This window comes from Haematospirillum sp. H1815, assembly GCF_012102705.1.
Lineage (GTDB): Bacteria > Pseudomonadota > Alphaproteobacteria > Rhodospirillales > Rhodospirillaceae > Haematospirillum.
Genome location: NZ_JAAVTA010000003.1, coordinates 57,672 through 113,757, shown reverse-complemented (window position 1 = coordinate 113,757; position 56,086 = coordinate 57,672). Strand labels below are relative to the sequence as shown.

The window sequence follows — 56,086 nt, the reverse complement described above, 5'->3', positions numbered from 1 at the left end:
TTCGACAGAGGGTGTTTGCAACATGCCACTCTACCAGATTCATGAAATGCAGCATGCCGCCCTGGCTCCGATGCGTATGGTGGCGCAAGCCGTGCATGTGCTGTTCTCCAACCCGCTCTTGCCCTTTTCCTATACGCATGCTGCAAAATCCCTGGTCGCCGGGGCGGATCTTTTTGAACGGATGACCCGTCAGTACCTGAAGCCCGAGTTTGGCTTGCTGACAACGCATACCGACTGTGCCGGCACGGTGGCCGTGCATGAGGAAGTTGTCATGCGCCTGCCGTTCTGTGACTTGCTGCATTTTGCCCGTGATTGTGCACGGAAAGACGATCCCAAGGTTCTGATTATCGCGCCGATGTCCGGTCACTATGCCACCTTGCTGCGTGGCACGGTGGAAGCCATGTTACCCGATCACGATATTTACATTACGGACTGGATCAATGCCCGTGATATCCCCCTGTCCGAGGGGCCGTTTACCTTAAGTGACTACGTTAGTTATCTGCGACGTTTTCTGGCCTATCTTGGGCCAGGGGTTCATACCATGGGGGTTTGCCAGCCCAGTGTGCCCATGCTGGCCGTTGTGTCGCTGATGGCCGAGGACAACGATCCCAATCGTCCCCTTTCCATGGTGATGATGGGGGGCCCTATTGATACGCGGTGTAACCCGACAGAAGTGAACCAGTTTGCCTTAACCCGCGAGATCAGCTGGTTCGAGACAAAGGTTGTTCACGCCGTTCCTGCTGGTTATCCTGGTCGGGGTCGTTTGGTTTATCCGGGCTTCCTCCAGCTTTCGGGTTTCCTGTCCATGAATCTGGAGCGTCATGCGGACGCCCATGCGACCTATTTTGGTCACTTGATCCGTGGTGACGGGGATTCTGCGGAAAAGCACCGCGAGTTTTATGATGAATACCTGTCCGTCATGGATCTGCCGGCGGAGTTTTATCTGGAGACTATCCGCGAGGTTTTCCAGAAGCATTCCCTGCCACAGGGGCAGATGATTATTGCCGGGCGTCCGGTACGGCCCGAGGCGATTACCGATGTAGCGCTGATGACGGTTGAGGGTGAGAAGGACGATATCACCGGTGCCGGCCAGACCAAGGCTGCCCACGATCTGTGCTGTAATATTCCGGAACGCTTGCACCTTCATCATTATGCTCTCAAAGTGGGGCATTACGGTATTTTCAACGGGCGCCGCTGGCGCGAGGAAATTTTGCCCCATGTCCGAGAGTTTTTCCGTTTCGCAGAGAAAGAGCAGACACGCCGCCGTGTCCTGTGATGCGGTATCCCCTGTTGTTGGGTCTAAGCCATTCTGGAAGAGCAAGTCACCAGAGAAGATGACCCGCGAGGAGTGGGAGTCCCTGTGTGACGGTTGCGGCAAATGTTGCTTGCACAAGCTGCAAGATGAAGATGACACTGACGGAACGCCCGGGGCTATTCATAACACTAACGTGGCGTGCCACCTTCTTGATCCGGGGTCGTGCCGGTGTTCAAATTACGAGCGACGCTTTGACTTTGTGCCGGATTGCGTTCAGCTGTTTCCCCAGTTCATCAGCCGCCATACCTGGTTGCCACGCACCTGTGCCTATCGCCTGATACACGAAGGGAAAGATCTCCCTTGGTGGCATCCACTGGTATCGGGTGATCCCAACAGTGTGCACGAAGCCGGCGTTAGTGTTCGTGGTCGTGTGGTGTCGGAGCGGCGGGCGGGTCCCCTGGAGCATCATATCGTTGACTGGCCGGATCTGTAGGGCATGGGGCATGTGTCTTTGAAGGGGCATGCTTCAGCCCTGCAATGTCCGGAGGTTTTTGTTGATGTGGACGGGGACAAGCTGGCTGTTCGTTTCCGCCCTTTGGTTCGGGCGGTCAATCTGACCCTGCGTCTTGAGCCGGATCATTCCACTGTTGTGGTAACACATCCCCCGCGGATCTCCCGTCGCCAGCTTATGGGCTTTGTTTCGGATCATGTGAGCTGGATCCGGCAGAGATTGCGCTGTGTTTCCCCCTCTATCCCCTTTACGGATGGGCAGGTCATTCCGGTACTGGGAATTCCCCGGACCCTGTGTATACGCCCTGAAGGACGGCGGGGCATTGTTCTGGAGGAAGGACGGATCATTGTGACTGGTCCTGTTGTGTCGCCTGCCAACCGCCTTCGGGACTGGTTGCGCCAGTATGCCCTTCGGGAGGTCCGGTCGCGTGCCTGTGTCATGGCCGAGCGTGTGGGCCAGCGCGTGCGGTCGGTGACTGTACGTGATACCCGTACACGCTGGGGAAGTTGCTCGGTTACGGGGGATCTGTCTTTTTCATGGCGCCTGATCCTGGCACCAGACAAGGTGCTGACCTACGTTGTTGCGCACGAGGTTGCGCATCTGGTGGAAATGAATCATTCCCGGCAGTTCTGGTCAGTGGTGGATAGTTTGGTTGGCCCCTGCCGTGCCGAACGCGACTGGCTGCGCCGCAACGGCTCCAGCCTTCTCCGGTATGGATCGTGACGAGGGCTTTGTGTCCCGCTGTCTGTGCCTCTGGACAAAGCCATGTGCACAGCCCCTCTGCCTCGTATCGAGGTCCCTGCTGGGATGGGCTGCAAAAATTCGTACTATTTTCTTTGAAAATGGAGCGGGCGAAGGGATTCGAACCCTCGACCCCAACCTTGGCAAGGTTGTGCTCTACCCCTGAGCTACGCCCGCTCGGCGGACAGGATGTTCTCCTGTCGGGTGGAGGCGCTATATAGCGGGTTCACTGTTGCTTGTGCAAGAACTTTTTGGGCTGATAATCATTTTTTCTTCCGGGAATCAGGCAACAGGTATGGTTGTGCCCTTGTCAGCCGGATCACTTCGGTCCATCTATACGATGGGTTCACGTTGACAGCAGGATTTTATCAGCCATGGCGATTATTTTTGACGGACAGGATCAGCGTCATACCGCAGCCCGGACTACCTCCGGTGAAGCAGGTTCTCTTGTCAAGGATACCGATGCTGCCCGTTTTGTCGCCGATGTTATTGATGCTTCGTTCCATGCCCCGGTCCTTGTTGACTTCTGGGCTCCGTGGTGTGAGCCGTGCAAGACATTGGGGCCGTTGCTGGAGAAGCTTGTTCATCAGGCAAAGGGTGCCGTGCGTATGGTCAAGGTCAATATTGACCAGAACCGTGCGTTGGCTGCGCAGTTCCGGATTCAGTCTGTTCCTGCTGTTTATGCCTTTCGTGATGGCCGTCCTGTGGATGGTTTTGTCGGGGCTTTACCGGAAAGCCAGATCAAGGCTTTTATCAAGCGTCTTTCCGGAGCCGAGAACCCGCTGGAGATGGCTCTGGAGGAGGCAAAATCACTGGCTGAGGCTGGGGATGTTGAGTCCGCATTGGCCCTTTATCAACAAATTTTGGCACAGGATCCATCTTGTTCTGCCGCTGCGGCTGGTATTGTGACTGGTTGTCTGGCACTGGGGAGTGTTATGGAAGCGCGTGCCTTCCTTGAGCAGGTTCCGGATTCAATGCTGTCATCTCCGGATATGCGTGCTGCGCAGACACGCTTGGAGTTGGCTGAGGAGGCCTGTCGTGGCGAGGGCGCGGTGCATGACCTGGAGTCCCGCGTTGCAGCAAGCCCCGGGGATCACCAGGCCCGTTATGATCTCGCCATGGCCTATGTCGCTGCGGATCGGAGGCAGGACGCGGCGAACGCCTTGCTGGATATTATCCGCATGGACCGGAGCTGGAATGATGAACAGGCCCGGCACCAGCTCCTCAAGCTGTTCGAGGCATTTGGCCATGCTGACCCGGTGACTGTTCAGGCCCGTCGGCAGTTGTCATCCCTTTTGTTTTCCTGACCTCAAGTACTTTGCAGGACGGAGTTTTCTTCATGACGGAAAAGATCCAGAGTCATCATACGGTTGACCCAAAGCTTCTGGAGATACTGGTCTGCCCCCTGTCCAGGGGGCCCCTGCGCTATGATTCTGATGCCCAGGAGCTTATATCCGACAAGGCGGGACTGGCCTATCCCATACGGGACGGCATTCCCATCATGCTGGTTGACGAAGCCCGGTCGCTGGATGGTGACGGGCCCTGACAGGGCTGATTGTTGCGGATAGTCCTGTTACGAGGAGAGCCAGTCCGGCATGGATTCAAGGGCTGTCATGTCCTGCAAGGTTGGTCGCCGCCGGGTGATGGCAAAGCGATCCCCCTTGACCAGAACCTCTGGCACCAAGGGGCGGGTGTTGTACTGGCTTGCCATGACCGCGCCATAGGCCCCCGCAGACAGGAATGCAATCCTGTCGCCAGCCTGCAGGGGGGGGAGCATGATGCTGCGGGCAAAAACATCCGAGCTTTCGCACACGGGGCCAACCACATCACAGGTTTGTCCTGCTGATCCTGCTTCCGGTTCGGCAAGCGGTATGATGGTGTGGCTTGCATCGTACATGGCTGGCCGTATCAGATCATTCATGCCGGCATCCAGGATGACAAAGGTTCGGGTCTGGCTGTTTTTGACATACACGACCCGGGATACCAGAATGCCGGCATTGCCGGCAATCAGCCGTCCTGGCTCCAGAAGAAGGGTACATCCGGTTTCCGAGACGGTATCCCGCACCATGGAGGCATAATCAGCTGGCAGCGGAGGTGCCGTGTCAGCATCCTTGTAGGGGATTCCCAGTCCTCCTCCAAGATCTAGGCGGCTGACATCCACTCCTTCGGCACGAAGGGTCCGGGTCAGCGCAACAATCCTGGAAAACGCGGCCCGGAAGGGGGCAAGGTCTGTGATCTGGCTGCCGATATGGACCGCCAGCCCCTTGAAATCAACACCGGGCAGCGATGCGGCATGATGGCAGACCTGTGTTGCCATGTTCCATTCAATGCCGAATTTATTCTCCCGGTTTCCGGTTGTGATCTTCTCGTGACCGCCAGCTCCGATATCAGGGTTGACCCGTACGGCGACAGGGGCCCGTATACCAAGGTGTCGGGCGACAGTATCGAGAGCTCCAAGCTCTGGCAGGGATTCAACGTTGATCTGATAGACCCCGGTCTTCAGCGCCAGTTCCAGCTCTGATTCCGTTTTACCAACCCCGGAGAATACAATCCGTTCTGCCGGTATTCCGGCCTGCAGGGCCAGCTGGAGTTCACCCCCGGACACCACATCAGCGCCGCAGCCCTGTTGTGCCAGTGTCCGCAGGACAGCCAAGCTGGAGTTGGCCTTGGCCGCAAAGTGGATGCGGGTATCCAGGCCACGAAAGGCTTCTGCAAAGATGCTGTAGTGTCGGACCAGGGTTTCCGTCGCGTAGATGTAGCACGGCGTTCCGACAGCCTCGATAATTCGGCTGACGGGGACATCTTCGGCGTGCAGTGTGCCGTTACGGTAAAGGAAATGGTGCATGGTCCCGTGCCGGTTTCTGTGTTGTCAGGGAATTATTCGCGTGGATAGCCGTGCTTGTAGGTTGATCCATCTGGATCCAGGGGGGCACCCCGTTTGCCGCACGCTGAAAGACTTGCCCCGGCTATGCCAAGGACAGCAAGAATCCAGCACAGGCGCAGAAGAGTATCGTAACGGCGTATCATCGATCAGTCCTCCGGCGGTAACATACAGGCCCTGTTCACGGGCTCTGTCGACACGTCTGGATACTATTGTTTCAATCGCTATGCCAGAGAGAGCGTGTGGACTGTTGCGTGTTTCTCTTTCTGGGCTGTACGGTATTCCAGCAATCAGCAGAAGCAGGCAGGGTGAGGACAGACAGGATGAACGTATCGTGGCTTTGGCGAGACCAACCGTATCGTAGCCTTGTGCATGGTATTGTATTCATGCTGACCTTGCTTCCATTACAGGCCATGGCCGAAGTGAAGGATATGGGCGTAGTTCCGGGCTGTTCACCTTTTCCGTCACGCAAGGACGGTCTGGTGACCGGTACCTTGATGGAAATGGTGCCGCCCTGCCGCCCCCCGGATTTCACGTTTTATGGATCGGATGGCCGGGCGCATACGCTGGATGATTTCCGGGGGCAGCCGGTTCTGCTGAACCTCTGGGCTACGTGGTGCACGCCCTGTGTGCGCGAAATGCCCTCTCTCCTGCATCTGGAGCAGACCAGAAGACAAGGTGGCATACGGGTGATTGCCCTGAACCAGGATATCAATGGTGAGCGCGCTGCCGCGCCATTTCTGGAAAAAAACGGATGGTCGGATCTTGTGTTATGGCTGGATCCAAAGAACCATGCTGCGAAAGCTTTGCAGGTACATGGTCTTCCCGTCAGTTTCCTCTTCAACCATCAGGGGCTGATGGTGGCCCGGCTGGCGGGAGAAGCGGACTGGTCTTCCGCAGCCATGGCGGAAACGCTGCAGCGTTTGGTCGAAGTTCCCGCTGTCGGGGAGGATGCAGCAACTGCCGGAGATGATCCCCCTATGCCTTCTCCCGAAGGCGGTTGACGGTGCGTGTCGTGGATTGTCCGGGTTCCAGGGTGGCCAGGAAAACCTCGCCGCCCGCGTCCAGAACAACCTTTGACCCGACAACCGTTTCGATGGTGTAGTCCGCGCCCTTGACCAGAACATCGGGCAACAGGGTTTCAATGATTTTCAGCGGTGTGTCTTCGTCAAAAATGACGACGGCATCCACCAGCTCCAGGGTAGCCAGAACAGCAGCACGAGCAGACTCGGCCTGTATGGGCCTGTCGTCCCCCTTCAGGCGTTTGACGGAGTCATCGCTGTTCATGCCGACGACCAATCGGTCACAGCGGGTTCGGGCCTGACGCAGAAGGGACAGGTGCCCCGGATGCAGAAGGTCAAAGCAACCATTGGTGAAGCCAACTCTCAACCCTGCCTGCTTCCAGCCCCGGACCAAGTCGGCAATGCGGGGAAGGTCAAGAATACGGGCCTCGGCATGCCCGATATCGCGGTGATGCAGGGCATCAACAAGCTCGGCCGCCGTTACTGCAGCTGTACCGGACTTCCCGACAACAATGCCGGCGGCAACATTGGCCAGGGCTGCAGCCTCAGGAAGTGACAGGCCGCAGGCCAAGGCTGCGGCAACTGTTGCGACCACCGTGTCCCCGGCCCCGGAGACATCATAAACTTCCCGCGTCTGTGCCGGCAGGTGCAGGACGGAGCCATTGGCATCAACCAAGGTCATGCCATCCTCGCTGCGGGTAGCAAGAATGTGGGGAATGGAACAGTGTCCGGCGAGGAAGCGGGCGGCTGCGACAATATCATTGTCGGTCCTTGTCGGCATGCCGGTGGCATCGGCCAGTTCGCGGCGGTTCGGTGTTACCACCGCTGCCCCGTGATAGATCGTGTAATCGCGGCCTTTCGGGTCAACAACAACAGGAATGCCAAGGGCTGCGGCTTTTTCCAGAATGGGTCTGATGACAGCCTCGGTAAGGACGCCCTTGCCGTAATCAGACAGGACAACGGCCCCGCAGTTCGGCAAGGCCGCCAGGCATCTGTCAACAAGGGTGCGGGCACAGGCCTCCCCGACGGGGTGAACGGTTTCCCTATCCACGCGCAGGAGCTGCTGCCCCACGGCGCTGTAGCGAATCTTGACCCCGGTTGTGCGACCATCTTCGACATGGAGGGATGAATCAACTCCGCGCAGGGCTGTAAGCTGAGAAGTGATGTCCCGTCCCGGCGCGTCATCGCCCAGGGCTGAAATAAAGCAGGTCCTGGCTCCCAGGCCGGACAGATTGCGAACTACATTGCCCGCCCCGCCCAGCATAACCGTTTCACCGGTCACGCGCAGGACAGGAATCGGTGCCTCGGGCGAGATGCGGTCAACGGCCCCGGCAATAAAGTGATCCAGCATGACGTCGCCGATGCACAGCACTGTTGCATTGGCCAGATCCGCCACCCGGGCGGCAAGACGGGCGTTTTGGGTACTCATGGTGCCGCACAGTATATCATGGTGCCGGTTTCGCCAAGTATCCCATGTGGTAACAGTACATGCGGAGGAAAAGATCATCCGTTGTACTGGAAACATGGTCGCCGGGCGGTTATGTATGGGACTGCCCGGATCACAGGAGAAGCCGGGTGCCATGCGGGGTCACCATACCGGACGACCCCGGAGAACCTTGTGGGAGACCCGATGCACCGGTTTGCCAACCCCAGTCGTTTCCTGCGCCTTGCCGATCGCATTGTACCGTGGGCGGCGGCTGTCTGCATCCTGTCCTTTGCTGCCGGGCTTGCAGCGGCCCTGTTTCTGTCCCCGGCGGACTACCAACAGGGGCAGAGTGTGCGCATTATGTATGTGCATGTGCCTGCGGCCTGGATGGGGCTGTTTGCCTATACTGTCATGGCTGTTTCCAGTGCTGTGGCGCTGATCTGGAAGCATCCGCTGGCCGACCTGACTGCACAGGCATCGGCACCGGTCGGGGCCTGCTTTACGTTCCTGTGTCTTGTAACCGGGGCCTTGTGGGGAAAGCCCATGTGGGGAACATGGTGGGTCTGGGATGCCCGCCTGACCAGCATGCTGGTGCTTTTGTTCCTGTACGCAGGCTATATGGCCTTGCAGGGGGCCTTTGACAACCCGGATCGAGCCTCGCGGGCTGCAGCGGTCCTGGCCCTTGTGGGTTTTGTCAATGTGCCGGTTATCAAGTTCAGTGTTGACTGGTGGAACACCCTTCATCAGCCCGCCAGCGTGACCCGTTTTGGCATGCCGGCCATTGATCCTTCGATGCTGGTTCCGCTTTTGCTGATGGCGCTTGCGTTCAAGGCATATTATGTCACGGTGCTTCTGGTCCGGATCAAGTCTGCCTTTGTCGAGGCCAGAATAAGAACCCTGAGGCTGGGGATATATCGCGCATGACCGGAAGCTGAGATCATGGAGCATTTCATCGATATGGGAGGATACGGGGTTTATGTGTGGCCTGCGTATGCCCTGACAGCCCTTGTGCTGCTGTCCCTCCTGGCATCAAGCCTGTACGGGTTGCGTCGGCGCCGCCGGATGCTGGAGCATTTGCGGCAGGCGTATGCCGGTCCTGATGCAGGACAAGGCGGAAAAGATGTGGGAGCCGGGTTGACAGAGCCGGGGTCGGCATGACACGCAAGCAACAGCGTCTGTATATGGTTGTGGCCGGCATGATGATGCTGGGCCTTGCAACGGCGCTGGGCCTTGCAGCGCTGCGTGACAACCTGGTTTTCTTCTATAGCCCCATGGATCTGCAGACCCGCGATACATCTGCTATACCTCGTTTCCGTCTGGGTGGCCTGGTTAAAGAAGGCAGCTTGGTTCGTGATGGGCAGCAGGTTCGCTTTGTTGTGACTGACGGCGTTGCCGATGTTGCTGTTCACTACAGGGGCATTCTGCCCGACCTGTTCCGGGAAGGGCAGGGTGTTGTGACCGAGGGGCGACTTGATCCCGGTGGAACCTTTGTTGCCAGTGAAGTTCTGGCCAAACACGACGAGACCTATATGCCGGCCGAGGTGGTGGAGTCCTTGAAGAGGTCAGGACACTGGACCGGTCAGCAGACGGGAGGCGACCCCGGACGTCCTTGATGGGCATGCCGGGAAGCGGAGGAAACAGCGGTGCCCGAATCGTTCAGTTTTGCCGAAGCAGGCCATATGGCTCTTGTCCTGGCCTTCTTTGTTGCCCTGGCCCAGTCTGTTGTTCCCCTGCTTGGGGCCAGCCGCCGGGATCCGGTTATGGCCTTGGCCGCCCGGCCGGGGGCTGTGGTCCTGTTTCTTCTGGTTGTCACGGCTTTTGGCTGTCTGCTGCAGGCATTCGTGGTGTCGGATTTCTCCGTAGCTCTGGTCGCCCGCAACAGTCACTCTGACAAGCCCTTGCTGTACCGCATATCCGGCACGTGGGGAAACCACGAGGGATCGCTGCTGCTGTGGATCCTGATTCTGTCGGTGTTCAGTCTGGCGGTTGCCGTGTCGGGGCGGGGATTGCCGTTGTTCTTCCGGGCCCGGGTTCTGGCCGTGCAGTCCATGATTTCATCGGGATTTCTGGCCTTTATCCTGTTTACGTCCAACCCGTTTGCCCGTCTTGATCCAGCCCCCCTGAACGGGCAGGGGCTAAACCCGTTGTTGCAGGATCCTGGCTTGGCATTTCATCCGCCGATGCTCTATCTGGGCTATGTCGGCTTCTCGATGGCATTTTCCTTTGCTGTCGCTGCCCTGATCGAAGGCCGGGTGGATGCAGCGTGGGCGCGCTGGGTGCGTCCGTGGACACTGGCGGCATGGGTTGCGCTGACTCTGGGGATTGGTCTGGGGTCGTGGTGGGCTTATTACGAACTGGGCTGGGGTGGCTGGTGGTTCTGGGATCCGGTAGAGAATGCCAGTCTGATGCCGTGGCTGCTGGGCACAGCCCTGGTTCACTCTGCCCTGGTTGTGGAGAAGCGCGATACCCTGAAAAGCTGGACGATCCTGCTGTCCATTCTGACCTTCGGGTCCAGTCTATTGGGGACTTTTCTGGTGCGTTCCGGTGTGCTGACCAGTGTGCATGCCTTTGCCTCCGACCCGCAGCGTGGTCTTTTTGTCCTGCTGCTTCTGGGGGGGGCAGTTGGCGGTGCCTTGGTCCTTTACACCCTACGTGCCCCGTCCCTGAAGGGGGGCGGTCTGTTTTCCCCCGTCTCGCGGGAGTCCGGGTTGTTGCTCAACAACCTGTTCATGAGCACGATTATGGGGACCGTGTTGGTCGGTACCCTTTACCCTCTGCTGGCGGATGCGCTGGATCTGGGAAAGGTGTCGGTGGGGGCGCCGTTCTTTAATGCAACGGTTCTGCCCTTGATGGTTCCGTTACTTCTGGCGATGGCTGTTGCCCCGCTGCTGTCGTGGAAACGGGCTGACCTGGGTGGTGTCCTGTCCCGTCTTCGTGTTGCTGCGGGGTTGGCTCTGGCCGGTGCCGGGATAACCTGGGTTTCTGGCGGGGGAAAAACCGATGACCTGCTGGCCGCCTTGGGGTTTGGCCTTGCCCTTTGGCTTGGACTGGGCACGTTGACAGAATGGGGGGAGCGGGTGCGCCTGTTCCGGGTTTCTGCCTCTGAAACTCTTCGCCGGATAGCGGGGTTGCCCGGATCGGCTTGGGGAATGACGCTGGCCCATCTTGGCATGGCCGTGCTGACCGCCGGGGTTACCGCATCGTCTGTTTACCGCAGCGAGGCCATACAGAATCAGGCGATCGGAGAGGCTGTTCATCTGGATAGCTGGTCATTTACCCTGAACGGGGTTGATGCTGTCACCGGGCCGAATTACGAGTCCCTAGCTGGTTCTTTTATCATTCGCAAGGGTGATGCTGCTATTGCGGAGACCAAGCCTGAGAAACGTCATTATCGCTCCCCTCCGATGCCGACAACAGAGGCCGGTATCCACACTACCGGCCTGACCGATCTCTATACCGTTCTGGGTGAACCGGTCCCTGGCCGACCGGGGGTATTTGTGACCCGTATCTATGTCGAGCCCTTGGTGCCCTGCCTGTGGTACGGTGCCCTGCTGATGGGACTGGGTGGATTGATTTCCCTGACGGACCGTCGTCTGCGGATCGGGGCTCCGGCACGTCGGGCCAAGGGTGTGGCCGAGGCAGGAAGCGCGGTGCGGGTTTAAGGGACAGGACAACACGGATGGTGCGCAAGGTTATTATTTTTGCCCCGACACTGCTTTTCGTGGCACTGGTTGGTTTGTTTGCCAGCCGTCTGAACAAAGACCCGTCGGCGCTACCCTCGGTGCTGCTGGATACACCGGTTGCGCCATTTTCACTGGACGCCCTTCCCGGGCGTGACCGTCCCTTGTCATCCGATGTCCTGCGCGGGCAACTTTCGCTGGTAAATGTCTTTGGTTCCTGGTGTGTGGCCTGTCGCGAGGAACATGAATTCCTGATGACCCTCAAGGCACAGGGGGATGTGCCGATCCATGGCATCAACTGGCGGGAACGGAGCCCGGCAGACGGGATCAGGTGGCTGGAAAAACATGGGGATCCCTATGATCATGTCGGGCAGGATCCGGACAGTCGTGTTGCTATCGCCTTGGGAGTAACCGGTGCGCCGGAAACCTTTGTGATCGATGCAGCCGGGATCATTCGCTACCGGCATGCCGGTGTTCTGACGCCTGCAATCTGGGCTTCTGCCCTGAAACCACTGATCGACCATCTGCGCCACAGTGAAAGCCCGTTGTCATGATCCGTCGTACTGGATACGGGGTGGCTGTATTGCTTGTCCTGTTGAGTGCGGGATTGTGGAACCAGGCTTCTGCCGTGGAACCAGACGAGATGCTTCCCGACCCGGTCCTGGAGCAAAGAGCGCGTGCGATCTCGCAAGGCCTGCGCTGTGTTGTCTGCCAGAATGAGAGCATTGATGAGTCCAACGCCGATATTGCCCGTGACCTGCGCATTCTGGTTCGGGACCGGCTGGCCCGGGGGGACAGCGATGATGCTGTCGTGGAGTATGTCGTCAGCCGGTATGGTCGCTATGTGCTTCTGCGCCCGCCCTTTGATCTGACGACCCTGGTTCTGTGGGCAACGCCTTTTGCCCTTCTGATTCTGGCTCTTGTGGGGGGGTGGTGGTTTCTGCGTCGGCAGGTTCGACCGGATGTCGCAGCGTCTTTGCCTTTGACGCCACAGGAGAAGAAGATCCTTGCGCGTCTGGTGGCTGAACAGGACAGCCGGGAATGATGGACGTGCTGACTGTATCCATGGTCGTGGCAACGGCAATTGCTGTGGCCTTTCCGCTTTTGCGCCGCGTGCAGGGTGGCAGTGCGGGTTCTGCCCGTCCCGACCTTGCGATTTATCGGGATCAGCTTGCAGAGGTTGAGCGGGATCAGGAACGGGGTCTTCTGGATCCCGGGCAGGCTGAAGCTGTTCGGTTGGAGGTGCAGCGCCGTATGCTGGCAGCTGTCAGTTATGCAGAGGCAATCGATCCGGTCATACCCGACGGTGCAGGGTTGCGACGCGTTCTGGCTGTTCTTCTGGTTGCCATGGTTTCTGTCGGGAGCCTAGTGGTTTATGGCCAGATTGGGTCACCGGGGTTGCCTGATCGGCCCCATGGTGCTCGCTTGGCAGAGCGGCTTGGACTGGGCACCGCAGATATCGAGCGCCTGAACAGACGGGCGGATCAGTTGCAGACCCTGCTTTCATCCAGCCCGGATGATCCGGCCCTCTGGCGGGAGATGGCCCAGGTCCGGCAGGATCTTGGGGCTTATGGCCAGGCGGTCTCTGCATGGAGCCGCAGGTCACAGTTGGCCCCGATGGCCCCGGATGACTGGGCATCATTTGGCGAAAGTCTGGTACAGGCAGAGGCGGGTCTTGTGGGGGAGCGGGCGCAGGCTGTTTTCACGCATGTTCTGGCTCTGGACAGGAAGGACCCACGGGCCCGCTGGTTTCTGGGGTTGTCTGCTGTGCAATCCGGCGAGCCAGAGCGTGGGCTTGCCATCTGGCTGGATCTGGCACGGGACTCCCGGCCTGATGCCCCGTGGATGAAGATGCTGAACGAACGTGTCAAGACTGTTGCCATGAAGGTCGGTCTTGATCCTGACTCTGTTACGCCCCGCCATCCGGCAGACCCTCATGATGCTTCGGCTATGCCATCCTTTACCGAGGAAGAAAGGACGATGGTGACCGGTATGGTTGACCGGTTGAGACAGAGGCTGGCTGATGCTCCCGATGATGCACAGGGGTGGCAGAAACTGGGGCGATCGCTGACAGTTATGGGGGATGCATCGGGTGCGGCCGAGGCCTATGGGAAGGCGGCAGATCTCCTTCCCGATGATCCGGTGGCCCAGCTTGATTACGCCACGGCGCTGGTAACACTGCGTGAGCATACAAATGGTCGGGACCTGTCACCGCGATTCCATGCCATTGCAGCATGGTTTGCCCGGCATGATCCGGACAGTCCGGGGGGGCTGTTTGTGCGAGGTATTTCTGCGGAGGCACAGGGGAAACCGGCAGAAGCCCGCTCTTTTCTGGAACGTCTTCTGGCCTTGACCCCGCCCGGATCGGCGGCAGAGTCGACCTTGCGTGTCTGGATCGACCGTCTGGCCCAACCGCCCGGCTAAAAGCGCCGGGCTTTGTCTGTTCTGTCGCGCGGCGTTTGATGGCACTGTTCTTCAGGGTCAGGTAGAATGCTCTCTCCGGAGGGGTTTGGCGTCGGATTTATCAGACAATGGTTCAGCTGCGCGATCCAACACATTCCGAGCGGGAACTGCTGGATACAGTAGAACGTGGCGGTCGTACTCCGGCCGGCCGTACGGCCGTGCACTTGCATCTGTCGCAGCTGCTGCCCTCGAACCGTACACCCTCGCACCTGCGGATGGCGGCCAGCCTGTTCATGCCTCTGCAATCCCTGAATGTTGTGCGGGTCTTTTCCCTGTCCTGCGGTGATATCATGGTCGTCGGCAAGGATATGCCGGAGGACGAGGTTGAAAGGGTTATCAATCGTATACGTTCATTATTTCACGATGACCCCTTGTCCTGGTATGACGAGGACGAAGGTATCCCTGATCCCTTTGTAACATGGTATGCCTTTGAGGTTGATCTCCAGGTTCTTTTGCCGGTGGTGCGTAGCATCCTTGCCGAGGCGGAGAAGCGTCGTCAAGCCATGGGGATGCTGCCACCCGAACCGGAACCCATTGGTCCCGGCGATCTGGGCGGGATGATCAGTGGCCTGGACAGTCTTAACATCCGCCGCAACATTCATCGCCAGCCCTGTATCCATATTACGGAGAAGCAGGCCGAGATTCTCTTTGAGGAGTTCTACGTTTCTGTTTCATCCATAGGTCGTGTGATCGCCCCGCACCGAGATATTCTTTCCGAACGTTGGCTGTTCCAGGAATTTTCTCGGACGCTGGATACCCGGATGATTGCTGCTCTTGTCCGCAGCGAGGTTGCCGCCTTGCCGCGGACAATCAGCCTGAACCTGAATCTGGAAAGTCTGGACAGCAAGGAATACGACGTGCTGCGCCGTTCCATGGATCCCGACCGCCATATTGTGGTCGAGGTTCAGGTTATTGATGTGTTTACGAACCTTGATCGATGGCTCAGTGCCAAGCCTATGTTGAGAGAGACAGGAGACTTTCTGGCTCTGGATGGTCTGACGCCATCGATGGGAGGTGTGATGGATCTGGAGCGTCTGGACCCTGATTTTGTGAAAGTTATCTGGAGTCCGGAAATGGCCGCGCCGGAGCATCCGACAGCGGTCAGTGATATCCGCTCCATTGTTAACGCTCTTGGCGGTGACCGTGTGATTCTGTCCCGTTGTGACAGTCAGGTTGCCGTAACATGGGGGATTGAGCACGGCATCAGAAATTTCCAGGGTCGTTTTATCGATGCCGTGCATGGTGCAATGACCATGCGGTCATGTCCGGCTGCTGCGCAGTGTACGTTGAAGGAATGTGCAACGCGGCGATCCGCTGTTGATATGAAAATGCGGACGACCTGCCCGAATATTCCTGGTCTGGATGCGGTTCAGTTCTTTTCCGCCCCTTCAATCCGGTTGCGGCGGGCAAGCCCGCCATCACCAACGGATGGTGGAGAGCCGTCCTCATGAGCGAAGTGCCAAAAACGCCCCAGTACCTGCCCGGATTTGCAGATGAGCGGCGTCTTTTATCTGATTTGAAGCGGTCGGCAAGCCACACAAAGGGCCGGCATGCTATGCAGGTGCATCTCGGTCGCCTGATGCCTGCGAACCGGCCTGATCATACGCTGGATGGCGCGGAAACAACGTTCACACCTCTGGTAACACGGGAAGGCGCCAAGTTTTACTGGTTGTCGGACTTTGATTTCATTGTGCTGTTCAATACCAGTAGCCTGGATACGGTGCGGGCGGCCTTGATCAAGATTCGCTTTCTGTTTGCTGCCGACCCCCTTCTGAAGGAGCCTGTTCAGGCGGGGGAGAATGACCCGTTTGTCACCTGGTATGATCTGGACAAGAGTTTTGATGCCCTGCTTGATATGATCCGTCGACGGATTGCATCGCATCCGGCAACAGATCCTGTCCCAAAGCGCCATCATCGGCATGGAGCGACAGGACAGGCTCCTGCAAGGGCGGGGGCTCCACTGACTCCTGAAACTCTGGAACGGGTCGAGAAGGCATTGACCGGGGCTGACCTGTCCAGCCATATCCGGCGTCAGGCTGTTTGTGCTGTTGTTGGCAAGGGGGCACCGGATCCGGTCTTTACCGAGGTGTATGTGTCTATTGGTGACCTGCGCGAGGCTTTGCTTCCCCATGTGGCCCTGTCATCCAATCCGTGGCTGTTCCAGCGTTTGACGCAGACCCTTGACCGGCGGGTCCTGGCAATGCTCAGCCGTCGTGATGACCGTACGCTGTCCCAGGGATTTTCAATCAACCTGAATGTTGGAACCATTCTGTCAGAAGACTTTCTGCGCTTTGATGAAAGCCTGTCGCCGGGTAATCACGGGACAGTGATTCTGGAGCTTCGTACCGAAGACATTTTCTCCAACCTGACGGGCTATTTCTTTGCGCGTGATTATGTCCGGCAGCGGGGTTATCGTATTTGTATTGATGGTTTGACCTGGAAGGTTTTGCCTTATATCGACATTGTCGGTCTGGGGGCAGATATGGTCAAGATGAGCTGGCAGAGCGATCTGCCAAAGATTCTGGAGAGTCCTGAGGGAAAGATCGCGCGCGATCTTGTTCTACAGAATCTTGCCGGAAGGGCGATCTTGAACCGCTGTGATGATGAGGCAGCCATAACGGCCGGTCAAAAGATGGGATTCACCCTGTTCCAGGGCCGTGTCCTGGATCGAACCATGAAGCCATACCTGTATTGAAATGAGGCAGCCGGATGCCCGACGCAGGATACACGGCGGCAATTGATGTTGTCGGTCTGTCAAAGTCGTACCCTGTTCATGGGAAGGTTGTGCACGCTGTTGACGGTGTTTCCTTTTGTGTCAGCCCGGGGAGCACAACCGGCCTGTTGGGAGGGAATGGAGCCGGGAAGACAACAACGATTGCGATGCTGCTTGGTATTCTCCTTCCGACTTCTGGTACCATACGGCTTCTGGGCTGCGATATGATCGTAGACCGCTATGCCGTTCTGCCCCGGGTTAATTTCTCAAGCCCGTACGTTGATCTGCCGGGGCGGTTGAGTGCCTACGAGAACCTTTTTGTGTATGGGAAGCTGTACGGGGTCAGGGATATTCCGGATCGTATTGATACCCTGGCCCGTGAACTGGATCTTCTGCCCTTCTTGCGGCGCCCGGTTGGCCGCCTTTCGGCAGGTCAGAAGACACGTGTGGCCTTGGCAAAGGCCCTGCTCAATACGCCGGATGTTCTTCTTCTTGATGAGCCAACAGCCAGTCTGGATCCGGATACGGGTGATCGTATCCGCAGCGTTCTGGAAGATTATCGCAGGCGGACCGGGGCAACATTGTTTCTGGCATCCCATAATATGACCGAGGTTGAACGTTTGTGTGACACTGTATTGATGATGCGCGACGGTCGCATTCAGGATCAAGGTCGTCCGGAAGAGCTTCTGTCCCGTTATGGCCGCAGCACGCTGGAGGATGTTTTTCTGGATATTGCCCGCAGTCGGGTGTGTGACGGAGGGCGGGTGTCATGATGAGGTTGCGTGCATCGGCTGCACGGGTCGGAGCTGTGTGTCTGCGTCATCTCTATGTGATGCGGTCCAGCCCGGTGCGTGTTCTGGAGATGATATACTGGCCAACCATGCAGATGGTCCTGTGGGGATTCTTCTCGAACTTCTTTCGCACCCAGTCTTCCCTGTTGGCGCAGGCTGCCAGCATCTTTATCGGTGCCATGTTGTTATGGGATTCCTTGTTTCGCAGTAATTTGGGGGTATCGGTTTCCTTCCTGGAGGAGATGTGGTCCCGTAATCTGGGGCATCTGTTTGTCAGCCCTCTGCGTCCTGCCGAATATTTGATGGCATTGGTCCTGATGAGTCTGTTGCGTACCCTGACCGGCATTCTTCCGGCATGCCTGTTGGCCATTCCGTTTTATGAGTACAATATTTTCCAGATGGGCTTTCCCCTGATTGCCTTTTTCGTCAATGTCCTTGTAACCGGCTGGGCCTTGGGGTTTGTCATTTCTGCCCTGATCCTGAGGTTTGGGATGGGGGCAGAAAGCTTGGCTTGGGTGGTTGTGTTTGCTTTTGCCCCCTTTTCTGCCATTTACTACCCCGTCAGCTCTCTTCCTGGGTGGTTGCAGGCCTTTGCACTGTGTTTGCCACAGACCCATGTCTTCGAGGGCATGCGATCTGTTTTGTTCGAGGGTGTTTTTGACTATGGACATTTTCAGGCTGCCTGTGCACTGAATCTCGTCTTTCTTCTGGTCGCGGGCGCCGGATTCCTCTACAGCTTCAGGCTTGCGCGACAGAAAGGGCTTTTGCTGGGAACCGGTGAATAGGACTTGTCCTGTTGTGAGGCGCACCGTGTGGAGGATCAGGATGCAGACAATCGGGGTTGTTGGCGCGGGGGCATGGGGAACAGCGCTGGCGCAGGCTCTATGCCGTGCCGGGCGGCATGTCCGGCTGTGGATGCGTGACCCCGGGCTGGCTGCGACTATCACAAAAACAGGCTTTAACCCGGTTTATTTGCCCGACCTGCGTCTGGATCCAGAGATCGCGGTGACAACGGATCTGGCGGAGGCCATGGATACGGACGCCGTGCTTCTGGTGGTTCCCACCCAGCATTTACGGTCTATTTGTTGTGCTGCGGCACCGTTGTGGAAAAGCGGCGTTCCGGCTGTCCTGTGCTCAAAGGGTATCGAGACAGGAACCGGGGCGTTGACAAGCGATGTCGCCCGCGCAGAACTTCCGGCGCATACGCCTCTTGCTGTTCTGTCTGGCCCTGGTTTTGCCGATGGTGTTGCGCGTGGCTTGCCCAGTGCGGTTACGTTGGCCTGTTCTGATCCTGCCCTTGGCATGACGTTGGTGTCTGCTATCGGGAGCCGGACATTTCGCCCGTATTATTCGCCTGACCTGGTGGGAGTGGAGGTCGGGGGAGCAACCAAGAATGTCTTGGCTATTGCCTGTGGCATTCTGGAAGGCCAAGAACTGGGTGAAAACGCACGGGCCGCCCTGTTGACACGGGGACTTGCTGAAATGAAGCGTCTTGGCATTGCCTTGGGTGGGCGGCCTGAAACCTTCATGGGCCTGTCGGGGATGGGAGATCTTATTCTGACCGCGACATCCATGCGTTCGCGCAATTTCTCGCTGGGGGTTGCCATGGGGCAAGGGCAGTCTCTGTCTTCTATTCTGGCAGCGCGACGCGCTGTCACGGAAGGAGTTGCGACAGCAGGTGCCATTACGGCACTGGCGCGCAAGTTGAGGGTGGAAATGCCCATCTGCGAGGCCGTTGATACCCTTCTGAACCATGGGGGGAGTCCTGCGGATCTTGTGGATGGGCTGTTGGCCCGCCCCTTCCGGAGCGAGCTTGATTCCCGTCCACGGGCCGGGCAGGTTATTTCGTCAGAACAGGAACATTAAAGAGACCGATAGTATGCCACTTTTTGCTGTTCACTGCCTCGACAAGCCCGGTCATGGCGCGGTTCGTCTTGATAATCGCAGCCGGCATCTGGCTTGGCTTGAGTTGCATCGTGACCGTATCGTGATGGCTGGCCCGATGCTGGCTAGCGATGGAGAGGGACTGGTTGGGTCCCTTCTTGTCGTTGAGCACCCGGATCTGGATGCAGTCTATGCTTGGTGTGCGGAAGATCCTTATACCCAGGCTGGCCTGTTTGAAAGTGTTGTCATTCGCCCGTACCGGATTGTCTTTGGCACGGCCACACCTTCGAATGGTCCTTGAAGGTAATGGGGTTCTGGCTTCTTAAATCAGAACCAGACTCATGGTCCTGGGATGATCAGGTGCGTGTTGGGATAGAACCCTGGACCGGCGTGCGTAATCATCAGGCCGCGGGTTTTCTACGGGCCATGCGGGCTGGTGACATGGCCTTCTTCTATCACTCCCGTTCCCAACGCATGATTATGGGATTGGTTGAGATTGTCCGCACAGCCTATCCGGATCCTACAGACCCGACAGATCGCTTTGTCAGTGTCGACGTCGCAGCCCGTTGTGCATTGCGTGTGCCGGTCATGTTGTCGGGATTGCGGGATGATCCCTTCTTTGACGGCATGCTGCTTCTGAGGCAGCCGCGCCTGTCTGTCATGCCAGTTGATCCGGATCACTGGGAAGCAATATGCAAAATGGGGAATGCAAATCTACAGTCCTGGCGATAATCCTGTACAGTCAAACCTGTTACCCTGATCTTGCCGTATTCCTCTTTTTTCCTGTAGACCAGTATTGTGACACATGATCGATTAACCGTTTCCAGCCATTGATCCCGGGGATTGTCGTGCCAACATTCCTATCCTGTTGCCGCATTTCTTTCGTAATCCTTGTTTTTGCCTGCACTCTGACGGGTTCTGTCCTTCCGGGGGGCCTTGCGCAATCCGGGGCGGCGACTCTGATTCCCGCAGTATCAGACAAGCGCCCGGGGCAAGACAGGCTCAAGCAGTTCTCAACTTTGCTCGATTCTGCCGAGGCCAAGTTGGCGTTGACAGAAACACGTGCCAAAGGAAGCCTTGATAACGATCGTCTCCGCGAGTTGAGACAGGAAATTCTGCGGGAGGTACAGGGCCTTGCCCCGATAGCGGAGGCTCTTCAGGTTGAAAAGAGCCGCATCACGGCCGAACAAAATACGCTTGGCCCCGCACCGGAAGACAAAAACACGGAAACAGCTCCCGTGGGAAAGTTGCGGGAAGCTCTTGGGAAACAAATGGTTCTGGCTGAGGCTGATATCAAGACGGTTCAATTCCTGAAGGTACGGGCACAGGTTCTGACCCAGAGAATTATCGCAATTCAGCGCGATCGCCTGGCCGACCAGCTGTTCAGTCGCAATGCGGATCCCTTTGCTCCCGAAACATGGGCTGTTGCGCTGAGAGATTTGACCAGCCAGGGTTCAAGAACAGCAGAAGCCATTGATTTTGTCCGTAATGTTGATTGGTCTTCCGAAGCCACACAGCTGGTTGTGAGGAAGCTGATCGGGACTATTCTGCTGGGCCTTGTTCTGGTCTGGCCTTTCCGGATCTGGTTGAACCGTCGCCTTCTTCCTGTCTGGGATCCATCTGTCCGGCTTGGTTTTTCAGAGCGACTGTGGATCTCGGTCAAGCGCGGCTTGATACGCATGGTGCCCTTGGCCGTTCTTGTCGGTATTGCCAATGCTGTTATTCAGGGGGCGGGCATTCTGGGCGATGTTGGTGCCAATGCTCTGGCGCTGATATCCACAATACTGGTGTCATTGGTTGCTGTTATCAGCCTTGTCCGTGCTGTTCTGTCACCGGGAAAGCCAAACTGGCGTGCTGTGCCGATCAATGATGCTGCTGCAGCCCGGAGCTGTCAGATTGCAACCGTTCTGCTGGTTATTTCTTCTTTTGATCACTTTCTTGCATTCGGGGAGCAAGTCTGGAACCTGACGGTTGAAGTCGTCAGTCTGCGCATGTTTGTTACAACGCTCGCAACCATGTTGCCCATTTTTGCGCTGACAGGTGCCAGGCTGTGGCACCAGGGCCCTGATGGGCAGCTGGATTACGGGAAAGCTGCAAAAACCCGCTGGGTGCGTTGGCCCGTTTCTGCGGTTGCTGCCGGGGCATCCATTGCGGCCGTGGCCGGGTATACAGAGCTTGGTCATTCATTGGCGACGTCCCTGTTGCGGTCTTCTGTGGTTGTTTTGGTCTCGGTTGCCGGGTTTGCCGTTCTACGCGAGCTTTTGACTCTGGTCTTGTCGCGTGTGGGGGGACCCGTACGGGAAGACAGGAAGCAGGCTGACAACAGTGACAGTGGCGCCATGATGCGTTTCTGGCTCAGTGTTGTGGCTGCTCTTGTGGTTGGAGTACCGGCTTTTCTGGTTTTCCTTCTGTTATGGGGCGTCAGCCGTGACACCATAGACAGTGGGCTCAGCCTGTTGGTTGATGGCTTTGCTATCGGGTCTGTGCACATTTCGTTGATCAACGTTGTGACAGCTATTCTGATCTTCACGGGTCTTTTGTTTGTGACCAAGGTCATCAAGGCCATTCTGGAGAAGCGCGTTCTGCCGATGACTCGGCTGGACACGGGCCTGCAGAATTCCTTTGCGACTTCTGTTGGCTATATCGGCTTTGTGACGGCTCTTCTGGCTGCTGCGTCGACCCTTGGTATTGGTCTTTCAAACCTTGCCATTGTTGCCGGTGCCTTGTCGGTTGGTATCGGTTTTGGCTTGCAAACGATTGTGAACAACTTTGTTTCGGGCCTTATTCTGCTATTTGAACGGCCGATAAAGGTCGGGGACTGGATTGTAACCGGAGATACAGAGGGCTATGTCCGTCGGATCCGTGTTCGCGCAACAGAAATAGAAACATTCAATCGTTCAACGGTTATCATCCCGAATTCAGCCCTGATTACGGCACCGGTTACTAACTGGTTTCTGAATGACAGGGTTGGGCGGTGCATTGTTGAAATTGGGGTTGGATATGACTCCGATCCCGAGAAAGTACGCTCCATTCTTCTTGATTGCGCCCGATCCCACCCCCGCGTTTTGCGCTGGCCGGAGCCATCTGCCCTTCTGGTTGCTTTTGGAGATAGCGCCCTGAATTTCTCCTTGCGGTTCTATCTTCAGGATATAGAGCTTATCAACCCGGTCGGGAGCGAGGTTCGTGTGGCCATACTCAAGCGCTTCCGGAAAGAGGGCATCTCCATTCCATTCCCGCAGCGCGATGTGCATGTTATTCACAAACAAAGCGGTATGCAGGCAGCGGAATGGTGAAATCTTTACAAATATATGACGCTGCACAAGCGAGATGAATGACAATAAAGAGGCCTTTGCTTAGACTATACCCTACAACAGTCCAGGTTATGGATATTCGCCCGATTCGGATGCGCACGGTCCGGGTCGCCTGTATCCTCGAAGGTTCTCACTGCTCCGCAAGGCAGCCCCCAGGAGACGTCCACGATGGAACATGACGTATTTCCGGTCCCGGAGTCCTTTGCCAGAAATGCTCTGATTGACAACACCCGTTATCTTGCCATGTACGACCGCTCTGTGAAGGATCCGGATGGATTCTGGGCCGAGCATGGCAAGCGCATCACCTGGATGCGTCCCTACAGCCGGGTCCGGGATGTCTCGTGGGATCCTTCCAACCTGCATATTCGCTGGTTTGATGACGGCACGCTGAATGTGTCGGCCAACTGCCTTGACCGCCATCTGGAGTCGAAAGGCAGCAAGACGGCCATCATCTGGGAAGGGGACAATCCGTCCGAGAGCGAGCATATTACTTACCGCGATTTGTACGAACGGGTGTGCCGCTTCGCAAATGCCATGAAAACCCTGGGGGTCAAGAAGGGCGACCGGGTTTGTATCTACCTTCCCATGATTCCGGAAGCGGCCGTCGCCATGCTGGCCTGTGCCCGTATAGGCGCCGTTCATTCCATCGTCTTCGGCGGTTTTTCCCCCGACAGTCTGGCCAACCGGATTCAGGACAGCGAGTGCGTCCTTCTCATTACTGCGGATGAGGGTCTGAGGGGTGGGCGGAAAGTTCCCCTGAAAAGCAATGCTGACAGGGCGCTGGAGCACTGTCCTTCTATCCGCAATGTTGTCGTTGTGCGCCGTACGGGTGGCGATGTGAGCATCAAGACTGGCCGGGACGTCTGGTACCATGATCTTGTTGCGTCGGCTTCGACAACCTGCCCTCCGGAAGAGGTGGAAGCGGAGCACCCGCTGTTTATTCTGTACACCTCTGGCTCAACGGGTAAGCCCAAGGGTGTTTTGCATACATCCGGGGGGTATCTGGTTTATGCCTCCATGACCCATGAATACGTCTTTGACTGCCGTGACAATGATATTTACTGGTGCACGGCTGACGTTGGCTGGGTAACGGGTCACTCCTATATTGTCTATGGTCCCTTGGCCAACGGGGCGACCACCCTGATGTTCGAAGGCGTGCCGAACTATCCCACGGTATCCCGTTTCTGGGATGTTGTGGACAAGCACAAGGTCAACATTTTCTACACGGCCCCGACAGCTATCCGTGCCTTGATGCGTGATGGTGAGGAGCCAGTCAAGCGTACCAGTCGCAAAAGCCTGCGTCTTCTGGGTTCGGTCGGTGAGCCAATCAACCCCGAGGCCTGGATGTGGTACTACAAGGTTGTTGGGGAAGGGCGATGCCCGATCGTGGATACCTGGTGGCAGACAGAAACCGGGGGCATCCTGATTACGCCGCTTCCGGGGGCAACGGCCTTGAAGCCCGGTTCAGCCACGCGTCCTTTCTTTGGCGTTCGTCCAGTTCTGGTTGATGCCGAAGGCAAGGAGCTTGCGGGCGCAACAGAAGGCAACCTGTGTATCGCGGAATCCTGGCCCGGGCAGATGCGCACCGTTTACGGGGATCATGAGCGGTTTATCCAGACCTACTTCACGACCTACAAGGGCTATTATTTTACCGGTGATGGATGCCGACGGGATGCTGATGGCTATTACTGGATTACCGGTCGTGTTGATGACGTGATCAACGTCTCCGGTCACCGGATGGGCACGGCGGAAGTGGAATCAGCCTTGGTTGCCCATGCCAAGGTGGCGGAGGCGGCTGTGGTCGGTTATCCGCACGATATCAAGGGGCAGGGGATTTATGCCTATGTCACCCTGGTTGCGGGCGAGGAGCCAACAGAGGCCCTGCGCAAGGAGCTGATCGCCTGGGTTCGTGACGAGATCGGCCCGATTGCCAGCCCGGATGTGATCCAATGGGCGCCGGGCCTGCCCAAAACCCGGTCCGGCAAGATCATGCGGCGGATTTTGCGCAAGATTGCCGAGCACGATTTCAGTTCTCTTGGTGATACATCCACCTTGGCGGATCCATCGGTTGTTGATGACCTGATTGAAAACCGCGATGAATAAGGCTTGGTGATCCGGGAAGGGGACGCAGCTGTGCCACGCCCCCTTTTCTGGTCGTCAGCCGAACAGAAGCCCAAGATCACGGAACACAGAGAACTGGTGCCGGACATAGCCCTCCACCGTCTGTATTGCCGTCATGCCATCGGCTGGCGTGACGTTGATTTCTTCTTTCTCTACATGCTCGAGCATGCGTTTGCAGATGCTGTCGATATCCTGTGTTCCGTCAAGGTATCGCACCAGAATGCGGTCAACCTCTGACAGGGTGACCAAACCATGGTAGCCATTGATCACGCGGTTGCTGAACGTGGCCCGATAACGGCACACCTTCGACACCATTGGTTTGTCGCTGATCGTACTCGTCTGTTTCCCTGGCTCGGCATACAGGGAAAGAGACCCGCCAAGGACCAGGGCGCACAGATTATTCAGAAAAGCCTGGCGGATGGCGGCATGGTCCGTGGACCCAAGGTGATCGGCAACTTTCTGTGTCAGGTCCGGCAGGGAAACAGGCTTTCCCCGCTCTGCGTACAGAACCTGGAATACGGCAATATCAAGCGCACTATGGGCTGTTGCTGTCTGGGGCCCGACGAAGGTAACGGGGGAGCTGGCCTCTTCTCCATCTGTCTCCTGCGGGACCAGGTGACTGACAAAGGCGTATTTCGCAAGCTTCTCGGGATTGATGGTACGGTCCAGGGCAACGGTGTCATGACACAGGAGGGTGGAGCGGAAACGGCGGTTGGTCACAAAGTCCATGTATTGTTCAAGCCGGACAATGTCCTCAATCTCCCCCAGCACCTTGGACGCATCGGGTGCCAGGTTGCCGACGTACATGCTGGGCAGCATGGCATCGCCTAGGTAGGCCAAGCCGTTGTCTTTTGCCTGCCCTGCAAACTGGTGGAAGTAGTACTGGTGGTTCTCGGCCTCCAGGTGCTCGTGCAGGATATAGCTCTTTGAGTGTCCCTCCAGAAGGGCCATCTCTTCCTTCAGGATCTCCAGGTATCCCTTGCGGCCGGGGTTGGTGTTGTCCGCCGCAAACTTGAGGACTGAAAGGGCCTGCGACGCTTTCTCGGTCGGGTCGCTGAAATTGTCGGCGTGATAGCGCATCATGTCACGGACACTGCGGACCTGGTTCCAGCCGGGGAGGGTGTTGTAGCTGACATAGGCAATCCCGTTGGCAGCCAGATTGCGCTTCATGACCTTGAATATATGGTCCCGCACCGCTTCAGGAACCCACGACAGCACGCCGTGGCAGATGATGTAGTCAAAGGTGCCCCATGTCTCATCGATGTCTGTAATCGATGCACAGTCCAGGCGGATATTGTCCAGGCCCAGGGATTGAATGTGACGGCGGCCTTCCTCGATCTGTACAGAAGACAGGTCCACACCGACGACAGTGGCGTGTGGATGGTCGGTTGCAATTGGAATGATATTCCACCCGCTTGCGCAGCCCAGCTCCAGAATACGGGCTGTTGCAACATCAGGAGCCTGCATCCCGAACAGGCGTCCAAGGGTCATCAGATGCGCAGGGTGTGTTTGCGCAAATGGATAGCTGTCGTATGGCACGACATCATAAGATGTCTGTGCACTGTTTTCCGAGAGAAAGCCCATAGTTACCTTGTTCCGGGTTGCACGTGAATAGCCGTGAGGATACAGCAGGACAGGGGGCTATGTTAAGATCTTAGCGCGATGAATTCACAATGTAAATCACCCAGGAGTACAACCTTTCCGGATAGTATCGACCACGCCCTGGTCTTGAACATCCATTCCGCAAGAGAAGAGCCGGTATGCTGATGGTGTTTCATTCCGTGTGTGGCGTGTTTCTCGTTCGTGACTGTTTGCGCTGTATACCTTGAGCCAAACAGGTGCCTGTGTCACATTTCCAGATGCCAAAACGTAGTTGCGCTACAGCAAGTGGGCCGTGAGAATGCTGGATCTATCCGGTCTTTCACGGCCCACTTCTGCATCTGGGGCAGGTCTCTGGAATGTCCCTTCTCAGGTCTGCGACTCAGGAATCTTGCGTGTTGCACCGCGATTAACGACAGGGGGCTGTTCGGTATCTTCTGTGCTGGCCGCGACGCGTGGGGAAGAGGTATCAGACGTTGGTGATTTTTCCCGTATCTTTTCCACAGTCCGGCTGACGAAATAGGCTAATACAACAGCCATCACAAGCTGTACCAGCCAATCTGGCATCATGGTATAGCTCTGCATGGCTTCGGCAAAGGTGCGGGGATTAATGGCTGGCCATGCCATCAGGGCAATCACTCCCAAGGCCATCAGCGGGCGTGGCAGGCGGTTCAGGCTGTCAATGCCGCGGTCCCAGGTCGAGATCTGGTGGTGGGTATGTATTGTGTGATGCTGCCGCGAGGATGGCGTCTGTTTTGTCATCTGTGCCAGATGCTTGACAAGCCCTGATACAGTCATAGAAGATCTGGTTTTTTCCATCAGGCTGTCTCCGTCTCCAGGCGATCCAGGCGGGCCATCCAGCCACGTTCAAATCGTTTTTGGCTTGGATTTGTGGCAATCAGATGTTCAAGAAATGTCCGGCGCCGTTCGATCAGGGCCGAGGCTAGACGAGCTCCCATCTCTGAAGCGGCTTTCTCGGCAGCAGTGCGCGTTGCCGGGCCTAGAATCCCATCGGCAGCTAGAGGGCCGTATCCATTCTGGTTCAAAACATCTTGCAACCAGGTAATGGAACGACGTGGCCCGGAATTGATACCGGCATCCACCAACGCGGGAAGAATCAGGTCAGGCATGGTGTCAAAGCCAGGATCTTCGACATAACGTTTTTGATAAATGGTGCGGGCTTCATCCTCCGACAGGTTCTTCACATCTTCTATGGAGGCTTGTCTGTTGTAATAATCCGAGAGGGTGGCCTGCGTAATGCCACGATTGGTGCAATAGCAATCCCACCGACGACCTTGGGCCGGGTTTGCTTTGCCATAGTGGGCACGATCCGCAGGATTGTCCGTGAACCCACCCTCTTCTTTCAGGATGGTATCGAGAATGGAACGCAGGGATATTGCCATGGCTCTGACCCTCGTGATGTTCTTGTTACAGATGAAATTTTCCATCATCAGGGTACTTTGTCATGAGCAGTTATGACATCAAAATGTCGCCCATGAAGTTACCAAATAGGGCGATATTTTCTAGAGTGCACTGTCCAGATGGCATCATCCGGACCAGCAGCGTGATGGCCCGGATGATGCATAGGAAGAAATGACCGGTGACAGTGATGCTCGTTACAGCATGTCTGAAGAGTATACCGTCAATGTTCCCGCCAGGGTCGGGAGCTTTATGGATACTTCTTCATGGGGTGGAAGATAGGGAATGCCATCTTCAGACATCGGCATCTGGTCATTGGCGCTGCTGTTTGCCATGAGGCCAAGCCCAAGTGTGCGTGCGCTGGAAATGGCATCACCAAAAATATCGGCACTGCTGTGTCTGACCTCGATAAGAAAGTCTTCCTCTTGGTTTCCATTGGTATCCCCTTTCAGGAATCCCCTGCTGGAAGCTGCACCATAACCAAAAGCTTCATACCACACAGAATGAGCCTGAGGTCCCGTTTGGCTGAAGACAAGCTCCTGATGCCCCGCTTCGCCTTCGTTTCCGTCAATAGCCGATAAATCTATCCTGTCCCCACCCCATGAGTCGAAATCGGCAATCAATACAGGGTCCCATGGTGGTGATGTATACGTTCCGGCAACGACAAAAACATCAGGATAAAAATTGATCTTACCGGATGGGCTATAGTCTACAGCGGGCGCATCACCAACCATAACTGTACCTTGGGCATCTGCAATCAGGATATCGCGCCCGGGGCCACCGGAAAGAAGGCTTTTATTGCCTGTTGCCTCAAGTACATCGTCTCCTTCCCCCCCGAACAGACTGACGCCGCAACGGGTTGAGGATATCAGGTCATTGCCTGAGCCACCTATGATGACGCCGGTTGCAGCGAAGATGCCTTGCTTGAAGACACCGTCAACACTGACCGCAAGCTTGCCTGTATCCAGTGGCATGATCGTCATGGAAGACGTCTCATGGGAATAGTCGGCAACGCCGAACTTCCCTATGGCAGAGAGCATATTTTCATCCAACATAATGAGAATCTCCACAAAAAGTAAAGGGAGCCTCGCAATGCTGGAAAGACTAGACTTTATTGTATGTGTTTCAATGACAATGCGCGGAATGTCCACCGCTGGAAATATTGTATATATACGAAATTAATGTGCCAGTGAAACAAACCGGGATCGTTCCCGTTCAGGGAGCCGTCCTGTCCATTCAGGATCATGCCATCTTTCATAAGCAAGGTGGATTCCTAGAAATCCAGGTCGGCATAGTGACGGGCAGGGGGAACCCCCGGTACAACATCAGCCAGAAGCGTACGGAAACAGGGGCGGCTTTTGATCCGCGCATACCAGTTGCGGGCAAAGGGGTGTTCATCCCATGGAACGTCGCCGGTATAGTCAACAAGGGACAGGTGTGCCGCTGCGGTCAGGTCGGCCAAGGTCATGTTGTCCCCTGCCAGCCATTTGCGCCGTTCAGTCAGCCAGGTAATATAAGCCAGATGCATGTGAATATTGGTGCGACCAGCCCTGATATTGCGGGAGTCCGGAGATCCCCTTCCCAGCAGGCGACGCATCAGTTTCTCTGATACCAGGGGGATGGTGACTTCCAGCCGGAATTTATGATCAAACCATGCTGTCAGCCGCCTTGCCTCGGCCCGGTGGAAGATGTTGCCAGGCAAAAGAGGCGTGTCGGGGCAGATCTCCTCAAGATACTCACAGATGGTCTGCCCGTCGGATATGGCGACTCCGTTCGGTTCCAGCAGGACTGGAACCTCTCCGGCCGGGTTAAGGGCAAGGAACGCTTCATCACGTTCCCAGTCAGCCTGAACATGCTCCTGCACATCAATACGTTTTTCGTGCAGGGCAAGGCGCACCTTGCGTGCTGATGGAGAGATCCAGTGATGAAAAAGGGTTCTTGTACCCGACCGTGTTCCCGGAACCATATTTACCAACCGTTTCAGAGTGGGCCTGTCGCCCCTTTGTCCTTATCATATACCTTTGGACACGTGGCTACAGGTACTGATTTGCGCAAAGCTTTGCACCGTCTTTCTGTCCAGACAGCGATGAGCGATGTATCCGGGCATACGTCTGTTCTCTTCCATCCTATGCTTGGCGGGTCATGATCCGTTCAGGCTTATGGTATCGGGATGAAAGCATGGGCACGTCACATCACGACAGAAGCGGTCTGTTGATGCCAAAACTGGTCACAGTCCTGCGCGATGGATACACCTTTTCCATGCTGCGGGCTGATATCATGGCTGGAGTGACCGTTGCCATTGTTGCCCTGCCATTATCCATGGCTTTGGCCATTGCATCCGGAACAACGCCGGATCGTGGGTTGGCAACGGCGATTGTTGCCGGTTTCCTGATTTCGGCCTTCTCGGGTTCGCGTTTCCAGATCGGTGGGCCAACAGGTGCCTTTGTTGTCATCGTTTTTCAGGTGATCCATGATCATGGTTATGACGGGCTGGTGCTTTCAACATTGATGGCGGGGTTTATCCTGATCGCGTTTGCCGTGGCGCGCTTTGGTACCTATATCAAGTACATTCCCTACCCCGTGGTTACCGGTTTTACATCGGGTATTGCCTTGATCATCCTGACCAGTCAGGTTCCCGAGTTGCTTGGCCTGGGATTGGAGAACCCTCCACCGGACTTTATCGGCAAATGGGCTGCCATTCTGGATCAGATCCGTCATACTAAACCGGAAGCGTTGATTGTCGGTGGTATGACCCTTGTTGTTATCCTGGTGGTACGGCATGTGGCTCCGCGGGCGCCTGTTTTCCTGATTGGCATCAGTATCGGTGCTTTGGTAGCGGCGCTGGGCGGAATGAATGTTGAAACAATCGGCAGCCGGTTCGGGGATATCCCGCGGACTCTTCCAGTTCCGACATGGCCCGATATCAGCGTGCAGCGACTGGTGACACTGGCCCCCTCTGCCTTCACGATTGCCCTTCTGGCCGGTATCGAGTCTCTTTTGTCTGCTGTCGTCGCCGATGGCATGACCGGGCGGAAGCACCGTTCAAACTGCGAGCTTCTGGGGCAGGGGATTGCCAACATCGGATCGGCTTTGTTCGGCGGAATGCCGGCAACAGGTGCTATTGCCCGCACGGCAACCAATGTACGGGCCGGAGGTCTGTCTCCGGTTTCCGGCATGGTGCATGCAGTGGTTCTGCTTGTCCTGATGATGGTTGCAGCACCGCTGGCCCGGTACTTGCCGATGCCGTCGCTGGCGGCTGTTCTGGTTATGGTTGCCTGGGGCATGAGCGAGATTGACCGCTTCCGCCGTCTGTTGAAGGCACCTCCGGGCGATATTCTGGTCCTGCTGCTGACATTTGTGCTGACCGTTCTGGTCGACCTGACCTTGGCTATCCAGGTTGGTGTTGTTCTGGCAGCCTTGCTATTTGTGCACCGTATTACCCAGGTCATGGAGGAAGAGCAGGGTCTGCACCTGGTTGATGAAGATACCGATGATTTTGCGCGGGTGCGCAGTGTCTACAGTCCTGAGAGCGGTGGATCACGCCGTACCGTGATATATCGCATCAACGGGCCGTTCTTCTTCGGGATCGCCGGAAAACTGGCGGATATTCTGGAGAATATTGGCCAAGTTCCGGATACTCTGATCCTGGATATGGAGGCTGTCCCCGTTATTGATGCAACGGCAGCCCATGCCTTGGATGGCTTTATCGACCACTGTCTGCGCAAGGGTATAGCTGTTCGTCTGGCCGGCGTTCGTTCCTACCCGCTACGTGTTCTGAAGGATCTGGGTGTAGACAGGAAAGTAGAAGCCATTCTTCCCCGGTCTGAACGCGGAGATGCCGGGCCATAATGTCTCGCCGGCTCCAGCCTGGATTGTCGGGTAAACTTCACTTTCCGGCTTGCTCCGGCCTGTAGTATGGTGCCCCGCTCTGGAGCGGGAATGATGGACGATCTATGACAGTGGGGCAAACCCGGGACGAAGGTGTTTCCTTTATTGTGCCCGTGTATAACAAGAGGGACTGGCTGCCAGCCGTATTGGCTGCCTTGGCCGCTCAGCGTGGCTCTTTTGCGCGCGAATATATTTTTGTCGATGATGGCTCTACCGATGGTTCCATGGAGATTGTGGAAGCTGTTACGGCCTCGTGGCCTGCGGTGAAGCTGCTCCGTCAGGCCAACGCCGGTTCGGCTGCGGCAACAAATCGCGGTATCGCCTTGGCAAGTATGCCCTTTATCAAATTCTGTGACGCGGATGACCTGTTGGCACACGATGCGACGCGTGTCCTGTTGGATGCCTTGCGTAATACGTCGGCTTGCTTGGTATGGGGAGAACGGATTCTTTATAACCCTGGTCAGGCGGTGGATCTGGGGCTGACTTTGGTCCCTGATGGCGTGACCGTTGTGAATGACCCGTTGCCGTTGGCTTTGCGTAATTCCCTTTTCAATCCGACCCAGTTCCTGGTGCGTACAGATGCTGTTCGCCGTTCTGGTGGTTGTGATGAGCGCGTTGTCCATTCACAGGAATATTCCCTGACCTTGCGTTTGGCCCGTCTGGCACCATTTCTGCACCTTGATGTTCCTGTGGCCTGGATACCTGTGGATGTGCCCGGCCGTTTGTCAGGGCGGACCGGTGATCCCGGGCGTCAGCTGCAGAGGGTAACCCGCGCTGTTGCTTTCTTCTTGCGTGATAATCCGGATATTCCTGTTTCCCTGGTTCGGGAGGCGTGCCGCCGGGCCGCTGGTCGAGCCTGGAAGTACCAGAGGCGCCACCGGGATCAAAAGATCCTGTTCTCTCCATGGTTCTGGAATTTGGTGCGTGCTTTTATGCCCGGTCTTAAGGGGCCTGATTTTATCGAATATTGTGCCCGGGCTTTTGATACCGGACCGGGAGAATGAGCTGATGTGTGGGTTTGCTGGTTTACTGCATCCGGGGGGGCATGATCTTGATATTCGTGCTGCTGCCATGGCCTCGGCCCTGGTGCACAGGGGACCGGATGATCATGGCGTGTTTACGGATGTGGAAGCCGGGTATGCCGTAGCTTTCCGCCGTTTGTCGATCCGGGATCTTTCTGGCAATGGACACCAGCCCATGACATCCCGTGATGGTCGATGGGTTCTTGCTTTCAACGGTGAGATCTATTTCTTGGACGAGGCTCGTGCCGCTGTTGAAGCAGCCGGCTGTGGCCCATGGGTTGGACGTTCTGATACTGAAGTCCTGCTTCAATCCATAGCTCTGTGGGGTGTACAGGGTGCCCTTGAGCGTCTGGAGGGTATGTTTGCTGTTGCCGTCTGGGATCGCCAACGGAGAGAGTTGACACTCGCCCGCGACAGGATGGGGGAAAAACCCCTGTTTTGGGGCCGGGTTGGTTCTGCGGTTCTGTTCGGGTCAGAACTTCCGGCCCTGCGTCGGTGGCCAGGGTGGGTTGGTGGTGTTGATCGTGTTGCTTTGGCGGGATATCTGCGGCAGGGGTGGATTGCCGCACCACGGACCATTCATCCCGGTATTTTCAAGGTTCGCCCCGGTCATATGGTCACGGTGGCGGCTGACGGGACCATGCGTGGTGATGAGGCGTACTGGACTGCTGCTGCCGAGTTGGGCAAGGCATCCTCCAGCCCTTTCGCCGGGGGTGTTGTTGATGCTGCCGACGAACTTGAGCGTTTGCTGCTGCGCTCTGTAAGGGCCAGGTTGCATGCCGATGTGCCTGTCGGTGCTTTCCTGTCCGGTGGCATCGACAGCTCAGCGGTTGTGGCCATGATGCAGGCAACCGGTGTAGACGGGGTGTCCAGTTTTGCCATAGGGTTCGAAGACCCGCGTTATGACGAGAGTCCTTTTGCTGAGGGAGTCGCGCGTTCACTTGGTGTTTCTCACCATACCTTGCGTATGACCGAGGCGGATGCCCGGGCCTTGATCCCTCGTATGGCGACAGTATCCGGTGAGCCTTTTGCCGATCCTTCCCTGTTGCCGACACTCCTGCTGTGCCAGGGAGCCCGCTCGCACGTGACTGTTGCCTTGGCAGGCGATGGTGGTGACGAGTTGTTTGGTGGCTATGCCCGGTTCTCTGATGTCGCACGCCAGTGGGAGCGCCGTTTACCTTCTTCCCTGTCTTGCATTGCAGGCCACGTTGCCCGTGCCTTGCCGGTTGGTTTTCTGGATCGCAGAGTGTGCGCGCTTGGGCGTGTATTGGGATCCCGCCGTGATAGCCGTCCGGTTGCTCGCCTGCGCCGAACCCTTGAGCTTTGGGCTGCCCGTTCTCCGGCGCGTTTGATGGAGCTGCACCACAGCCCTTGGCGTGATGATCTTCCCTTTGCCGTAACGGCTGATGACCTGCTCCCCGGCCTGCCTGTCCCTGATCTGGAAGACCCGGCCTTGGCCGCCATGGTGGTGGAAGCCTTGACCTATTTGCCAGATGACCTTTTGGTCAAGGTAGACCGGGCCAGTATGGCCGCCAGTCTGGAGGTGCGGTTGCCGTTTCTTGATCTGGCCGTCATGCGCCATGCCTGGAGTTTGCCCACGTCCTTCAAGATGGAAGGAAGTGTGACGAAGAAGGTTCTGCGCTCTGTCTTGCATCGTCATGTGCCACCGGCACAGGTGGAGCGCCCGAAAATGGGTTTCGAGCCACCTGTCGGGGCCTGGATGCGTGGACCGTTACGGGACTGGGTGGATGGCTTGCTCGATCCCCATCTGGTGCGGCATCAGGGTATTCTGGATGCAGATGCTGTGTGTGGCCTGTGGCAGGCTTTTCGCGATGGCCGGAGCCGGCAGGTCTTGCCAGTATGGCATTTGGTAATGTTTCAGGCCTGGATGCAGGATGAGGGAGCTTCCACGGTCGGGTAGCGGACCTCAAGGAAGTACAGCCCACACGCAGGCGCTGTTGGTCCGGCGCTGCTGCGCGACCGTGCCAACAGCGCCTTGCGGACATCTCTGCCGGTCCATTTTCCGGTTCCGACCAGGGACAGGGTTCCAACCATGTTGCGGACCTGATGGTGCAGGAAGGAACGGGCCCGCACGAAAATCTCGATCAGGGATCCTTCGGGTACGGGGGTGTGGGTTACGGTCAGAAGATCTAGGGTCTTCACCGGACTTCGGGACTGACACTCGGTTGCCCGGAAGCTTGTGAAGTCATGATTCCCGACCAGAATCTGCCCTGCCTCGTGCATGGCTTCTGCATTCAGGGGGCGGGCGACCCACCATACCTTGCCATGTTCCAGGACCGGGTGGGCGCGGCGGCAGAGAATCCGGTAAACATAGGACCGTTCCAGCGCCGAAAAGCGTGCGTGAAAGTCATCATCCACCCTTTCGGCTTGTCTGACGGCAACAGGCAGGGGGCGCAGGTGGGCGTTGATTGCATCACGCACTTTTTCAGCAGGGTCACCGCGCTCCAGATCAATATGAGCAACCTGCCCCAGGGCGTGGACACCGGAATCGGTCCGTCCTGCCGCATGGGCAACGGGCAGCGTGCCGCAGTATCGCTGTGCAGCCTCCTCGATGGCCTGTTGTACAGACAGGCCATTGGTTTGCCGCTGCCAGCCAACGAAGGCAGAGCCATCATATTCCAGTGTCAACTTGTAACGGGGCATGGTCGGACAAGGCTTTCAGGGCATGAGCAGTCAGGGTGCAGGTTGACCATTGATGAGAGTCCCGGGAGAGATGGGGAAACCTCTGTAGAAGGCTTCGGCATCCATGGGATCCCTGCCTGCCCGTTGCAGGGATAAAAGGCGGACCGCACCATGGGAGCAGGCAACCGTAAAGCCGTTGTCCAGAATGGCCCCAGGCTGGCCTTGCCCTTCAACGGGTTCGGCTGCCAGAACCTTGATCCGGGTTCCCGCATGCTCAAACCATGCCCCCGGGAAAGGGGACAGTCCGTTGATGTGGCGCGCAACCTTGGAAGAGTGGTTGTCCCAGTCAATCCGTGCTTCTGCCTTGTTGATCTTTTCGGCGTAGGTTATGCCCTTTTCAGGCTGTGGCACAGCTTTCAGAGTCCCCTGTTCCAGTCCGTCCAGGGCTTCCAGAATCAGCGTTGCCCCTGTTTCTGCAAGGGTATCATGCAACAGGCCGGTGGTGGTTGTATCGGTGATCGGTACGGCCTTTCTCAGCAGCATGGGGCCGGTATCCAGCCCGGCTTCCATTTGCATGATTGTGATTCCGGTTTCCGTATCTCCCGCCATAATGGCCCGGTGTACAGGTGCAGCACCACGCCAGCGTGGCAGAAGCGATCCATGAATATTGATACAGCCAAGGACAGGGATATCCAGAATGGCTTGTGGCAGGATGAGGCCATAGGCTGCGACAACGGCAACATCAGGCTTCAGGGCAGCAAGAGCTTCTACTTCTTCCGCCCCGCGCAGGGATACTGGGTAATGTGCGTCAAGGTCCAATGATTCCGCGGCCCTTTGAACAGCGGAAGGCCGCAGGGCCTGGCCCCGTCCGGCGGGGCGGGGTGGTTGGCAGTAGACTTTAGCAACGGTGTGACGGCTTGCCAGTGCCCGTAGTGCCGGCACGGCAAAGTCCGGCGTGCCCATGAAAACGACCCGCATCAGTCCTTGTCCTTCCGCGTGGCGGGGACATACTCGGCCTCCAGGGTTCCGTTCTTTTTACTTTTGGTCAGCTTGCGCAGGATCATGTTGCGCTTCAGGGACGATATGTGATCGACAAACAAGGTTCCTTCAAGGTGATCAATCTCGTGCTGGACAACAACAGCCAAAAGACCATCGGCTTCAAGCTCCCGCACTTCATTCTGGTGATCCAAGTAGCGGACCCGGACCCGGGCAGGGCGGTCGACCAGTTCGTAGTGGTCGGGAAGAGACAGGCAGCCCTCTTCATAAGGCGCCGTTTCCTCAGACGCCCAGATAATTTCCGGATTGGCCATACGCAGCGGGGCTGGTGGCTTTCCCCTGTCGGCGGCATCAATAACAATAACACGCTTGAGGACCCCGACCTGTGGTGCGGCCAGACCAACGCCGGGGGCGGCATACATGGTTTCGAGCATGTCATCCATCAGGCGGACAATGTCCCGGTCCACCTTTTCAACCGGGACCGCGCGTGCTTTCAGGCGCGGATCAGGGGCGACAACGATGGGCAACAGCGCCATGGGTGGGTTTCCTCGGAACATACGGGATCAACATTGTATGTGGAAATAAGCTGCCTTGACGGGGAAATCAAGTTGCAGCGGCAGAAGGATGCAGGGCATCCTTGTTTTGTCCGGCATGCTTTATTTCCGTGCAGGCTTTGCCGTAGCGGGAAGGGTATGTGCTCCAGGCATGCCAAGGCCGACCGGAACTTGTCCGGCCGGCTTCTCAGAGCCATTGAAGCTACCAAGCCATTCCTGTGGAACGCATACGTGTTCCTGGTCTCAGATATTCAGGTCAAGGCGTGCCTTGCCGCTGGCATTTGAGGTGTTGCGTTGTGGTTGCACCTGTCCACCACCAATTTGGACCACTGCCTGTGCCAAGGCAAAGGCAGCAACCCCTAAGGCTTGGTCCGCTTGCCGGACACGTGTTTCGTAAACACGACGTGTGTCCTGCTCCGGCGGTACAGCGTTGCTCAGCGACTCCAGCACGGCTTGCCCCTGCTTGATACCAGCGCTGGCATCCTTCAGGACCTTGGCCACAACAGCGCCAAGTTCGGCCTCTGTCTTGGGAGGAGGCGACTGTGGAGCCGGATTCCCGCTGTCCTGTATGGGCAGGCCATAGGGGAAATAATCTTCGCTGGCACCTGTTGTGATATCGGCCGGTGCGGGCTCCGGAACAATTTCCAGCCTTCGGCTTTGTCCACCCAAGGCTTCGTTCAGGGCGCTTGCTGCCCGTGCAGCCGCCTTGTCAGCTTCAGAGACTACGGGAGTAGCCGCGGTAGTACCTGATACCGAAACCGGGCGCGCACTTTCAGCCGGCACGGTGGATTCAAGGTCAACAGACACACCCGAGCCGGCTGCGGCCGAGGCGAGCAAGTCGGCGGCCTTGCGTATGGCGTTGCCGGCCTCGGCTATGCGCGCAAGCGCGGCTTCTGCTTTACGGGGGCTATTCTCGGCCAGAGTCCTGGGCGTATCTCGGGCCACATCTCCAATGTCATCGCGTGCCAAGCTGACTTGGACCCGTGCGCGCTGGATATCGTCGGCCCGGGCCAGAAGACTCTGGACCCGCAGTGCCACTTCTTCTGGCGTCTGACGGTTTGACCCGGCATCGCTGTCAGCTCCGTTTCCACTGAAACGGTCAGCACTGGCCGTCTGTATGTTTTCTGTCGTCTGAACCCGCTGAGCCTCAATATCTTCCCTGCGGACGGGAGGCTGCGGGAATGGCGCGCCCGCTGTGCGCAGACGTTCGACAGGACTAGTCATGGCCTTCTGCCTCCATTGTCCTGAACTCCGCCCCGGCCTCTATTTCCCTTACGGGAGGTGCTCCGGGACAGGGAAGTCCGTTTCTTGGAATTCCCACAGGCACACTATACAGAATAAAATTCGATTTTTCCAGATGGTGTTGAGTTTTCCGAAATAAACAGTCCGAATATTTTGATTCATTATAACCTGATCATATGAATAACTGTTCGATGTACTGTTATTCATGGAGTATGAAGTGGGGATAATAATCTGTCATTGCTCATTTCCTGTTGTCGGGGCAGACAAAATATAGACCATCAGTGATGACTTTTATCCATGCCTTCCCGCGGCGGAGCCTTTCTTTTAGATGTGAGCGATTCAACCCATGGAAGTATATGGCGTGCGATTGCTTCCGTTCCTCTTTCTGTCGGGTGCATGCCGTCTGCTTGAAGAAGAGCGGGGTTCCCAGCTACCCCATCCAGAAAGAAAGGAACCAAGGGAATGCTGTGCATGACCGCTAGTTCCGGAAAAATGGCATTGAACTCTGTTGCATATTCTTTGCCCATGTTGGGGGGGGCCAGCATACCAAGCAGGAGGACCTCGATATTATCCCTGCGCAGCCGATGAAGAATCGTGTTCAGATTGACCCGTGTCTCTTTTGGATTGATACCGCGCAGGGCATCGTTGGCTCCAAGACCCAGCATGACAATATTGGGGCTTTCCTTCAGCATCCAGTCAAGGCGGGACAGTCCTCCAGCTGAGGTATCTCCCGATACACCGGCATTGATCATGGTGACCGGTATCCCCTTTTCTTCCAGAAGACGTGCCAGCTGGTCGGGGACCGATTGCCCGGGCGGCAGGTTGTAGCCGGCCATCAGGCTGTCTCCCAGTGCCATCAGCTTGGGCTGTGATGAACTTGCGCCTGTGTCTGCCGCGTGGACGGCACGCCCTGTTCCGTTGACAGGAGACAGTATTGCCGCATATGCGAAAAGAGCAGCCCCGGCAACGCGGGCTATGGCAGACATACGGAGAAAAAGAGCCATGGTGTCCGGTCCGGGCCTTCAGTCAAGGGAAGTATCCGTCATGCTTGACGATATCCATGTCAGCCTGAAGGGTCCTGCCGGTCCGGTCAATATCCTGCGTGGTGTTTCGATTCGCATTGACAAGGGTGAGGCCGTGGCGGTGGTCGGCCCCTCGGGTTCAGGGAAATCGACCATGATGATGGTTGCCGCCGGACTCGAGCGGATCACGTCGGGATCTGCGCGGATTTGTGGGCAGGATATAGGTCCGCTGGACGAAGATGCCTTGGCTGTGTTCCGACGCGACCATGTCGGGGTTGTCTTTCAGTCCTTTCATCTTGTTCCGACAATGAGTGCCCTGGAGAATGTTGCCATTCCCCTGGAGCTGGCGGGTTCAACAGAGGCTTTCGAGCGGGCACGTGATGGCTTGCAGGCCGTGGGGCTTGGTCATCGCCTGCATCATGTTCCGGCCCAGCTGTCCGGGGGAGAGCAGCAACGGGTTGCCTTGGCCCGTGCTTTTGCCACCTCTCCGGACCTTGTGCTGGCCGACGAGCCAACGGGTAACCTAGATGGGGCAACGGGGGCCATGATCATGGATCTTTTGTTTGACCATCGCCGCCGCAACGGGACGTCCCTGATGTTGGTAACCCATGACCCTGCCCTAGCGGCACGGTGTGACCGCACAGTGCGTCTGGAAGATGGGCGGCTGGTGTCCCATGCCTGAGGATAGCCCTCCGTATGCCAAGGATAGTATCAGGCTCTGGTCTTTGGCCTTTCGGTTTGCGCGCCGCGAGCTGCGCGGAGGGTTGCAGGGTTTACGGGTCATGATTGCCTGCTTGTTCCTAGGTGTTTTCGCCATTGCGGCATCTGGTTCCGTGCGTTCAGCCGTAGAGGCCGGACTATCTGTTGGAGCCCGTTCTCTGCTGGGGGGGGATCTCGAAGTCCGTCAGAGCCTTGTCCACCCCGGCAAGGAGCAGCGACAGTTTCTGGCACAGTACGGGATTGTTTCCGAGGTACGGGAAATGAGGGCCATGGCCCGCTCGGTCGGGACAGACAAGATTGCCATGGTGGAGCTGAAGGCTGTGGATAACCTTTACCCCCTGTATGGCGATATGGGTGTGGAGCCAGGTGAACCCCTTGCCGCCCTGTTGGACACGCGGGCAGGCCTGTTCGGGGCTGTGGCTGATTCATCCTTGGCGCATCGGCTGGACATAAAGGTTGGAGACTCGTTCCATCTTGGCGAGACAACCTTGCAATTGCGTGCCCTGATAACGGAGGAACCAGACCGGGCTGCTTCGGTTATGGCGTTTGGTCCGCGCGTGATCGTATCGCCGGAGGGATGGGAGGCCACGCGTCTGGAGATGCCTGGCAGCCTGGTCCGCACAGCCCTGCGTCTGAAAACGCCACAGCCGTTGGACGCGGCGGGTGTAGAGCGGGAGCTGGAGGCAGCCTTTCCCGGTTCCGGGTGGCGGGTGCGGGGGTTGGATGCTGCTGCTCCCGATGTGCGGCGTGTTCTGGGGAATGTGACCTTGTTCCTGTCCCTGGTTGGTCTGACAGCCTTGCTGACCGGGGGCATTGGTGTTGCCAATGCTGTTCGCACATTTGTTGGGGCGCGCATGGCAACGATCGCAACCCTGCGAACACTTGGGGCATCGTCTGCCCTGGTTTTCCGCATCTATATGTTACAGGTTTCCATCCTTGCCTTGTGTGCGGTTGGTGCCGCCATGTTTGCTGCCGCTGCCGTTCCTGCGGTGGTTGGTTCCCTGCTGGCCGACGTGTTTCCTGTTGCGTTGCCTTTGGGGGTCTGGCCGGCTCCTTTGCTCCAGGCCGCTGCAGCCGGGTTGCTGGTTGCGGCCGTTTTTGGCCTCTGGCCCTTGGCGCGGTGTCGCGAGGTGCCCGCTGCAGCCTTGTTTCGTGGCGTGCACATGGACTCTTCCTTCCGCCCCCGTGGGCTGGTGGTTCCGGTCATTGTCCTGTGTGCGCTTGCCTTGGCCATGTTGACGATCCTGTCAGCCGAACGTCGTGATGTTGCCATTGGCTTTGTCCTCGGTGCGCTGGTTTCTTTTGGCTTGTTCCGCCTTGCCGCCACTGTTGTCATCTGGCTTGCATCCCGGGTGGTGCTTCGTGGCGCACCGCTCCTGCGTTTGGGGTTTGCCAATGTCTGTCGCCCGGGGGCGCCAACGGTTCCGGTTGTCCTCTCTCTAGGGCTTGGGCTGTCTGTTCTGGCAACCGTGGCGCTGATCGAGGTGAACCTCAACCAGCAGATCCGTGAACGGATTCCGGATACCGCTCCTGCCTTTTATTTTATCGATCTTCAGACAGCCAACCTGGACGCATTCCGCGCCGAGGTGGAAGCCGTTCCCGCAGCCCGTATTACCGGTATGGCGGATATGGCGCGTGGTCGTATCGTTGCTGTCAACGGGCAACCGGTTGACGAAGCATCTGTTGATCCGGAGGTGCGCTGGGCGGTGCGCGGTGATCGTGGCCTGACCACATCGGCCCATCCTCCGGAAGGATCGGTTCTGGTTGCCGGTGCATGGTGGCCACAGGATTATGGCGGGGAACCGCTGGTGTCTGTCGCTGCAAATGTTGCCCGCGGTTTGGGGGTTGGTGTGGGCGATTCCCTGACATTCAGCATTCTGGGGCGGACTATGGATGTCCGGATCGGCAGCCTGAGGGAGATCAACTGGTCGACCTTGTCCCTGAACTTTGCCTTTGTTTTCAACCCCCGTGCCCTTGAAGGTGTGCCCCGGACCTGGATTGCCACGGTTTACGCCGCGCCGAGGTCCGAGGATGCCCTGGAGCGTGCTGTTGTCCGTGCCTTGCCATCCGTTTCGGCTATCCGTGTCAAGGAAGCCCTGGACAGTGTCGCATCGATACTGGATCGTGCCTCGTATGCCATCCGTCTGGCGGCGTCTTTGGCTGTTATTGCCGGTCTTCTTGTTTTGTCCGCGGCTATTTCAGCCGGTCACAAGGATCGTGTACGTGACGCCGTTATCCTCAAGGTTCTGGGGGCAACCCGGGCAACCCTTCTGAAGGTGTGGATGCTGGAGTATGGTGTGACCGGTGTGGCAACCGGTGTCGTGGCTGCCGGTGTGGGGACCGTTGCGGCCCGCGTTGTTCTGCAGGATGTGATGCGGGCTCAGTGGGTTTTTATGCCTGGTGTGACCTTTGCCATTGTTTGTGGAGGGTTGGTCCTGGTGTTGGCTGGTGGCCTTGCCAGTGGGCTGCTGGCCCTGAGCGGGAAACCCGCAGTTGTTCTTCGGCATGAGTAGGGAAAAACCCTGATCCGTTGGTAGCAGGGCTTGCCCCCTGGCTCCTGAAAACCGTACCTGGCGTGTCCGGTTCTTGTTGCGTTGCCCCAATTCCGTGCCATATTCATAGGGACAGTGCTTGTTTTTTGTCTTTCAGAGAGGGTTTCATGAACCTTGAGAACCGCAACACCTGGACCCGGGCGGATTCGGTCGCTGGCGTCGCCGAGATTGATGCCGGCCTGCGCGCCTATATGCTGCGGGTCTACAATTACATGGCTTCTGGCGTAGCCCTGACCGGGATTGTGGCTTGGCTGGTAGCTAACACGGGCCTGAGCAGTGTTTTCTTCAGCGCCGGTCCGCAGGGCATGCAGCCCTCGATGCTGGTATGGGGGGCTATGCTGGTCTCTATTGGCTTGGCTTTCTTCATGTCGTTCCGGATTGCGTCTCTCCAGTCGTCAACGGCCCAGGCCCTGTTCTGGGCTTATGCCGCCCTGAACGGTGTCTGGATGGCCAGCATCTTCTTCACCTATACCGAGACATCGATTGTCCGCGTGTTTTTCATTACCGCGGCCTCCTTTGCCGGTCTGAGCCTTTATGGCTACACCACGCGGCGTAGCCTTGATGCCATGGGCGCATTCATGGCCATGGGCCTGATTGGTCTGATCATTGGCAGTGTGGTCAATATTTTCTTGGCCAGTTCGGCCATGCACTGGATGCTGTCTGTTGTCGGGGTGATCATTTTTGCCGGCCTGACAGCCTATGACACCCAGAAGGTCAAGGAAATGTATCTGGAAGCGGATGGCAATGACATGGCCCTGAAAAAGTCGGTTATGGGGGCTTTGACCCTGTATCTGGACTTTATCAACCTGTTCCTGATGCTGCTCCGCTTCTTTGGTCAGAACCGCGAATAAGAACTCTCGCGTTTACCATATCTCAGGGGGGCTTCCGGAGTGTCGGAGGCCCCCTTGTTTCTTGTCTGGTCGTGATTTCCGGAACAGTGGGATCAAGGGCGGTGGATTTGGTCTCGTGTTTGGTGATGGCCTGTCCTAGACTTCCGCCGTCTTTGCGCTGATGCAGGTTTGTGCTTTATGGCATTGCTCCGTTCGGTATCCATTGTTGGCTTCTTCACCTTGCTGTCGCGCTTTACAGGCCTGGCGCGTGAGGCGCTGATTGCCCATTACCTGGGTGCCGGCATGGTAACGGACTGTTTCAATGTTGCCTGGAAGCTGCCAAACCTGTTCCGTCGCCTGTTTGCCGAGGGGGCTTTCTCGGCTGCATTTGTCCCCTTGTTTTCGGCGACGCTGGAGCAGGAGGGAGAAGACGGGGCCCGGGTTTTTTCCGATCGGGTCTTCTCCTTTCTTGCACTTGTGCTGGGGCTGTTCAGCGCCCTTATGATGATTGCCATGCCTTGGGTCATGCACGTTTTTGCGCCAGGTTTCAGCGAGATCCCGGGCAAGCATGAGCTGGCCTCTGATCTGGCCGGGATTACTTTCTCGTATTTGTTCTTTGTTTCCTTATGTTCGCTTCTGTCCGGGATTCTCAATTCCCTTGGCCGGTTTGCTGCAGCAGCAGGAACGCCAGTCCTGTTGAATGTTGTCAGCATGGCCGGACTGGTCTGGTTGTCGGATTTTACGCCCACGCCGGGTCATGCCCTGGCGTGGGGAACGGCCTTGGCAGGAGTCGTCCAGTTTTTGTGGTTGTTGCACTCTGCATGGAGAGCCGGGTTCCTGCCCCGCCTGGTCCGCCCTTCCCTGTCGCCCAAGGTTCGCCTTTTGCTGGTCCGGATTGTCCCTGTGGCTTTTGGGGCAGGGTTGTATCAGGTCAGCCTTCTGATTGACGTTGTGCTCGCCTCACTCTTGCCGGAAGGTTCCATCAGCTGGCTCAACTTTGCCGACCGCCTGAACCAGCTGCCGCTTGGCGTGGTTGGTATTGCGATGGGAACAGCCCTGTTGCCGGTTCTATCCCGTCAGCTGGCCGCTTCAGACGAGGCTGCAGCCTTGGACAGTCAGAACCGTGGGGTGGAGCTGTCCCTTCTGTTGACCCTGCCGGCCATGGTGGGGCTTGTGCTTCTGGCTGAGCCCATTGTGGCCCTGGTGTACGAGCGAGGGGCCTTCACCGCTGCGGATACAGAGGCAACGGCAGCAGCGTTGACAGCCTTTTGCCTTGGCCTGCCGGCATATGTTCTGGTCAAGGTCTTTACCCCGGGTTTCTTTGCCCGTGGTGATACGTCCATGCCGTTCCGGATTGCCGCAGTAGCGCTTGGTATCAACGTGATTTTGAACCTTGTCCTGATGCAGATCATGGCCCATGTTGGGCTGGCGCTGGCAACGGCTGTCAGCAGTACGGTCAATGCCATGCTTTTGGGCATTGTTCTCTGGCGTCGTGGGCACTATCGCATGGACCGCCGCCTGTTGCAGCGTCTTCCCCGTACCCTTATTGCAACCAGCCTGATGGGTGGTGTTGTCTATGCTGTGGGCTATGCCATTCCCTTGTTTATCCCGCTTTTATCATGGGGTGTGCTGGTGGTGCAGATTGCGGCTGGCCTTGCTGTCTTCTTTCTGGCTGCCTTCTTGTGCGGCGCTGTACGGCGTGAGGATCTGGCCTACTTGCGGGTCCTGCGTCGTTCCTAACCCCGTGCTTGATCGCGTGCCCTGTGTGGGGTATCCCATCCGCCTGCTGACAGGTCTACTGGGTGCAGGATTGCTTCTTGATAACAGGATCGTATGATGAAACGTATTTTTTCCGGCGCACAGCCTACCGGAAACTTGCATTTGGGCAATTATCTTGGGGCAATCCGTAACTGGGTAACGCTACAGCAAGACTTCTCTGACTGTGTGTTCTGTGTTGTTGATCAGCATGCCATTACCCTTTGGCAAGATCCCAAGGAACTTCACCGTTCTATCCGGGAACTGGCAGCAGCCTATATCGCGGCTGGTATTGATCCCGGGAAGTCCATTCTTTTCAATCAGTCCGCTGTTCCTGGTCATGCCCAGCTGGCGTGGGTTTTCAACTGCGTTGCCCGTATCGGCTGGATGAACCGGATGACCCAGTTCAAGGACAAGGCCGGAAAAAATCGCGAAAATGCTTCTGTCGGATTGTATGTTTACCCAACTCTGATGGCAGCAGATATTCTGTTGTACAAGGCGACGCATGTGCCGGTCGGGGAAGACCAGAAACAGCATCTGGAGTTGACCCGGGATATTGCAATCAAGTTCAATAACGATTTTGGTGTCGATTTATTCCCCGTTCCCGAGCCCTTGATCCTGGGAGAGGCAACCCGGGTCATGAGCCTGCGTGACGGTACCAAGAAGATGTCCAAGTCTGATCCGTCGGATTATTCACGTATCAATCTTGCGGATGATGCTGATGCCATTGCGCAGAAGATCCGCAAGGCCCGCACGGACCCCGATCCCTTGCCCGAGGTTGTGGCGGGACTTGCCGACCGGCCCGAGGCCGACAACCTGGTGACGATTTTTGCCGCCCTGAAGGGAATCAGCAAGGCAGCGGCCTTGGCCGATGTCGGGGGGCAGTCGTTTGCCGTGTTCAAGGGTATGCTGACGGACCTTCTGGTTTCCGAGCTGGCCCCGGTTAGCGCAGAATGGCGGCGACTGGTGGCTGACCCGGCTTATATCGACTCTGTCCTGCGTGACGGTGCAGAGAGGGCTTCTGTCCTGGCACGTCCCATTCTCGATGAGGTTTACGATACCGTCGGGTTCTTGCGACCTTAACTGACGGGAAACATTCTTGTCTTCGGACCCCACGCCTTTCCCAAGGTGTGGGGTCTTTTATCGTTCACTACAGATGTTTCTGCTGTGACTGTCTGCGGGGCAGGGTACAACAGAAGAAATATCCTGTTCTTGTTTTCCAGCAGACTTTCGCGAACACCGGGGACTCTGAATGCAGGTCTATCTCCCGATTGCTGAAATGTCGGTGAATATTTTTCTCGTTCTCGGGATCGGGATCGTTGTTGGGTGGCTTTCAGGTTTATTCGGTGTTGGTGGTGGTTTCCTGATGACCCCGTTGCTGATGTTTCTGGGTGTATCGCCTGCTGTTGCGGTCGGAACCGGTGCCAACCAGATTGTGGCTTCGTCTGTTGCTGGGGTTATGGCGCACTGGAGACGGGGGAATGTTGATGTACGGATGGGTATGGTTCTGCTTGTTGGTGGTCTGGTTGGATCAGGAATAGGGGTTTTTCTGTTCCGCTGGCTTCGGTCTGTTGGTCATATCGATCTGGCTATTGCGTTGTGCTATGTCGTGTTTCTGGGTACGATTGGCTCCCTTATGCTGGGCGAAAGCCTGTTGGCAACCTGGCGGGCCCGCCGTCCGGGACATGTTCCTCGCGATGCCGTACAGGAAGAGCTTGGTCACTGGGCAGACCGACTTCCGCTTAAAATGACGTTTCATCGTTCCCGGCTTTATATTTCTGTGATTCCACCATTTCTTGTCGGAGTACTTGTTGGGGTTCTGGCTGCGATCATGGGGGTTGGTGGTGGTTTTGTTGCCGTTCCCGCCATGATTTACGTGCTGCGTATGCCAACCCAGGTGGTGATCGGCACATCCCTGTTCCAGGTTATTTTTGTCAGTGCCAATACGGCTTTCCTGCAAGCCCTGCTGAACCAGACCGTAGATGTCATGCTGGCGCTGACACTCCTTGTTGGGGCTGTGACCGGCGCCCAGTTCGGGGCCCGCTTCGGCAGCCGTATCAAGGCCGAGCAGATGCGCATCCTTTTGGCACTGCTGGTGCTGGCCGTCTGTATTCGTCTGGCGTTTGATCTGATGGTCGAACCCGAGGAGCTTTTTATCCTTGGTGGAGGAGGCTGATGTCCAGACTCCGCCTGTGTTGTCTTTTGTTTTTTATTCTTCTGTCCGCTCCGTCCGGTGTGTGTCATGCCAACCGTCAGCAGCCAGTTGTGGCTGATTTGTCCAAGCATCTGGTTGCTATCAACGCCGGATTTTCCGGGACTGATGTGCTTCTGTTCGGGGCTACCGATGGCCCTGGTGATATTGTCTTGGTGGTGCGTGGTCCCCCGCAGCAGCAGGTCATTCGTCGCAAAACAAAATCTGGTCCAATCTGGATCAATGGCGAATCAGTTGTTTTTGACAGTGTGCCAGCTTTTTATCTTGTTGCCTCCAGCGCGCCACTGGAGGAAATCCTGCCGGACAGCGTACGACAACTGCACCAGATCGGTTTGTCTTACCTGAATCTGGAGGTTCTTGATCCTGTCAGCGAAGATGCACATGTGACGGAGCCTTTCCGCCAGGCGCTGGTTCGCTTGAAGGCTCAGCGTGGGGTCTATGTGACCACCGTTGGTACGATTGATCACATGGCTAACCGCTTGTTCCGGTCCGAGCTGCAGTTTCCCTCCAACGTGCCAACCGGCACCTATATGGTGGAAGTTTACCTGGTCCGTGACCGGCGTGTTGTCAGTGCCGAAATTACGCCACTCAGTATCAGTCGGGCTGGATTGGGGGCCGAGATTTTCCTGTTTGCCCACGATCATGCTGTTCTGTATGGCGTCCTTGCCATTCTGGCTGCGGCCAGCGCGGGGTGGTTTGCCGCCCTTGTTTTTCGACGTAACTGAGAGCCGGAGAAACCCGGATGGGGGACAGCGCACAGGGCCGTGTACGGCGTACTTTTCTGGTTGTTGTGGATGAAAGCGAGGAAATGCGCGCTGCGCTGCGCTATGCCTGCCGTCGTGCGCGGCGTACAGATGGACAGGTTGCGCTGTTGCGTATCATACAGCCGCGTGAGATCCAGCATTATGCTCTGATCGGGGAGCGTATGGCTGATGAGCTTCGATATCAGGCCAGCAGCCACCTGAACGAAATAGCTGCAGACGTTCAGCATATTTCCGGTACTGCGCCTGTTTTATTGATCCGTGAGGGCGAGTCGAGTGAGGAGCTTCTCAAGCTTCTTCGGGATAAGCCGAATATCAGTGTTCTGGTTCTGGCGGCAGGAACCGGCGCTGATGGGCCGGGGCCTCTGGTATCTGCCCTGACAGGTCGGTTGGCGCATCTTGTGCGGATTCCGGTCACAATTGTCCCTGGTACCATGACGGATGATGCAATTGATGCCCTGACCTGAACCGAACCTGTGCTCTTTTTCCCGGCTTGCATCAGGACTGGAGCAGTCCTATTTCAACCCGGATCATTATGGTGTAGCTTCGGCAGCATGCTTGTGATCCCTGAGATCTTCCAACTGCCAAAAGCCCGAGGTTTCCATGTTTATACAGACAGAATCCACTCCCAATCCTGATAGTCTGAAGTTTATTCCCGGCAGGATTGTTATGGCTTCAGGAACCGCGGATTATCGGCAGGAGTCTGAAGCCATGGACTCTCCGCTGGCGACCCGTCTTTTTGCGATAGAAGGTGTTGCAGGTGTTTTCCTTGGGGCTGATTTTGTGACGGTAACGCGTGGTGAGGGGCGGGACTGGCAGGTTCTGAAGCCGCTTGTGCTGGGTGCCATCATGGAACACTTCACCTCGGGTGCCCCGGTTACGCATGATTCTGTTGAAGAAGAAAGTTTTGATCCTGCCGACGCTGCATTGGTTGAGCAGATCAAGGAATTGATTGAAACTCGTGTGCGCCCGGTTGTAGCCCGCGATGGTGGTGATATTGTTTTCCGCGCATTCCGTGATGGTACGGTTTATCTGCATATGCGTGGATCATGTTCAGGGTGCCCAAGTTCAACAATGACCCTGAAGCATGGCATTGAGAACATGTTACGTCATTTCATTCCTGAAGTCAGGGCAGTGGAGGCTGTTTCATAATCTTCGTTATGTAAAGAGACCGGATATGACCTTGTTACCCTGATCTCTTTGACATCTTGTTCTGTTATTCTGGTGTTTGGCATATCCGAATCATTGATGTCCGGCCCCTATTGGCAGATTGTATCGTGCCAATAGGGGCCTTTTGACTTGGGTCATATAGAATTTATTTCTGTTCCATGTTCTTCTGTTTATCAATGAGATAGGTCCTTCCAGGCCTGTCTTTTGCCTGTTTGTCTAGATCAGGCGCTTGACCTAGGGTGCTTTACTTTATATTAGCTTCCCCTCCGATGCCTTGGACTGTGGTGCTGCTGCGGGCCTCTGTGATGGCGTCATGATCCGGTTTTGCCCCTGTGCAGCCGGTGTTCAACCCGGTGCGGTGCCCGTTTGGCCAGAGATCCCGGCCAGAGGGCGTACCAAAACGGGAGTTTCACCTGCCCTGAAGCAAGGGCGAGAATCTCCCACCACATGTTGGCCGGTCTGTTTGGTGTTGTGCCGTAAAGGTACGATGCCTGCGGCTCAGGGCTTGGCGGCGCCGAGGATCTTTGCGTTTCATTCGCGTGTTGAACGTGCCGCAGCCCCCGGTAAAGAGGTGTGTATGTATCAGAAGCGATCCTGTCGGCGCTTCAACATTGTTGTGTTGGGTGTTGTGTTTACCTGTGTAGGTGGCCTGTACAGTGCGGTGGTCTCTGGTGTGGCGGGTCTGCATACAGGCGGTGAGCGTACGGTATCAGAATCTGCTTCTGCGGGGGTGTCATCGGTTCCCAGAACATGGGTTTCCTTGTCATCGCGCGTTCCATCAGCCTTGTTGTTGCCTGTTGGCAAGCCGTCGGTTCCAACGTCTCTGGCCACACCGGCTGATGTGCGTGCTGAACGGCTTGATGCCCTCTATGAGGAACTGTCTTACGGTCTGGATGGCGTGAGGAGCGGTGTTGCAGCTGTGCCGCGTGTTTTCTCTCCGTCTGTTCCCCGTGATATGCGCGACGTTGATGTTGAACGCCGCAAGAGCTTGTTCCTGCGTATGTTGCTGCCGGTTATCCTGCGCGTTAACGAGGAAATCGAAAGCGACAGAACCCGCCTGAAAAGGCTGATCGAACGTGACAATGCGGGGATGCCAGTCAGCGACCATGATGTGTTGTGGCTGGAAGACAAGACGCGCGAGTATCGCATGCGTGTTGTCAATATGGAACAGTTGCTGAAGCGGATGGATATTGTGCCTCCTTCCATTGCCTTGGCTCAGGCTATTGAGGAGAGTGGCTGGGGAACCTCGCGGTTTGCTATGCAGGGTAATGCCTTGTTTGGTCAGTGGACACCCTCTACACGCGGCTTGAAGCACCCGGACCCGATTGCACCGGGTTGGCGTATTGCCTCTTTTCCCTCTCTTCTGGACGCAGTGCGGTCCTACGTTGTGAACCTGAATACGCATAGTGCGTATGGAGAGTTTCGATTGGCCCGTTCTTCCGCCCGGAAGGCTGGCTCATTGCCTGAAGGCATGAGTCTGGTTCCTTACCTGCATCGCTATTCAGAGCGTGGTTCCGCCTATACCCAAGCTTTGCGCAACATTATACGGGTCAACGAGCTGCGCGCATTCGACAGCGCCCGCTTGTCAGACAGGGCGATAGAGGTGGCGGCTTTGCCTGATGACCTGATCCACGCTCCTGATCTTTCCCCCGCTCCTTGACCGGAGAGTGATGCGGCCAAGCTGTCAGGATCTTGAGCGAGAAGCCGACCGGGCCTTTCCATGTATGGCCTTGGCCTCTCTCTCTGACCAGTTACACCATTCCTTGACCGAGCACCGGTCACAGGCCGGGGTTCGTGCCTTGCAGGTGTAGCGTCCGTGCAGGATCAGCCAATGGTGCGCATGCTGGCGGAAGCGGGCGGGAATGACGGTTTCCAGCTTCTTCTCGACAGCCAGCGGTGTCTTGCCGGCAGCCATGCCTGTGCGGTTGGCAACGCGGAACAGATGGGTGTCAACGGCAATAGTTGGTTCGCCAAAAGCAATATTCAGGACGACATTGGCTGTCTTGCGGCCAACGCCGGGCAATGTTTCCAGAATGTCCCGGTTACGGGGAACGGTGCTGTTGTGATCGCGGACCAGAATCTGCGACAGGGCCATAATGTTTCTGGCCTTGGTGTTGAACAGGCCAATGGTCCGGATATGTTGACGCAGCCCTTCTTCCCCCAGTTCCAGCATTTTCTCCGGTGTATCGACACGCTGGAACAGGGCACGGGTTGCCTTGTTGACGCCGGTATCTGTTGCCTGGGCTGACAGCGCAACGGCTACCAGCAGTGTATAAGGGTTGACGTATTCCAGCTCCCCTTTTGGCTCTGGATTGATGGCCTGTAGCGTGCTGAAAAACCCCTCGACCTGTTTCCGGGTCATGGGACGGGTTGCGGTTGTCCGGGTGCTGTGTTGCGTGCTCATGGGGTACGGGGTGTCAGGCCCAGAACGTCCTGCATGGAGTACAGTCCGGGTCTGCGCCCGTTGCACCATCGTGCAGCGCGGATGGCGCCACGGGCAAAGATCTGTCTGGAGCTGGCTTTGTGGGTTAGTTCCACCCGTTCGCCATCAGCTGCAAAAATCACGGAATGTTCCCCGATTACATCGCCGCCCCGCAAGCTGGCAAAACCGATTGTGCCCGGCGTCCGGGCGCCTGTATGGCCATTACGGGTTATCTGCGAGACATCATCCAGGGCGGTTCGCCGCCCACGAGCGGCAGCCTGCCCCAGTCCCAACGCTGTACCAGATGGCGCATCAACCTTGTGGCGGTGGTGCATCTCAAGGATCTCTATGTCGTAATCCAGCCCCAGAATGGCGGCCACCCTTTCTGTCAGGGCAAAGAGCAGATTGGTGCCGATGCTCATGTTTGGTGACATGACAATAGGGATGCTCTTGGCTGCAATGGATACAGCCTCTTGTTGGGTGGGAGAGAAGCCGGTTGTTCCCACGATCAGGGCTGTTCTGTGAGTGGCTGCCAAGCGGGCATGCACGGTGGTGGCATCCGGGGTCGTGAAATCGATAACGGCATCGGCATGGGAGAAGAGGCTGGAGGGGTCATCTGTGATCGCTATGCCAAGTGGCTCTGTTGTGCCAACAAGGCGGCCTATATCCTGCCCCAGGAAGGGAGATCCCTGCGGCTCTGTTCCGCCAGCCAGGGTAACGGTATCGGCAGCAAGAATCTCCTGGACCAACATCCGGCCCATGCGACCGGCGCATCCAGCTACGGCAATTTTCATGGAAGAACCTTTCGGGGGCAGGGCATCGTATAAAGGCCCCGCATGGGCTGCGGGGCCGAGAAAGGGAAGGGCGGGGCAGGTCTACAGAGTCTGGCGGCCAATACGCCGGATCTGGCGGTGTGTCGGGCGGAATCGCTCCAGATACGACGGGATAATGGCTTCCGTGGTTTCAGGGCGGATGCCAAGTTCAGCCAGACCAGGGCAGGTTCCTGAGACCACGCTGTCTCGCTCCATCATTTTGACCATGTCCGGTGTCAAGGGTGGAACCGGCAGGAATTGGAGCAGGGCAGCCTGGATGCGTGCCACGGCCATGGGCGCGGGGAGAACAGGCTTGCCGCGGCGTGTTTCCCGCATGACCTGTTCCATAATCTCCTTCAGTGTCATGACGCGTGGCCCGCCAAGTTCCCACAGCTTCCCTTGCTGGCTGCGGTCATCAAGGATGCGGCATATGACCTCGGCAACATCGCCAACATAGACAGGCTGAAGTTTCGGGCCGCCGGAACCGACCAGGTCAAGCCGGGGCAGTTCGCCGGGAGCCTTGCGCAGGGCTGGGGCATCTGTTGTGAAATACAGCAGGAACGGCAGTGCCCGCGCCATGGCGCCAAAGCGGTTGTAGAAGTCATCCTCGGGGCCAAAAATAACCGATGGGCGAAGGATACTGGCCCCCGGGAAGGCGGTTTTGACCCGGGTTTCACCCTCGGCCTTGCTGCGGGCGTAGCTTGCCGGGCTGGAAGGATCGGCACCCAGTGCGCTCATATGGACAAGGTGCTGGACGCCGGCTTCCCGGGCTGCGCGCGCGATGGTTTCAGCCCCCACAACATGGATGGCGTCAAAACGAACCGGTCCCTTCTCGTACAGGATGCCGACCAGATTGATAACCGCACTTGCCCCCTGTACGGCACTGCGGACCGTATCCTCACGCGTGATGTTCGCATAAACAGGCGAAACTTGGCCAAGGTCACCCAGTGGTTTCAGGAACTTGGCACCTTCGGGATCCCGGACGGCGACGCGGATACGCCAGCCCGCTTTTGTCAGCTTGTTGACCAAATGGCGGCCAACGAAACCAGATCCGCCAAAAATCGTGACCAGACGTTCAGTCATGGTACTGAAACTCCCGAAATATCAGTGCCGGGGCCCCATTCGCTGCGAGCCTTGCGGGACCGTGCCAAAGACAGCTTCCTGTCCGGGAAATTGGCACAACACGAGGCGGGACGCAACAGAGAGCCCCTGAATACCACCTGGCGGCCAATGTCCTGGTATTGGCTTGCCAGAGTTGGTTGTTCTCTTTCGGAAAATATCCATGGTGTTAAAAAGATGATTGACGCAGAGGCAACATGCCCATATAAACCGCCCGCACCAAGACGTTTCTCCTGGTATGCGTGCTGCGAAAGAATGCAAATCTTTCTGGCAGGAAAAAAGGAGAGCGGTATTGTGTCACCGGCCCAGGTGGCGGAATTGGTAGACGCGCAGGTTTCAGGTACCTGTGGCCGAAAGGTCGTGGAAGTTCGAGTCTTCTCCTGGGCACCATCCGCCTGGCAAAGCTTCGCAGGGTCCCGGGAAGGGAAGCGGAGATTTGCCAGGCGGATTTTTTTGTGGCCATGAGCCGTATTTCTGTCCATGAATACCGCCGTGTTGCAGTGTGCCGGCGCCCGCTCTCTATCTTCGGTAGAAAAGCCAGTTTTCGGGGATTTTGGCAATGACTATATACTATCATCGTGGTGATCTGCCGGCTGAAGTTGGTCTTTCGGGAGCGGTTGCCGTTGATACGGAGACAACCGGGTTGTCGCCGGTACGGGATCGCCTGTGTGTTGTGCAGCTCTCCGGGGGAGACGGCAATGCGCACGTTGTTCATGTCGGTGGCGCATTGGGGTATGATTGTCCCAACCTGAAAGCCGTTCTGGCCGATTCTTCGCGTCTCAAGATCTTTCACTATGCCCGTTTTGATATTGCCATACTTCGCAAGTATCTGGGGGTAGCCTGTGCGCCAGTTTATTGCACCAAGATCGCATCCCGTCTGACGCGTACCAATACAGATGCCCATGGTTTGCGGTCCTTGGTCCAAGCCTTGACAGGTGTGGAGCTTGACAAACAGCAACAGTCTTCAGACTGGGGAACGGATGGCGAGCTGACGGCAGAACAATTGTCTTATGCGGCCTCGGATGTATTGTATCTGCATGCCCTGAAAGATCGTCTGGATGCTCTTCTTGTGCGGGAGCGTCGTACCCATCTGGCCGATGCCTGCTTCCAGTTTCTTCCGACGCGGGCGGAGCTGGATCTGCTGGATTGGCATAGCCTTGATATCTTCAGTCACTGAATGCTGAAGGAGTGTGTTGGTGAAAGCATCGTCTTCTCTTTCGTCCGGACCTGTATCCTTGAACTCTGCCCTGGAAGCTGGGCGCAGGGTGCTGTTGACCGAGGCCGGGGCTCTGCATAGCCTGGCAGAGAGCCTTGATGGTCCTTTCTCGGCTGCCTTGGAGCGGCTTCTGGCTGTAAAGGGCCGTGTTGTTGTCACGGGCATGGGCAAGAGCGGCCATATCGGTGCCAAGATTGCCGCAACCTTGGCATCAACGGGTACGCCGGCATTCTTTGTGCACCCGGCAGAGGCCAGTCACGGTGATCTCGGGATGGTGACGCAGGATGATGCGGTCATCGCCCTGTCCAATTCGGGGGAAACTGCCGAGTTGGCAGACATTGTCGCCTATACCCGCCGTTTTGCCATCCCTCTGATCGGTATTACCGGGCGGGCTGATAGCGCTTTGGCTGTGGACAGCGATGTTGCCTTGGTGCTGCCGGCCTTTGAAGAGGCATGCCCGCATGGATTGGCCCCGACCACTTCAACCACGCTGATGTTGGCCCTAGGTGATGCTCTGGCGGTTGCTCTTCTGGAAAGCAAGGGATTTACTGCTGAAGATTTCCGTCTTTTCCATCCGGGGGGGAAGCTTGGGCAACGCCTGATGCGTGTTGCTGACCTGATGCATGGTCCTCAGGAGCTGCCGTTGTGTACACCCGATACCCTGATGGCGGATGTTCTGGTCGAAATGACGGGCAAAAGTCTTGGCTGTGCCGGTGTGATGGGGGCTGATGGGCGTCTGGCCGGTATGATTACGGATGGTGACCTGCGTCGCCATATGGAAGATGGGTTGATGCGGCGGCGGGCAGTGGACGTGATGACCCCGGACCCGATGACGGTTTCTCCCACGCTTCTTGCGGGGGAAGCCCTGCACCGTATGAACAGCCGAAAGGTTACCGGTCTTTTTGTCGTTGATCCGGGTGGTCGGCCGGTTGGCTTCCTGCATGTGCATGATTTGCTCCGGGCTGGTATTGTCTGATGCCTGTTCCCGATCCTTCGGGACGTTGGTCCTTGTTGTTCGGATACAGTCGCCTTGTCGTGGCGATGAAGGTTCTGCTGCCTGCCCTTGCCCTGCTTCTGATTGTGGGCGTTCTCCTCTGGCCGCGCCTTGTTGCCGAAACAAGCGCTCCTTCGTCCTTGATCCAGGCTGCGACAGAAGACGTTCCCCTAGAAAACCGACAGATGGAGCAGCCCCGTTACAGGGCAACAGATGCAGACAACCAGCCTTATAGCCTGAATGCGGATCGTGTGTGGGAGGCGGTTCCCGGGTTGTCAGAGTTTAACTTGGTCAACCCACGCGCTGACATGACAACGAATGATGGCGCGTGGTTGGCGA

At 57.0% G+C, this 56,086-nt stretch carries 54 protein-coding genes and 2 tRNA genes (1 of these 56 running past the window's edge); 39 read left to right on the top strand and 17 right to left on the bottom strand.

Going from position 1 to position 56,086, the window contains the following annotated elements; all coding sequences use genetic code 11:
* The first annotated feature begins 22 nt into the window (after nt 1-22).
* From HEQ60_RS04340 to HEQ60_RS04330, 3 genes are read left to right on the top strand one after another with little or no spacing between them, the layout of a single operon-like run.
* Nucleotides 23-1,276 (top strand): polyhydroxyalkanoate depolymerase, encoded by a 1,254-nt coding sequence (locus tag HEQ60_RS04340; RefSeq protein ID WP_168070085.1) that lies wholly within the window; start codon nt 23-25, stop codon nt 1,274-1,276.
* Complete coding sequence (locus tag HEQ60_RS04335; protein WP_322099287.1) at nt 1,266-1,748, top strand: YcgN family cysteine cluster protein; 483 nt, start codon at nt 1,266-1,268, stop codon at nt 1,746-1,748. Before HEQ60_RS04340 ends, HEQ60_RS04335 begins: the two co-directional genes overlap by 11 nt.
* Nucleotides 1,749-1,751: 3 nt before the next feature.
* Nucleotides 1,752-2,489, top strand: a complete 738-nt coding sequence (locus tag HEQ60_RS04330; RefSeq protein ID WP_168069873.1) for a M48 family metallopeptidase — start codon at nt 1,752-1,754, stop codon at nt 2,487-2,489.
* A 120-nt stretch (nt 2,490-2,609) separates the two neighbouring features.
* Here HEQ60_RS04330 and HEQ60_RS04325 read toward each other — a convergent pair.
* Nucleotides 2,610-2,684 (bottom strand) — tRNA-Gly (locus HEQ60_RS04325).
* Nucleotides 2,685-2,881: 197 nt separating this feature from the next.
* Between HEQ60_RS04325 and trxA the strand changes: the two genes are divergently transcribed.
* Nucleotides 2,882-3,814, top strand: a complete 933-nt coding sequence (gene trxA / locus HEQ60_RS04320) for a thioredoxin (protein WP_168069870.1) — start codon at nt 2,882-2,884, stop codon at nt 3,812-3,814.
* A gap of 32 nt (nt 3,815-3,846) precedes the next feature.
* Entirely contained in the window at nt 3,847-4,053 is a 207-nt protein-coding gene (locus HEQ60_RS04315; RefSeq protein WP_168069867.1) for a Trm112 family protein, read from the top strand.
* Between the two features lie 27 nt (nt 4,054-4,080).
* Here HEQ60_RS04315 and lysA read toward each other — a convergent pair whose 3' ends face one another.
* Together lysA and HEQ60_RS04305 are read right to left on the bottom strand one after the other, a co-directional pair.
* Nucleotides 4,081-5,352, bottom strand: coding sequence for a diaminopimelate decarboxylase (gene lysA / locus HEQ60_RS04310; RefSeq protein WP_168069863.1), 1,272 nt, complete (start codon nt 5,350-5,352; stop codon nt 4,081-4,083).
* A 32-nt stretch (nt 5,353-5,384) separates the two neighbouring features.
* Nucleotides 5,385-5,534, bottom strand: a complete 150-nt coding sequence (locus HEQ60_RS04305; protein WP_168069859.1) for a hypothetical protein — start codon at nt 5,532-5,534, stop codon at nt 5,385-5,387.
* 177 nt (nt 5,535-5,711) lie between these two features.
* Between HEQ60_RS04305 and HEQ60_RS04300 the strand changes: the two genes are divergently transcribed.
* Complete coding sequence (locus HEQ60_RS04300; protein ID WP_168069854.1) at nt 5,712-6,392, top strand: TlpA family protein disulfide reductase; 681 nt, start codon at nt 5,712-5,714, stop codon at nt 6,390-6,392.
* On the opposite strand, the gene rfaE1 is transcribed toward HEQ60_RS04300, so the two are convergent.
* On the bottom strand, nt 6,367-7,839 hold the full coding sequence (gene rfaE1, locus HEQ60_RS04295) for a D-glycero-beta-D-manno-heptose-7-phosphate kinase (RefSeq protein WP_168069851.1): 1,473 nt from the start codon (nt 7,837-7,839) through the stop codon (nt 6,367-6,369). The genes HEQ60_RS04300 and rfaE1 overlap by 26 nt on opposite strands.
* A 201-nt stretch (nt 7,840-8,040) precedes the next feature.
* On the opposite strand from rfaE1, the gene HEQ60_RS04290 reads away from it, so the two are divergent.
* From HEQ60_RS04290 to acs, 16 genes are all read left to right on the top strand, one after another.
* Nucleotides 8,041-8,760 (top strand): heme ABC transporter permease, encoded by a 720-nt coding sequence (locus tag HEQ60_RS04290; protein WP_168070083.1) that lies wholly within the window; start codon nt 8,041-8,043, stop codon nt 8,758-8,760.
* Between the two features lie 15 nt (nt 8,761-8,775).
* Nucleotides 8,776-8,994 carry a heme exporter protein CcmD gene (gene ccmD, locus HEQ60_RS04285; RefSeq protein ID WP_209315408.1) on the top strand — a complete coding sequence of 73 codons (219 nt, stop codon included), beginning with the start codon at nt 8,776-8,778 and terminating at the stop codon, nt 8,992-8,994.
* Nucleotides 8,991-9,449, top strand: a complete 459-nt coding sequence (gene ccmE / locus HEQ60_RS04280) for a cytochrome c maturation protein CcmE (RefSeq protein WP_168069848.1) — start codon at nt 8,991-8,993, stop codon at nt 9,447-9,449. The genes ccmD and ccmE overlap by 4 nt, the downstream gene beginning before the upstream one ends.
* A gap of 66 nt (nt 9,450-9,515) precedes the next feature.
* Complete coding sequence (locus HEQ60_RS04275; RefSeq protein ID WP_168070079.1) at nt 9,516-11,498, top strand: heme lyase CcmF/NrfE family subunit; 1,983 nt, start codon at nt 9,516-9,518, stop codon at nt 11,496-11,498.
* 17 nt (nt 11,499-11,515) lie between these two features.
* Nucleotides 11,516-12,070: a DsbE family thiol:disulfide interchange protein gene (locus HEQ60_RS04270; protein WP_168069846.1), complete on the top strand. Its 555-nt coding sequence runs from the start codon at nt 11,516-11,518 to the stop codon at nt 12,068-12,070.
* Entirely contained in the window at nt 12,067-12,561 is a 495-nt protein-coding gene (locus HEQ60_RS04265; protein ID WP_168069843.1) for a cytochrome c-type biogenesis protein CcmH, read from the top strand. Before HEQ60_RS04270 ends, HEQ60_RS04265 begins: the two co-directional genes overlap by 4 nt.
* Nucleotides 12,558-13,940, top strand: coding sequence for a c-type cytochrome biogenesis protein CcmI (gene ccmI, locus HEQ60_RS04260; RefSeq protein WP_168069840.1), 1,383 nt, complete (start codon nt 12,558-12,560; stop codon nt 13,938-13,940). The genes HEQ60_RS04265 and ccmI overlap by 4 nt, the downstream gene beginning before the upstream one ends.
* Nucleotides 13,941-14,047: 107 nt before the next feature.
* Nucleotides 14,048-15,430 carry an EAL domain-containing protein gene (locus HEQ60_RS04255; protein ID WP_168069838.1) on the top strand — a complete coding sequence of 461 codons (1,383 nt, stop codon included), beginning with the start codon at nt 14,048-14,050 and terminating at the stop codon, nt 15,428-15,430.
* Nucleotides 15,427-16,674, top strand: coding sequence for an EAL domain-containing protein (locus HEQ60_RS04250; protein ID WP_168069835.1), 1,248 nt, complete (start codon nt 15,427-15,429; stop codon nt 16,672-16,674). The genes HEQ60_RS04255 and HEQ60_RS04250 overlap by 4 nt, the downstream gene beginning before the upstream one ends.
* Before the next feature lie 14 nt (nt 16,675-16,688).
* Nucleotides 16,689-17,465, top strand: a complete 777-nt coding sequence (locus HEQ60_RS04245) for an ABC transporter ATP-binding protein (protein WP_168069832.1) — start codon at nt 16,689-16,691, stop codon at nt 17,463-17,465.
* Nucleotides 17,462-18,268 (top strand): ABC transporter permease, encoded by an 807-nt coding sequence (locus HEQ60_RS04240; protein ID WP_168069829.1) that lies wholly within the window; start codon nt 17,462-17,464, stop codon nt 18,266-18,268. Before HEQ60_RS04245 ends, HEQ60_RS04240 begins: the two co-directional genes overlap by 4 nt.
* A 40-nt stretch (nt 18,269-18,308) precedes the next feature.
* Nucleotides 18,309-19,349, top strand: a complete 1,041-nt coding sequence (locus HEQ60_RS04235; protein WP_168069826.1) for an NAD(P)H-dependent glycerol-3-phosphate dehydrogenase — start codon at nt 18,309-18,311, stop codon at nt 19,347-19,349.
* Between the two features lie 13 nt (nt 19,350-19,362).
* Nucleotides 19,363-19,668: a YciI family protein gene (locus tag HEQ60_RS04230; protein WP_168069824.1), complete on the top strand. Its 306-nt coding sequence runs from the start codon at nt 19,363-19,365 to the stop codon at nt 19,666-19,668.
* Nucleotides 19,669-19,673: 5 nt separating this feature from the next.
* Nucleotides 19,674-20,099, top strand: a complete 426-nt coding sequence (locus tag HEQ60_RS04225; protein WP_168069822.1) for an EVE domain-containing protein — start codon at nt 19,674-19,676, stop codon at nt 20,097-20,099.
* 116 nt (nt 20,100-20,215) lie between these two features.
* Entirely contained in the window at nt 20,216-22,660 is a 2,445-nt protein-coding gene (locus tag HEQ60_RS04220) for a DUF3772 domain-containing protein (protein WP_168069820.1), read from the top strand.
* A gap of 186 nt (nt 22,661-22,846) precedes the next feature.
* Nucleotides 22,847-24,781 (top strand): acetate--CoA ligase, encoded by a 1,935-nt coding sequence (gene acs / locus HEQ60_RS04215; RefSeq protein WP_168069818.1) that lies wholly within the window; start codon nt 22,847-22,849, stop codon nt 24,779-24,781.
* Between the two features lie 54 nt (nt 24,782-24,835).
* On the opposite strand, the gene HEQ60_RS04210 is transcribed toward acs, so the two are convergent.
* The 5 genes from HEQ60_RS04210 to HEQ60_RS04190 all read right to left on the bottom strand — a co-directional run bounded on the left by HEQ60_RS04210 (nt 24,836) and on the right by HEQ60_RS04190 (nt 29,783).
* Nucleotides 24,836-26,383, bottom strand: coding sequence for a methyltransferase regulatory domain-containing protein (locus HEQ60_RS04210; protein WP_168069815.1), 1,548 nt, complete (start codon nt 26,381-26,383; stop codon nt 24,836-24,838).
* A gap of 384 nt (nt 26,384-26,767) precedes the next feature.
* The gene (locus HEQ60_RS04205; RefSeq protein ID WP_168069813.1) at nt 26,768-27,217 is read right to left on the bottom strand and encodes a 3TM-type holin; all 450 of its coding nucleotides are present in this window, start codon (nt 27,215-27,217) and stop codon (nt 26,768-26,770) included.
* Entirely contained in the window at nt 27,217-27,801 is a 585-nt protein-coding gene (locus HEQ60_RS04200; protein WP_168069810.1) for a glycoside hydrolase family 108 protein, read from the bottom strand. The genes HEQ60_RS04205 and HEQ60_RS04200 overlap by 1 nt, the downstream gene beginning before the upstream one ends.
* Before the next feature lie 213 nt (nt 27,802-28,014).
* On the bottom strand, nt 28,015-28,872 hold the full coding sequence (locus tag HEQ60_RS04195; RefSeq protein WP_168069808.1) for a M10 family metallopeptidase C-terminal domain-containing protein: 858 nt from the start codon (nt 28,870-28,872) through the stop codon (nt 28,015-28,017).
* A 218-nt stretch (nt 28,873-29,090) separates the two neighbouring features.
* Nucleotides 29,091-29,783, bottom strand: a complete 693-nt coding sequence (locus HEQ60_RS04190) for a glutathione S-transferase family protein (RefSeq protein WP_168069806.1) — start codon at nt 29,781-29,783, stop codon at nt 29,091-29,093.
* A gap of 212 nt (nt 29,784-29,995) precedes the next feature.
* Here HEQ60_RS04190 and HEQ60_RS04185 point away from each other — a divergent pair, with 212 nt between their 5' ends.
* The 3 genes from HEQ60_RS04185 to asnB all read left to right on the top strand — a co-directional run bounded on the left by HEQ60_RS04185 (nt 29,996) and on the right by asnB (nt 34,648).
* Nucleotides 29,996-31,666, top strand: coding sequence for a SulP family inorganic anion transporter (locus HEQ60_RS04185; RefSeq protein ID WP_168069804.1), 1,671 nt, complete (start codon nt 29,996-29,998; stop codon nt 31,664-31,666).
* A gap of 104 nt (nt 31,667-31,770) precedes the next feature.
* Nucleotides 31,771-32,709: a glycosyltransferase family 2 protein gene (locus HEQ60_RS04180; RefSeq protein ID WP_168069802.1), complete on the top strand. Its 939-nt coding sequence runs from the start codon at nt 31,771-31,773 to the stop codon at nt 32,707-32,709.
* 4 nt (nt 32,710-32,713) lie between these two features.
* The gene (gene asnB / locus HEQ60_RS04175) at nt 32,714-34,648 is read left to right on the top strand and encodes an asparagine synthase (glutamine-hydrolyzing) (RefSeq protein ID WP_168069800.1); all 1,935 of its coding nucleotides are present in this window, start codon (nt 32,714-32,716) and stop codon (nt 34,646-34,648) included.
* Here the strand turns inward: asnB and truA are convergent.
* The 5 genes from truA to HEQ60_RS04150 form a co-directional block, all read right to left on the bottom strand.
* Nucleotides 34,606-35,391, bottom strand: coding sequence for a tRNA pseudouridine(38-40) synthase TruA (truA, locus tag HEQ60_RS04170; RefSeq protein WP_168069798.1), 786 nt, complete (start codon nt 35,389-35,391; stop codon nt 34,606-34,608). The genes asnB and truA overlap by 43 nt on opposite strands.
* A gap of 30 nt (nt 35,392-35,421) precedes the next feature.
* Nucleotides 35,422-36,348 (bottom strand): methionyl-tRNA formyltransferase, encoded by a 927-nt coding sequence (gene fmt, locus HEQ60_RS04165; protein WP_168069796.1) that lies wholly within the window; start codon nt 36,346-36,348, stop codon nt 35,422-35,424.
* Entirely contained in the window at nt 36,348-36,902 is a 555-nt protein-coding gene (gene def, locus HEQ60_RS04160) for a peptide deformylase (protein WP_168069794.1), read from the bottom strand. The genes fmt and def overlap by 1 nt, the downstream gene beginning before the upstream one ends.
* 261 nt (nt 36,903-37,163) lie before the next feature.
* Entirely contained in the window at nt 37,164-38,144 is a 981-nt protein-coding gene (locus HEQ60_RS04155) for a hypothetical protein (RefSeq protein WP_168069793.1), read from the bottom strand.
* 296 nt (nt 38,145-38,440) lie between these two features.
* Nucleotides 38,441-39,166, bottom strand: a complete 726-nt coding sequence (locus HEQ60_RS04150; protein ID WP_245183754.1) for an arylesterase — start codon at nt 39,164-39,166, stop codon at nt 38,441-38,443.
* Here HEQ60_RS04150 and HEQ60_RS04145 point away from each other — a divergent pair.
* The 10 genes from HEQ60_RS04145 (at nt 39,165) to HEQ60_RS04100 (ending at nt 50,844) form a co-directional block, all read left to right on the top strand.
* Nucleotides 39,165-39,866 (top strand): ABC transporter ATP-binding protein, encoded by a 702-nt coding sequence (locus HEQ60_RS04145; protein ID WP_245183753.1) that lies wholly within the window; start codon nt 39,165-39,167, stop codon nt 39,864-39,866. The two genes, HEQ60_RS04150 and HEQ60_RS04145, sit on opposite strands and share 2 nt — an antisense overlap.
* Nucleotides 39,859-42,417, top strand: a complete 2,559-nt coding sequence (locus HEQ60_RS04140) for an ABC transporter permease (RefSeq protein ID WP_168069789.1) — start codon at nt 39,859-39,861, stop codon at nt 42,415-42,417. Before HEQ60_RS04145 ends, HEQ60_RS04140 begins: the two co-directional genes overlap by 8 nt.
* 146 nt (nt 42,418-42,563) lie before the next feature.
* On the top strand, nt 42,564-43,307 hold the full coding sequence (locus HEQ60_RS04135) for a Bax inhibitor-1/YccA family protein (RefSeq protein ID WP_168069787.1): 744 nt from the start codon (nt 42,564-42,566) through the stop codon (nt 43,305-43,307).
* Nucleotides 43,308-43,484: 177 nt separating this feature from the next.
* Nucleotides 43,485-45,026 carry a murein biosynthesis integral membrane protein MurJ gene (gene murJ, locus HEQ60_RS04130; RefSeq protein ID WP_168069785.1) on the top strand — a complete coding sequence of 514 codons (1,542 nt, stop codon included), beginning with the start codon at nt 43,485-43,487 and terminating at the stop codon, nt 45,024-45,026.
* A 96-nt stretch (nt 45,027-45,122) separates the two neighbouring features.
* Nucleotides 45,123-46,124, top strand: a complete 1,002-nt coding sequence (gene trpS, locus HEQ60_RS04125) for a tryptophan--tRNA ligase (protein ID WP_168070074.1) — start codon at nt 45,123-45,125, stop codon at nt 46,122-46,124.
* A gap of 169 nt (nt 46,125-46,293) precedes the next feature.
* Complete coding sequence (locus HEQ60_RS04120; RefSeq protein ID WP_168069783.1) at nt 46,294-47,217, top strand: sulfite exporter TauE/SafE family protein; 924 nt, start codon at nt 46,294-46,296, stop codon at nt 47,215-47,217.
* Nucleotides 47,217-47,978: a TIGR02186 family protein gene (locus tag HEQ60_RS04115; RefSeq protein ID WP_168069781.1), complete on the top strand. Its 762-nt coding sequence runs from the start codon at nt 47,217-47,219 to the stop codon at nt 47,976-47,978. Before HEQ60_RS04120 ends, HEQ60_RS04115 begins: the two co-directional genes overlap by 1 nt.
* A gap of 17 nt (nt 47,979-47,995) precedes the next feature.
* Nucleotides 47,996-48,481, top strand: coding sequence for a universal stress protein (locus HEQ60_RS04110; RefSeq protein ID WP_168069779.1), 486 nt, complete (start codon nt 47,996-47,998; stop codon nt 48,479-48,481).
* A 136-nt stretch (nt 48,482-48,617) separates the two neighbouring features.
* Complete coding sequence (locus HEQ60_RS04105; RefSeq protein ID WP_168069777.1) at nt 48,618-49,166, top strand: NifU family protein; 549 nt, start codon at nt 48,618-48,620, stop codon at nt 49,164-49,166.
* A 595-nt stretch (nt 49,167-49,761) separates the two neighbouring features.
* Entirely contained in the window at nt 49,762-50,844 is a 1,083-nt protein-coding gene (locus HEQ60_RS04100; RefSeq protein WP_168069774.1) for a glucosaminidase domain-containing protein, read from the top strand.
* A gap of 24 nt (nt 50,845-50,868) precedes the next feature.
* On the opposite strand, the gene nth is transcribed toward HEQ60_RS04100, so the two are convergent.
* The 3 genes from nth to HEQ60_RS04085 form a co-directional block, all read right to left on the bottom strand.
* On the bottom strand, nt 50,869-51,546 hold the full coding sequence (gene nth, locus HEQ60_RS04095) for an endonuclease III (protein WP_168069772.1): 678 nt from the start codon (nt 51,544-51,546) through the stop codon (nt 50,869-50,871).
* A gap of 38 nt (nt 51,547-51,584) precedes the next feature.
* Complete coding sequence (dapB, locus tag HEQ60_RS04090; RefSeq protein ID WP_168069770.1) at nt 51,585-52,400, bottom strand: 4-hydroxy-tetrahydrodipicolinate reductase; 816 nt, start codon at nt 52,398-52,400, stop codon at nt 51,585-51,587.
* A gap of 81 nt (nt 52,401-52,481) precedes the next feature.
* Complete coding sequence (locus HEQ60_RS04085) at nt 52,482-53,501, bottom strand: complex I NDUFA9 subunit family protein (RefSeq protein ID WP_168069769.1); 1,020 nt, start codon at nt 53,499-53,501, stop codon at nt 52,482-52,484.
* Nucleotides 53,502-53,840: 339 nt separating this feature from the next.
* Here HEQ60_RS04085 and HEQ60_RS04080 point away from each other — a divergent pair.
* From HEQ60_RS04080 to lptC, 4 genes are all read left to right on the top strand, one after another.
* Nucleotides 53,841-53,927: transfer RNA gene (locus HEQ60_RS04080), tRNA-Leu, on the top strand.
* A 169-nt stretch (nt 53,928-54,096) separates the two neighbouring features.
* A complete protein-coding gene (locus HEQ60_RS04075) occupies nt 54,097-54,714 on the top strand; it encodes a ribonuclease D (RefSeq protein ID WP_168069768.1) in 618 nt (205 codons plus the stop codon).
* A gap of 19 nt (nt 54,715-54,733) precedes the next feature.
* Nucleotides 54,734-55,729 (top strand): KpsF/GutQ family sugar-phosphate isomerase, encoded by a 996-nt coding sequence (locus tag HEQ60_RS04070; protein WP_416046630.1) that lies wholly within the window; start codon nt 54,734-54,736, stop codon nt 55,727-55,729.
* On the top strand, nt 55,729-56,086 hold the 5' portion of the coding sequence (lptC, locus tag HEQ60_RS04065) for an LPS export ABC transporter periplasmic protein LptC (RefSeq protein ID WP_168069767.1). 272 nt of this gene lie beyond the right edge of the window; the window shows 358 of its 630 coding nt (coding positions 1-358); the start codon lies at nt 55,729-55,731; the stop codon falls past the right edge of the window. Before HEQ60_RS04070 ends, lptC begins: the two co-directional genes overlap by 1 nt.

What these genes read in the sequence shown, in the direction of transcription:
- HEQ60_RS04340 (WP_168070085.1), top strand. Translation starts at nt 23, where the DNA reads ATGCCACTCTACCAGATTCATGAAATGCAGCATGCCGCCCTGGCTCCG.
- HEQ60_RS04330 (WP_168069873.1), top strand. Translation starts at nt 1,752, where the DNA reads ATGGGGCATGTGTCTTTGAAGGGGCATGCTTCAGCCCTGCAATGTCCG.
- trxA (WP_168069870.1), top strand. Translation starts at nt 2,882, where the DNA reads ATGGCGATTATTTTTGACGGACAGGATCAGCGTCATACCGCAGCCCGG.
- HEQ60_RS04315 (WP_168069867.1), top strand. Translation starts at nt 3,847, where the DNA reads ATGACGGAAAAGATCCAGAGTCATCATACGGTTGACCCAAAGCTTCTG.
- lysA (WP_168069863.1), bottom strand. Translation starts at nt 5,352, where the DNA reads ATGCACCATTTCCTTTACCGTAACGGCACACTGCACGCCGAAGATGTC.
- HEQ60_RS04305 (WP_168069859.1), bottom strand. Translation starts at nt 5,534, where the DNA reads ATGATACGCCGTTACGATACTCTTCTGCGCCTGTGCTGGATTCTTGCT.
- HEQ60_RS04300 (WP_168069854.1), top strand. Translation starts at nt 5,712, where the DNA reads ATGAACGTATCGTGGCTTTGGCGAGACCAACCGTATCGTAGCCTTGTG.
- rfaE1 (WP_168069851.1), bottom strand. Translation starts at nt 7,839, where the DNA reads ATGAGTACCCAAAACGCCCGTCTTGCCGCCCGGGTGGCGGATCTGGCC.
- HEQ60_RS04290 (WP_168070083.1), top strand. Translation starts at nt 8,041, where the DNA reads ATGCACCGGTTTGCCAACCCCAGTCGTTTCCTGCGCCTTGCCGATCGC.
- ccmD (WP_209315408.1), top strand. Translation starts at nt 8,776, where the DNA reads ATGGAGCATTTCATCGATATGGGAGGATACGGGGTTTATGTGTGGCCT.
- ccmE (WP_168069848.1), top strand. Translation starts at nt 8,991, where the DNA reads ATGACACGCAAGCAACAGCGTCTGTATATGGTTGTGGCCGGCATGATG.
- HEQ60_RS04275 (WP_168070079.1), top strand. Translation starts at nt 9,516, where the DNA reads ATGGCTCTTGTCCTGGCCTTCTTTGTTGCCCTGGCCCAGTCTGTTGTT.
- HEQ60_RS04270 (WP_168069846.1), top strand. Translation starts at nt 11,516, where the DNA reads ATGGTGCGCAAGGTTATTATTTTTGCCCCGACACTGCTTTTCGTGGCA.
- HEQ60_RS04265 (WP_168069843.1), top strand. Translation starts at nt 12,067, where the DNA reads ATGATCCGTCGTACTGGATACGGGGTGGCTGTATTGCTTGTCCTGTTG.
- ccmI (WP_168069840.1), top strand. Translation starts at nt 12,558, where the DNA reads ATGATGGACGTGCTGACTGTATCCATGGTCGTGGCAACGGCAATTGCT.
- HEQ60_RS04255 (WP_168069838.1), top strand. Translation starts at nt 14,048, where the DNA reads ATGGTTCAGCTGCGCGATCCAACACATTCCGAGCGGGAACTGCTGGAT.
- HEQ60_RS04250 (WP_168069835.1), top strand. Translation starts at nt 15,427, where the DNA reads ATGAGCGAAGTGCCAAAAACGCCCCAGTACCTGCCCGGATTTGCAGAT.
- HEQ60_RS04245 (WP_168069832.1), top strand. Translation starts at nt 16,689, where the DNA reads ATGCCCGACGCAGGATACACGGCGGCAATTGATGTTGTCGGTCTGTCA.
- HEQ60_RS04240 (WP_168069829.1), top strand. Translation starts at nt 17,462, where the DNA reads ATGATGAGGTTGCGTGCATCGGCTGCACGGGTCGGAGCTGTGTGTCTG.
- HEQ60_RS04235 (WP_168069826.1), top strand. Translation starts at nt 18,309, where the DNA reads ATGCAGACAATCGGGGTTGTTGGCGCGGGGGCATGGGGAACAGCGCTG.
- HEQ60_RS04230 (WP_168069824.1), top strand. Translation starts at nt 19,363, where the DNA reads ATGCCACTTTTTGCTGTTCACTGCCTCGACAAGCCCGGTCATGGCGCG.
- HEQ60_RS04225 (WP_168069822.1), top strand. Translation starts at nt 19,674, where the DNA reads ATGGGGTTCTGGCTTCTTAAATCAGAACCAGACTCATGGTCCTGGGAT.
- acs (WP_168069818.1), top strand. Translation starts at nt 22,847, where the DNA reads ATGGAACATGACGTATTTCCGGTCCCGGAGTCCTTTGCCAGAAATGCT.
- HEQ60_RS04210 (WP_168069815.1), bottom strand. Translation starts at nt 26,383, where the DNA reads ATGGGCTTTCTCTCGGAAAACAGTGCACAGACATCTTATGATGTCGTG.
- HEQ60_RS04205 (WP_168069813.1), bottom strand. Translation starts at nt 27,217, where the DNA reads ATGGAAAAAACCAGATCTTCTATGACTGTATCAGGGCTTGTCAAGCAT.
- HEQ60_RS04200 (WP_168069810.1), bottom strand. Translation starts at nt 27,801, where the DNA reads ATGGCAATATCCCTGCGTTCCATTCTCGATACCATCCTGAAAGAAGAG.
- HEQ60_RS04195 (WP_168069808.1), bottom strand. Translation starts at nt 28,872, where the DNA reads ATGTTGGATGAAAATATGCTCTCTGCCATAGGGAAGTTCGGCGTTGCC.
- HEQ60_RS04190 (WP_168069806.1), bottom strand. Translation starts at nt 29,783, where the DNA reads ATGGTTCCGGGAACACGGTCGGGTACAAGAACCCTTTTTCATCACTGG.
- HEQ60_RS04185 (WP_168069804.1), top strand. Translation starts at nt 29,996, where the DNA reads ATGGGCACGTCACATCACGACAGAAGCGGTCTGTTGATGCCAAAACTG.
- HEQ60_RS04180 (WP_168069802.1), top strand. Translation starts at nt 31,771, where the DNA reads ATGACAGTGGGGCAAACCCGGGACGAAGGTGTTTCCTTTATTGTGCCC.
- asnB (WP_168069800.1), top strand. Translation starts at nt 32,714, where the DNA reads ATGTGTGGGTTTGCTGGTTTACTGCATCCGGGGGGGCATGATCTTGAT.
- truA (WP_168069798.1), bottom strand. Translation starts at nt 35,391, where the DNA reads ATGCCCCGTTACAAGTTGACACTGGAATATGATGGCTCTGCCTTCGTT.
- fmt (WP_168069796.1), bottom strand. Translation starts at nt 36,348, where the DNA reads ATGCGGGTCGTTTTCATGGGCACGCCGGACTTTGCCGTGCCGGCACTA.
- def (WP_168069794.1), bottom strand. Translation starts at nt 36,902, where the DNA reads ATGGCGCTGTTGCCCATCGTTGTCGCCCCTGATCCGCGCCTGAAAGCA.
- HEQ60_RS04155 (WP_168069793.1), bottom strand. Translation starts at nt 38,144, where the DNA reads ATGACTAGTCCTGTCGAACGTCTGCGCACAGCGGGCGCGCCATTCCCG.
- HEQ60_RS04145 (WP_245183753.1), top strand. Translation starts at nt 39,165, where the DNA reads ATGGTGTCCGGTCCGGGCCTTCAGTCAAGGGAAGTATCCGTCATGCTT.
- HEQ60_RS04150 (WP_245183754.1), bottom strand. Translation starts at nt 39,166, where the DNA reads ATGGCTCTTTTTCTCCGTATGTCTGCCATAGCCCGCGTTGCCGGGGCT.
- HEQ60_RS04140 (WP_168069789.1), top strand. Translation starts at nt 39,859, where the DNA reads ATGCCTGAGGATAGCCCTCCGTATGCCAAGGATAGTATCAGGCTCTGG.
- HEQ60_RS04135 (WP_168069787.1), top strand. Translation starts at nt 42,564, where the DNA reads ATGAACCTTGAGAACCGCAACACCTGGACCCGGGCGGATTCGGTCGCT.
- murJ (WP_168069785.1), top strand. Translation starts at nt 43,485, where the DNA reads ATGGCATTGCTCCGTTCGGTATCCATTGTTGGCTTCTTCACCTTGCTG.
- trpS (WP_168070074.1), top strand. Translation starts at nt 45,123, where the DNA reads ATGAAACGTATTTTTTCCGGCGCACAGCCTACCGGAAACTTGCATTTG.
- HEQ60_RS04120 (WP_168069783.1), top strand. Translation starts at nt 46,294, where the DNA reads ATGCAGGTCTATCTCCCGATTGCTGAAATGTCGGTGAATATTTTTCTC.
- HEQ60_RS04115 (WP_168069781.1), top strand. Translation starts at nt 47,217, where the DNA reads ATGTCCAGACTCCGCCTGTGTTGTCTTTTGTTTTTTATTCTTCTGTCC.
- HEQ60_RS04110 (WP_168069779.1), top strand. Translation starts at nt 47,996, where the DNA reads ATGGGGGACAGCGCACAGGGCCGTGTACGGCGTACTTTTCTGGTTGTT.
- HEQ60_RS04105 (WP_168069777.1), top strand. Translation starts at nt 48,618, where the DNA reads ATGTTTATACAGACAGAATCCACTCCCAATCCTGATAGTCTGAAGTTT.
- HEQ60_RS04100 (WP_168069774.1), top strand. Translation starts at nt 49,762, where the DNA reads ATGTATCAGAAGCGATCCTGTCGGCGCTTCAACATTGTTGTGTTGGGT.
- nth (WP_168069772.1), bottom strand. Translation starts at nt 51,546, where the DNA reads ATGACCCGGAAACAGGTCGAGGGGTTTTTCAGCACGCTACAGGCCATC.
- dapB (WP_168069770.1), bottom strand. Translation starts at nt 52,400, where the DNA reads ATGAAAATTGCCGTAGCTGGATGCGCCGGTCGCATGGGCCGGATGTTG.
- HEQ60_RS04085 (WP_168069769.1), bottom strand. Translation starts at nt 53,501, where the DNA reads ATGACTGAACGTCTGGTCACGATTTTTGGCGGATCTGGTTTCGTTGGC.
- HEQ60_RS04075 (WP_168069768.1), top strand. Translation starts at nt 54,097, where the DNA reads ATGACTATATACTATCATCGTGGTGATCTGCCGGCTGAAGTTGGTCTT.